The 56,247-nt window shown below is 68.5% G+C and carries 55 protein-coding genes and 5 riboswitches (2 of these 60 only partly in view); of the genes, 30 read left to right on the forward strand and 25 right to left on the reverse strand.

Annotated features, from left to right (window positions below; translation table 11 throughout):
* On the forward strand, positions 1–75 hold the 3' portion of the coding sequence (locus C6Y44_RS19835; RefSeq protein WP_159417660.1) for a hypothetical protein. It extends 354 nt beyond the left edge of the window; 75 of the gene's 429 nt are visible here — the last part of the coding sequence; its start codon lies beyond the left edge, outside the window; its stop codon occupies positions 73–75.
* Between the two features lie 7 nt (positions 76–82).
* On the opposite strand, the gene C6Y44_RS19840 is transcribed toward C6Y44_RS19835, so the two are convergent.
* Entirely contained in the window at positions 83–463 is a 381-nt protein-coding gene (locus C6Y44_RS19840; RefSeq protein WP_060650850.1) for a VOC family protein, read from the reverse strand.
* Between the two features lie 92 nt (positions 464–555).
* Between C6Y44_RS19840 and C6Y44_RS19845 the strand changes: the two genes are divergently transcribed.
* The 3 genes from C6Y44_RS19845 to C6Y44_RS19855 all read left to right on the forward strand — a co-directional run bounded on the left by C6Y44_RS19845 (position 556) and on the right by C6Y44_RS19855 (position 3,185).
* On the forward strand, positions 556–933 hold the full coding sequence (locus C6Y44_RS19845) for a nuclear transport factor 2 family protein (protein WP_059384530.1): 378 nt from the start codon (positions 556–558) through the stop codon (positions 931–933).
* 91 nt (positions 934–1,024) lie between these two features.
* Positions 1,025–2,122, forward strand: coding sequence for a CaiB/BaiF CoA transferase family protein (locus tag C6Y44_RS19850; RefSeq protein WP_088899374.1), 1,098 nt, complete (start codon positions 1,025–1,027; stop codon positions 2,120–2,122).
* Between the two features lie 115 nt (positions 2,123–2,237).
* Positions 2,238–3,185 (forward strand): alpha/beta fold hydrolase, encoded by a 948-nt coding sequence (locus C6Y44_RS19855; protein ID WP_159417659.1) that lies wholly within the window; start codon positions 2,238–2,240, stop codon positions 3,183–3,185.
* A 9-nt stretch (positions 3,186–3,194) separates the two neighbouring features.
* On the opposite strand, the gene yczR is transcribed toward C6Y44_RS19855, so the two are convergent.
* The 3 genes from yczR to C6Y44_RS19870 form a co-directional block, all read right to left on the reverse strand.
* Positions 3,195–4,676, reverse strand: a complete 1,482-nt coding sequence (yczR, locus tag C6Y44_RS19860; RefSeq protein ID WP_159417658.1) for a MocR-like transcription factor YczR — start codon at positions 4,674–4,676, stop codon at positions 3,195–3,197.
* A 33-nt stretch (positions 4,677–4,709) separates the two neighbouring features.
* Positions 4,710–6,248 carry an alkaline phosphatase D family protein gene (locus C6Y44_RS19865; protein ID WP_159417657.1) on the reverse strand — a complete coding sequence of 513 codons (1,539 nt, stop codon included), beginning with the start codon at positions 6,246–6,248 and terminating at the stop codon, positions 4,710–4,712.
* A gap of 129 nt (positions 6,249–6,377) precedes the next feature.
* Complete coding sequence (locus tag C6Y44_RS19870) at positions 6,378–7,667, reverse strand: adenylosuccinate synthase (RefSeq protein ID WP_006552940.1); 1,290 nt, start codon at positions 7,665–7,667, stop codon at positions 6,378–6,380.
* A 253-nt stretch (positions 7,668–7,920) separates the two neighbouring features.
* Here C6Y44_RS19870 and C6Y44_RS19875 point away from each other — a divergent pair, with 253 nt between their 5' ends.
* Entirely contained in the window at positions 7,921–8,574 is a 654-nt protein-coding gene (locus C6Y44_RS19875) for a hypothetical protein (RefSeq protein ID WP_174247114.1), read from the forward strand.
* Between the two features lie 9 nt (positions 8,575–8,583).
* On the opposite strand, the gene C6Y44_RS19880 is transcribed toward C6Y44_RS19875, so the two are convergent.
* Positions 8,584–9,162, reverse strand: a complete 579-nt coding sequence (locus tag C6Y44_RS19880; RefSeq protein ID WP_006552942.1) for a TerD family protein — start codon at positions 9,160–9,162, stop codon at positions 8,584–8,586.
* A 189-nt stretch (positions 9,163–9,351) separates the two neighbouring features.
* On the opposite strand from C6Y44_RS19880, the gene C6Y44_RS19885 reads away from it, so the two are divergent.
* From C6Y44_RS19885 to C6Y44_RS19925, 9 genes are all read left to right on the forward strand, one after another.
* Positions 9,352–10,422, forward strand: coding sequence for a glycosyltransferase family protein (locus C6Y44_RS19885; protein WP_159419142.1), 1,071 nt, complete (start codon positions 9,352–9,354; stop codon positions 10,420–10,422).
* Positions 10,419–11,498, forward strand: a complete 1,080-nt coding sequence (locus C6Y44_RS19890) for a glycosyltransferase (RefSeq protein ID WP_159417656.1) — start codon at positions 10,419–10,421, stop codon at positions 11,496–11,498. Before C6Y44_RS19885 ends, C6Y44_RS19890 begins: the two co-directional genes overlap by 4 nt.
* The gene (locus C6Y44_RS19895) at positions 11,495–12,487 is read left to right on the forward strand and encodes a glycosyltransferase (RefSeq protein ID WP_159417655.1); all 993 of its coding nucleotides are present in this window, start codon (positions 11,495–11,497) and stop codon (positions 12,485–12,487) included. The genes C6Y44_RS19890 and C6Y44_RS19895 overlap by 4 nt, the downstream gene beginning before the upstream one ends.
* Positions 12,484–13,302, forward strand: a complete 819-nt coding sequence (locus C6Y44_RS19900; protein ID WP_159417654.1) for a glycosyltransferase family 2 protein — start codon at positions 12,484–12,486, stop codon at positions 13,300–13,302. The genes C6Y44_RS19895 and C6Y44_RS19900 overlap by 4 nt, the downstream gene beginning before the upstream one ends.
* Positions 13,303–13,320: 18 nt before the next feature.
* A riboswitch (cobalamin riboswitch) is annotated at positions 13,321–13,441 on the forward strand.
* Positions 13,442–13,481: 40 nt separating this feature from the next.
* Positions 13,482–14,678, forward strand: coding sequence for an ABC transporter substrate-binding protein (locus C6Y44_RS19905; RefSeq protein ID WP_159417653.1), 1,197 nt, complete (start codon positions 13,482–13,484; stop codon positions 14,676–14,678).
* On the forward strand, positions 14,675–15,778 hold the full coding sequence (locus tag C6Y44_RS19910) for a FecCD family ABC transporter permease (RefSeq protein WP_159417652.1): 1,104 nt from the start codon (positions 14,675–14,677) through the stop codon (positions 15,776–15,778). The genes C6Y44_RS19905 and C6Y44_RS19910 overlap by 4 nt, the downstream gene beginning before the upstream one ends.
* 26 nt (positions 15,779–15,804) lie before the next feature.
* The gene (locus tag C6Y44_RS19915; protein WP_225623612.1) at positions 15,805–16,635 is read left to right on the forward strand and encodes an ABC transporter ATP-binding protein; all 831 of its coding nucleotides are present in this window, start codon (positions 15,805–15,807) and stop codon (positions 16,633–16,635) included.
* The gene (locus C6Y44_RS19920; protein ID WP_159417651.1) at positions 16,628–17,290 is read left to right on the forward strand and encodes a (2Fe-2S)-binding protein; all 663 of its coding nucleotides are present in this window, start codon (positions 16,628–16,630) and stop codon (positions 17,288–17,290) included. Before C6Y44_RS19915 ends, C6Y44_RS19920 begins: the two co-directional genes overlap by 8 nt.
* Positions 17,287–17,847, forward strand: coding sequence for a DUF7676 family protein (locus C6Y44_RS19925; RefSeq protein WP_159417650.1), 561 nt, complete (start codon positions 17,287–17,289; stop codon positions 17,845–17,847). Before C6Y44_RS19920 ends, C6Y44_RS19925 begins: the two co-directional genes overlap by 4 nt.
* A gap of 21 nt (positions 17,848–17,868) precedes the next feature.
* On the opposite strand, the gene C6Y44_RS19930 is transcribed toward C6Y44_RS19925, so the two are convergent.
* The 4 genes from C6Y44_RS19930 to C6Y44_RS19945 form a co-directional block, all read right to left on the reverse strand.
* On the reverse strand, positions 17,869–18,642 hold the full coding sequence (locus C6Y44_RS19930) for an ABC transporter ATP-binding protein (protein ID WP_159417649.1): 774 nt from the start codon (positions 18,640–18,642) through the stop codon (positions 17,869–17,871).
* Entirely contained in the window at positions 18,639–19,691 is a 1,053-nt protein-coding gene (locus tag C6Y44_RS19935) for a FecCD family ABC transporter permease (protein ID WP_145692369.1), read from the reverse strand. The genes C6Y44_RS19930 and C6Y44_RS19935 overlap by 4 nt, the downstream gene beginning before the upstream one ends.
* On the reverse strand, positions 19,691–20,698 hold the full coding sequence (locus C6Y44_RS19940) for an ABC transporter substrate-binding protein (protein WP_174247113.1): 1,008 nt from the start codon (positions 20,696–20,698) through the stop codon (positions 19,691–19,693). The genes C6Y44_RS19935 and C6Y44_RS19940 overlap by 1 nt, the downstream gene beginning before the upstream one ends.
* Before the next feature lie 78 nt (positions 20,699–20,776).
* Positions 20,777–20,973: riboswitch (cobalamin riboswitch) on the reverse strand.
* 213 nt (positions 20,974–21,186) lie between these two features.
* Positions 21,187–22,089, reverse strand: a complete 903-nt coding sequence (locus C6Y44_RS19945) for an SDR family oxidoreductase (protein WP_159417648.1) — start codon at positions 22,087–22,089, stop codon at positions 21,187–21,189.
* A 177-nt stretch (positions 22,090–22,266) separates the two neighbouring features.
* Between C6Y44_RS19945 and C6Y44_RS19950 the strand changes: the two genes are divergently transcribed.
* On the forward strand, positions 22,267–22,800 hold the full coding sequence (locus tag C6Y44_RS19950) for an Rv2732c family membrane protein (RefSeq protein WP_016691528.1): 534 nt from the start codon (positions 22,267–22,269) through the stop codon (positions 22,798–22,800).
* A gap of 1 nt (position 22,801) precedes the next feature.
* Here the strand turns inward: C6Y44_RS19950 and C6Y44_RS19955 are convergent, their stop codons facing one another.
* Positions 22,802–23,602, reverse strand: a complete 801-nt coding sequence (locus tag C6Y44_RS19955) for an SDR family NAD(P)-dependent oxidoreductase (protein ID WP_016691527.1) — start codon at positions 23,600–23,602, stop codon at positions 22,802–22,804.
* A gap of 125 nt (positions 23,603–23,727) precedes the next feature.
* Here C6Y44_RS19955 and C6Y44_RS19960 point away from each other — a divergent pair, with 125 nt between their 5' ends.
* Together C6Y44_RS19960 and C6Y44_RS19965 are read left to right on the forward strand one after the other, a co-directional pair.
* On the forward strand, positions 23,728–23,865 hold the full coding sequence (locus C6Y44_RS19960) for a hypothetical protein (RefSeq protein WP_016691526.1): 138 nt from the start codon (positions 23,728–23,730) through the stop codon (positions 23,863–23,865).
* Positions 23,866–23,924: 59 nt separating this feature from the next.
* Positions 23,925–24,716: a class I SAM-dependent methyltransferase gene (locus C6Y44_RS19965; protein ID WP_159417647.1), complete on the forward strand. Its 792-nt coding sequence runs from the start codon at positions 23,925–23,927 to the stop codon at positions 24,714–24,716.
* Here the strand turns inward: C6Y44_RS19965 and cobF are convergent.
* Together cobF and cobN are read right to left on the reverse strand one after the other, a co-directional pair.
* Complete coding sequence (gene cobF / locus C6Y44_RS19970) at positions 24,699–25,445, reverse strand: precorrin-6A synthase (deacetylating) (RefSeq protein WP_016691524.1); 747 nt, start codon at positions 25,443–25,445, stop codon at positions 24,699–24,701. The two genes, C6Y44_RS19965 and cobF, sit on opposite strands and share 18 nt — an antisense overlap.
* The gene (gene cobN, locus C6Y44_RS19975) at positions 25,442–29,041 is read right to left on the reverse strand and encodes a cobaltochelatase subunit CobN (protein WP_159417646.1); all 3,600 of its coding nucleotides are present in this window, start codon (positions 29,039–29,041) and stop codon (positions 25,442–25,444) included. The genes cobF and cobN overlap by 4 nt, the downstream gene beginning before the upstream one ends.
* A 53-nt stretch (positions 29,042–29,094) precedes the next feature.
* Positions 29,095–29,286, reverse strand: a riboswitch (cobalamin riboswitch).
* Between the two features lie 118 nt (positions 29,287–29,404).
* Here cobN and C6Y44_RS19980 point away from each other — a divergent pair.
* Genes C6Y44_RS19980 through C6Y44_RS19990 form a run of 3 tightly spaced genes read left to right on the forward strand, consistent with a single transcriptional unit; the run spans position 29,405 to position 32,609 of the window.
* Positions 29,405–30,394, forward strand: a complete 990-nt coding sequence (locus C6Y44_RS19980; RefSeq protein WP_174246994.1) for a cobalamin biosynthesis protein CobG — start codon at positions 29,405–29,407, stop codon at positions 30,392–30,394.
* Entirely contained in the window at positions 30,391–31,041 is a 651-nt protein-coding gene (locus C6Y44_RS19985) for a precorrin-8X methylmutase (RefSeq protein ID WP_016691521.1), read from the forward strand. The genes C6Y44_RS19980 and C6Y44_RS19985 overlap by 4 nt, the downstream gene beginning before the upstream one ends.
* Positions 31,038–32,609, forward strand: coding sequence for a precorrin-2 C(20)-methyltransferase (locus C6Y44_RS19990; RefSeq protein WP_159417645.1), 1,572 nt, complete (start codon positions 31,038–31,040; stop codon positions 32,607–32,609). The genes C6Y44_RS19985 and C6Y44_RS19990 overlap by 4 nt, the downstream gene beginning before the upstream one ends.
* Here the strand turns inward: C6Y44_RS19990 and C6Y44_RS19995 are convergent.
* From C6Y44_RS19995 to C6Y44_RS20010, 4 genes are all read right to left on the reverse strand, one after another.
* Positions 32,564–33,112, reverse strand: a complete 549-nt coding sequence (locus tag C6Y44_RS19995) for a TetR/AcrR family transcriptional regulator (protein ID WP_159417644.1) — start codon at positions 33,110–33,112, stop codon at positions 32,564–32,566. The genes C6Y44_RS19990 and C6Y44_RS19995 overlap by 46 nt on opposite strands.
* The gene (locus C6Y44_RS20000) at positions 33,113–34,543 is read right to left on the reverse strand and encodes an MFS transporter (RefSeq protein ID WP_159417643.1); all 1,431 of its coding nucleotides are present in this window, start codon (positions 34,541–34,543) and stop codon (positions 33,113–33,115) included.
* 157 nt (positions 34,544–34,700) lie between these two features.
* Positions 34,701–35,462 carry a cobalt-precorrin-4/precorrin-4 C(11)-methyltransferase gene (locus C6Y44_RS20005; protein WP_159417642.1) on the reverse strand — a complete coding sequence of 254 codons (762 nt, stop codon included), beginning with the start codon at positions 35,460–35,462 and terminating at the stop codon, positions 34,701–34,703.
* Positions 35,459–36,679 carry a bifunctional cobalt-precorrin-7 (C(5))-methyltransferase/cobalt-precorrin-6B (C(15))-methyltransferase gene (locus C6Y44_RS20010; RefSeq protein WP_026061003.1) on the reverse strand — a complete coding sequence of 407 codons (1,221 nt, stop codon included), beginning with the start codon at positions 36,677–36,679 and terminating at the stop codon, positions 35,459–35,461. The genes C6Y44_RS20005 and C6Y44_RS20010 overlap by 4 nt, the downstream gene beginning before the upstream one ends.
* 41 nt (positions 36,680–36,720) lie before the next feature.
* Positions 36,721–36,916: riboswitch (cobalamin riboswitch) on the forward strand.
* Between the two features lie 35 nt (positions 36,917–36,951).
* Between C6Y44_RS20010 and C6Y44_RS20015 the strand changes: the two genes are divergently transcribed.
* From C6Y44_RS20015 to C6Y44_RS20035, 5 genes are all read left to right on the forward strand, one after another.
* Positions 36,952–38,832, forward strand: coding sequence for a VWA domain-containing protein (locus tag C6Y44_RS20015; RefSeq protein ID WP_026061002.1), 1,881 nt, complete (start codon positions 36,952–36,954; stop codon positions 38,830–38,832).
* On the forward strand, positions 38,832–39,446 hold the full coding sequence (gene cobO / locus C6Y44_RS20020) for a cob(I)yrinic acid a,c-diamide adenosyltransferase (RefSeq protein ID WP_159417641.1): 615 nt from the start codon (positions 38,832–38,834) through the stop codon (positions 39,444–39,446). The genes C6Y44_RS20015 and cobO overlap by 1 nt, the downstream gene beginning before the upstream one ends.
* A complete protein-coding gene (locus tag C6Y44_RS20025) occupies positions 39,443–41,818 on the forward strand; it encodes a cobyrinate a,c-diamide synthase (RefSeq protein ID WP_120283626.1) in 2,376 nt (791 codons plus the stop codon). Before cobO ends, C6Y44_RS20025 begins: the two co-directional genes overlap by 4 nt.
* The gene (locus C6Y44_RS20030; RefSeq protein WP_159417640.1) at positions 41,815–42,735 is read left to right on the forward strand and encodes a cobalamin biosynthesis protein; all 921 of its coding nucleotides are present in this window, start codon (positions 41,815–41,817) and stop codon (positions 42,733–42,735) included. Before C6Y44_RS20025 ends, C6Y44_RS20030 begins: the two co-directional genes overlap by 4 nt.
* 291 nt (positions 42,736–43,026) lie before the next feature.
* The gene (locus tag C6Y44_RS20035) at positions 43,027–45,102 is read left to right on the forward strand and encodes a helix-turn-helix transcriptional regulator (protein WP_159417639.1); all 2,076 of its coding nucleotides are present in this window, start codon (positions 43,027–43,029) and stop codon (positions 45,100–45,102) included.
* Between the two features lie 106 nt (positions 45,103–45,208).
* On the opposite strand, the gene C6Y44_RS20040 is transcribed toward C6Y44_RS20035, so the two are convergent.
* Positions 45,209–45,910, reverse strand: coding sequence for a haloacid dehalogenase type II (locus C6Y44_RS20040; protein ID WP_159417638.1), 702 nt, complete (start codon positions 45,908–45,910; stop codon positions 45,209–45,211).
* Positions 45,911–46,012: 102 nt separating this feature from the next.
* Here C6Y44_RS20040 and C6Y44_RS20045 point away from each other — a divergent pair, with 102 nt between their 5' ends.
* Positions 46,013–46,534 (forward strand): Rv2732c family membrane protein, encoded by a 522-nt coding sequence (locus C6Y44_RS20045; RefSeq protein WP_120283628.1) that lies wholly within the window; start codon positions 46,013–46,015, stop codon positions 46,532–46,534.
* Between the two features lie 121 nt (positions 46,535–46,655).
* Complete coding sequence (locus tag C6Y44_RS20050; protein ID WP_159417637.1) at positions 46,656–47,204, forward strand: hypothetical protein; 549 nt, start codon at positions 46,656–46,658, stop codon at positions 47,202–47,204.
* On the opposite strand, the gene C6Y44_RS20055 is transcribed toward C6Y44_RS20050, so the two are convergent.
* Genes C6Y44_RS20055 through C6Y44_RS20070 form a run of 4 tightly spaced genes read right to left on the reverse strand, consistent with a single transcriptional unit; the run spans position 47,107 to position 50,396 of the window.
* A complete protein-coding gene (locus tag C6Y44_RS20055; protein ID WP_159417636.1) occupies positions 47,107–47,937 on the reverse strand; it encodes a cobalt-precorrin-6A reductase in 831 nt (276 codons plus the stop codon). The genes C6Y44_RS20050 and C6Y44_RS20055 overlap by 98 nt on opposite strands.
* Entirely contained in the window at positions 47,934–49,412 is a 1,479-nt protein-coding gene (locus C6Y44_RS20060) for a cobyric acid synthase (RefSeq protein WP_159417635.1), read from the reverse strand. The genes C6Y44_RS20055 and C6Y44_RS20060 overlap by 4 nt, the downstream gene beginning before the upstream one ends.
* Positions 49,413–49,416: 4 nt before the next feature.
* Positions 49,417–50,187, reverse strand: coding sequence for a CbtA family protein (locus C6Y44_RS20065; protein WP_174246992.1), 771 nt, complete (start codon positions 50,185–50,187; stop codon positions 49,417–49,419).
* 14 nt (positions 50,188–50,201) lie between these two features.
* A complete protein-coding gene (locus C6Y44_RS20070) occupies positions 50,202–50,396 on the reverse strand; it encodes a CbtB domain-containing protein (RefSeq protein ID WP_006552982.1) in 195 nt (64 codons plus the stop codon).
* Positions 50,397–50,428: 32 nt separating this feature from the next.
* A riboswitch (cobalamin riboswitch) is annotated at positions 50,429–50,547 on the reverse strand.
* Positions 50,548–50,600: 53 nt separating this feature from the next.
* Between C6Y44_RS20070 and C6Y44_RS20075 the strand changes: the two genes are divergently transcribed.
* Positions 50,601–51,161, forward strand: coding sequence for a histidine phosphatase family protein (locus C6Y44_RS20075; protein ID WP_192378516.1), 561 nt, complete (start codon positions 50,601–50,603; stop codon positions 51,159–51,161).
* On the opposite strand, the gene C6Y44_RS20080 is transcribed toward C6Y44_RS20075, so the two are convergent.
* The 3 genes from C6Y44_RS20080 to C6Y44_RS20090 form a co-directional block, all read right to left on the reverse strand.
* Complete coding sequence (locus tag C6Y44_RS20080; protein ID WP_016691502.1) at positions 51,151–52,080, reverse strand: cation diffusion facilitator family transporter; 930 nt, start codon at positions 52,078–52,080, stop codon at positions 51,151–51,153. The genes C6Y44_RS20075 and C6Y44_RS20080 overlap by 11 nt on opposite strands.
* 85 nt (positions 52,081–52,165) lie before the next feature.
* A complete protein-coding gene (locus C6Y44_RS20085; RefSeq protein ID WP_174246991.1) occupies positions 52,166–53,329 on the reverse strand; it encodes an FUSC family protein in 1,164 nt (387 codons plus the stop codon).
* A gap of 11 nt (positions 53,330–53,340) precedes the next feature.
* Entirely contained in the window at positions 53,341–53,757 is a 417-nt protein-coding gene (locus C6Y44_RS20090) for a DUF3151 domain-containing protein (RefSeq protein WP_064256541.1), read from the reverse strand.
* Positions 53,758–53,836: 79 nt separating this feature from the next.
* Between C6Y44_RS20090 and C6Y44_RS20095 the strand changes: the two genes are divergently transcribed.
* Positions 53,837–54,754, forward strand: a complete 918-nt coding sequence (locus C6Y44_RS20095; RefSeq protein WP_159417633.1) for an Rv0361 family membrane protein — start codon at positions 53,837–53,839, stop codon at positions 54,752–54,754.
* A 131-nt stretch (positions 54,755–54,885) separates the two neighbouring features.
* On the opposite strand, the gene fbaA is transcribed toward C6Y44_RS20095, so the two are convergent.
* Positions 54,886–55,923 (reverse strand): class II fructose-bisphosphate aldolase, encoded by a 1,038-nt coding sequence (fbaA, locus tag C6Y44_RS20100; protein ID WP_120280210.1) that lies wholly within the window; start codon positions 55,921–55,923, stop codon positions 54,886–54,888.
* 137 nt (positions 55,924–56,060) lie between these two features.
* On the opposite strand from fbaA, the gene C6Y44_RS20105 reads away from it, so the two are divergent.
* Positions 56,061–56,247, forward strand: the beginning of a protein-coding gene (locus tag C6Y44_RS20105; RefSeq protein ID WP_120280211.1) for a VTT domain-containing protein. 581 nt of this gene lie beyond the right edge of the window; only the first 187 of its 768 coding nucleotides appear in the window; it begins with the start codon at positions 56,061–56,063; the stop codon falls past the right edge of the window.

Below are 56,247 nucleotides of genomic sequence, written 5' to 3' on the forward strand. Positions count from 1 at the left end.
GCACTGATCGTCGGTGAGATGGGTGGCTTCGCGGTGTTGTTCGCAGGCTTCCTGTGGGGTGCCTTCGGGAGGTGAGGCCGCGTCAGGTGCGGTGTTCGAGCAACGACAGAACGTTGCCGTGCGGGTCGCGGAACCACGCGACCCGCATGCCGTCGGGCGCGGTCCACGCATCGTGGTCGTCCTGATCCATGCCGTTGTAGCGCACGAACTCCACCCCGTGCTCGCGCAGTCGTTCGACGATGCCGTCCAGATCGGATACCCGCCAGCCCAGCACGGTGTAGCCGGTCTCCTCGCGTGACTGCACGAGGGTCACCCGGATCGGCGCACCGTCGCCTCCGTCGAGGACGAGTGCGAAGGGGTCGCGGGAGAGCTTCCGAAAGCGCAGGGTGTCGACGTAGAACATCTCCGAGACGTCGAGGTCGGTGCTCGGGATGAAGCTCACGAGTTGGCCGGTGATCGTCATACGTCCACTGTGCGCCGGAGCGCCCGAGCGCGACAGCGGATTCGGCGGATTCACGCCCCCACCTCCGCGTTCCGGCGACTAGGCTCTCGATCATGAGCACCTCGGAGATCGCCACGGTCCTGGCCTGGCACGACGCCGTGAACAGCAACGACATCGACACCCTCGTGCAGTTGTCGAGCGACGACATCGTGCTGCCCACCCCCGACGACGATCCCGACCAAGGACTCGACGAGCTGCGCGAGTGGGCGACGACGGCGGGCGTCACGCTGCAGCCGGGCCGCATGTTCGTCCACCGGGGCGTCGTGGTGGTCGAGGAGACGGCGACCTGGGCGTCCGATCCGGGTCCTCGTGAGGAGGCGATCGCCTTCCGGGTGGTCGACGACCAGGTGGTCACCGTCGTCCGGCACACCGATCTCGCGGAGGCCTTCGAGGCGACCGGACTGAGCGAGGCGGACCTGTACGAGGAGTGATCCGCTCCGCGTGACCGGAACCATATTCTGAACGCTCGCTAAGGTACTCTCCGTTTCGACAGTCCCTACGTATCGGAGTGAGGTTCGTCGAGTGTCCGCTGAAGCTGTTGAGAAGAAGGGTCCGCTCGCGGGTGTCCGCGTCGTCGAGTTCAAGGGTCTCGGTCCCGGCCCGCACGCCGCGACGCTGCTCGCCGATCTCGGCGCCGATGTCGTCATCGTGCAGCGCCCCGGCGAGATCCCGCAGGAGGGACAGCGCGATCCGATTCAGCGCAACCGTCGCATCGTCGAGGCCAACCTCAAGGATCCCGCCGACATCGAGAAGGTCCTGACCCTGCTCGAGCGCGCCGACGTCCTCATCGAGGGCTTCCGTCCCGGCGTCACCGAACGGCTCGGCCTCGGGCCGGATGTGGTCCTCGAGCGCAACCCGCGCATCGTCTACGGCCGCATGACCGGCTGGGGCCAGGAGGGCCCGCTCGCCAACGCGGCCGGCCACGACATCAACTACATCTCGTTGACCGGCGTCCTGCACGCCATCGGCCGCCAGGGTGAGCGTCCGGTGCCGCCGCTGAACATGGTCGGCGACTTCGGTGGCGGGTCGATGTTCCTCGTGTTCGGCATCCTGTCCGCCCTCGTCGAGCGTCAGACCTCCGGAAAGGGCCAGGTCGTGGACGCGGCGATGGTCGACGGCGCCCTCGCTCTCTCGCACATGATGTGGGCGTTCCGCGGTCGCGGCGCGTGGTCGGACGAGCGCGGCGTCAACATGCTCGATACCGGCGCCCCGTTCTACGAGGTCTACGAGACCAAGGACGGCAAGTACATGGCCGTCGGGTCCATCGAGCCGCAGTTCTACGCGCTGCTGCTGCAGGGCCTCGAGCTCGATCCGGCCGACCTGCCGCACCAGCTCGATACCTCCCGCTGGGCGGAGATGAAGAAGATCTTCACCGACAAGTTCCTGTCGAAGACCCGCGACGAGTGGACCGAGATCTTCCTCGGTACCGATGCCTGCGTCTCCCCGGTCCTCACCTGGGCCGAGGCGGAGAAGAACGAGCATCTCGTCGCACGCGGGTCGCTGATCGAGATCGACGGCGTCGTGCAGCACGCACCGGCGCCGCGCTTCTCCCGCACCCCTGCCGGCGAGCCGGTCGGTCCGGCGGCCGAGGCCACCGACATCGACACCCTCTGGGTCTGATCCCCCCGTTCCGGGCCCGGGATCGTAACGGTGTTCCACCGATACGGTTCCGGGCCCGTCCCATCTGCGGGAAAGCCACCGATCGCGCCGGGATCGGTGTGCTATCAACACCGTCATGAGTGACGGGGTGGGAGCCGCGATCCATCGATCGGCGGCCACGGCACGAGCACGAGCGCGTACCGCGGTCCCGGGGCGTGTCCCGGAGGTGCTCGACGTCCGCAGCAAGGACGGCACCCGCATCCACACCGAGGCCTACGGGCCCGCCGACGCTCCGACGATCGTCCTGACGCACGGCATTCTGTGCGAACTCGGATTCTGGCGCAACCAGATTCGTGATCTGAGCGACGACTACCGGGTGGTCGCCTTCGATCACCGCGGTCACGGACGCAGCCAGGCCGCCCCTGCCCGGGCGTACACGATGGACCATCTCGCCGACGATCTCCACGCCGTGCTGGACGCGGCCGCACCCGACGGCCGGCCCGTCGTGGTCGCCGGGCACTCCATGGGCGGCATCGCCGTGATGGCCTGGGCCGAGCGGTATCCGCGCGACGTCGACGCACGGGTGTCGGCCGCGGGCCTGGTCAACACCACACCCGGCGAAATCTTCGACAACGTGCAGTTCCTGCGCGGACCGCAGAGCCTGACGAAGGTGCGGCGCCGCGTCGCGCAGACCGTCGTCCCGCTGGCACGGATGCCGCTCCCCCAGCGGATGCCGCTGCGCAGGCACCTGCTCTCCCGCGTCGCCGTCGGGACGGGTGCGGCCGCGACGATCACCGCGGACGTCGACCGCATGCTCGGCCACACCTCGGCACGCGGTCGCGGCGGCTACGGCCGGCTGCTGGTGAACATGATCGACACCGTCGACCCCTCCGCGATCACCGCGCCCACCCTGGTGATCGCGGGCAGCCACGACCGAATCTCACCGCCGGGCCGATCGGAGTGGATCGCCGAGCGCCTGCCGAACCTGCTCGAACTGCGCACCTTCGACAGCGGGCACTGCGGCCCCCTCGAGCGTCCCCGCGAGGTGTCGGCGGCGCTGCGCGAGCTCATCGAGATGTCCTGACGGACAGAATCAGACGACGAGCCGCGCCTCGTCGGGTGTGCGCCCGGAGGCCACCTGGTCGTAGGCGGCGGCCATGGCCTCGACGGCATCGTCGAGGACCTCGACGTCCTGCGTGTACGGCAGGCGCACGAAGTGCTCGAACGCGCCCTGCACACCGAAGCGCGGACCGGCGGAGAGCAGCACACCGTGGGACGGCGCGGCCGCAGCCAGCGAGGTCGACACCGGTTCGGGCATCCTCGCCCACAGCGACATCCCGCCCTGACCCGGCGTGTACTCCCAGTCGGGCAACCGCCGATCCAAGGCGTCGCACAGCGCACGACGCCGTTCCCTCAACGCGGCGCGGCGACGTTCGAGCAGTTCGTCGACGTCGGAGAGCAGATGCGCGGCCGCGAGCTGTTCCATGACGGGCGTGCCCAGGTCGACTGCGGTCCGCGCTCCGGCCAGCCGGACGATCGTGTCGCGGTCGGCGCGTATCCATCCCACCCGCAGGCCACCCCACAGCGATTTCGCCGTCGAGCCGACCGTCACCACCGACGCGCCGGCAGGCATGGCTGCGACGGGAGGCGGCGGCGGGGCGTCGAGCCAGAGATCGACCATCGACTCGTCGACGACGAGCGTGGTCCGCGTGTCGCGCATGATGCGGGCCAGTTCGGCGCGGCCGTCCTCGTCGAGGCACAGGCCCGTGGGATTGTGGAAGTCGGGGACGAGGAAGGCGGTGCGCGCCGCGGTCTGTCGGACGGCGCTGGCCACACCGTCGAGATCCCAGCCGCCGTGCGGGCCGTTCTCCGGGCGCACCGGAACCGGCACCGGGCGGGCGCCGTAGCGGCGGATCGCTTCGAGCGCATTGGGATAGGTGGGGTGGTCGACGACCACCCGGTCGCCGGGGTCGTCGAGCACACCGAGCAGCAGGCGCATCGCGTGCTGCGCCCCGGAGGTGACCATGATCTGGTCGGGCGAGGTGGGCAGTCCACGCTCGCGGTAGCGACGGGCGATGACCTCGCGCAGCACCGACACCCCGATCGGTTCCATGCCGTGCGAGTCGAGATAGGTCGACATCGACCGCAGCGCCGCCGCATACGCCGCCTCGATCTCCGCTGCCGGCGCGGGCAGCGAGGCATTGCTCAGATCGATCGCCGGACCGATCGGCATCCGGAACCCGGTGTTCTCGGAGCCCCGGCGAGCAGGCACGGCGACCGTGCTGCGGGCGCCCTGGCGGCTGCGCAGATAGCCCTCTTCCCGCAGCGCCGCGTAGGCGGAGGCGACAGTGGTGCGGCTCACCGACAGCGCGGCGGCGAGTTCCCGCTCGCTGGGCAGGGCGACCCCGAGTGGAACGCGACCGTCGTGCACGAGCAGGCGGATGCTGTCCGCGAGCGCCCGGTAGGCAGGGCGGGGATCGGGGCGAGCGGAGCGACGGGAATGCGACTGCCCGGAATCCTGCCAGTTGCCGAGGTCGCGGACGAGCGAACCGGCTCCGATCGCTCGAGTGATCACCGATCCAGTATGCCCCGCGCCGCGCGGGCGGGATCAGGACGGTGGATCGAGCACCTGACGGAACAGGACCGTCCCGCGCGAGTCGAGCAACTCGACCCGCATCTGCCTCGTCGCGCCGTCGATGAACACCTCCCCGAAGTGCTGATATCCGTCCATCGGCGAGGTGTTCGCCGCCGGGGGCGCGTGCACGAAGACGGCCTCGGGCCCGAACGTCCCGTCCAGTTCGTTGGGTCCGAAAGCACCGGCGTTGAGCGGTCCCGAGACGAACTCCCAGAACTCGTCGAAGTCGGTGAACGAAGCGCGGTCCGGCGAATAGTGATGTGCGGCCGTGTAGTGCACATCGGCGGTCAGCCACACGGTGCCGGTGATCCTGCGCGCCTTGACGGCCGACAGGACCTGCGCGATCTCCGATTCCCTACCCGACGGAGCGCCGTTGTCCCCATTCGCGATTCCTTCGAAGGCCGTGTCACCGTCGGGTACCACCAGACCGATCGGCAGGTCGGCGGCGATGATCTTCCAGGTGGCGGTCGAACGGGTGAGTTCGTCGACGAGCCACTGCGTCTGCGCGCTGCCGAGCACCTGCCCCGCCGCGCCGACGTTGGTACCGTTGGCGTCCTTGTAGGTCCGCATGTCGAGTACGAAGACGTCGAGCAGCGGTCCGTACCGCACGACCCGGTGGATGCGTCCGTCGACGGCCTCCGCCGGATCGAGCGGGAGCCACTCGTGGAAGGCACGGAAAGCCCGTTCCGCCAGGACGTCCACCCTCTTCTCGGTGTACTGCTCGAGATCCAGGATCTCACCCGCGTACCAGTTGTTGACGGTCTCATGGTCGTCCCACTGCACGATCTGCGCGACGGAGGAGTTGAACCGCCGGTAGTTCTCGTCCATGAGGTTGTAGGCGTACTGGCCGCGGTACTCGTCGAGGGTCTGCGCCATGGCGCTCTTGGCCTCGGTGACGACGTTGCGCCAGATCCGACCGTCCGGCAGCTCGACGGTCTCCTTCAGCGGATTGTCGGCGTACACGACGTCGCCGGAATGCACGAACAGGTGCGGGTCGCGACGGGCCATCGTGTCGAAGATCGTCATCCCACCGATGTCGGGGTTGATGCCGAAGCCCTGGCCGGCGGTGTCGCCGGACCACTGCAGCCTGATGTCGCCGGGAGCGGTCGGGGCGGTGCGGAACAGACCCGTCACCGGCTCGGACGTGGCGCCGTCCTCGCCTTCGAGGACGACACGGTAGTGCACCTGCTCGCCGGCCGGCAGTCCCGTCAGCCGCAGCCGGCCGGTTCCGTCGGTCTCGGGTGTGAGCAGTCCACCCACGTGCCGGACGGGATCGGTGAAGGATTCGGTGGCCGCCGTCTCCACGACGAGCCGCGCCGGCCGATCCGAGCGCGCCCACACGAGCGCCCCGTCGGCCCGCACGTCGCCGGTGGCCACACCGTGGGTGAGGATCGGCCGCTCACGAACCAGGCTCGGCGTTGCAACGGAACGTCCCGACGAGCACGCCGCCACCGGAGCCGCGAGGGCTCCGAGCGCGACAGTGCGTAGCAGGGTTCGACGGGACACGTACATGGTTCTCCCCGGGGGTCCGACGGACTGTGCGGGACGAGCGTGCACAGTCCGTGCGAACCGTCGGTGAACATGCAGTGAGGGATCGGTGCCCGTCCGACGACGAATCGGAGCGGACCGGAGGCTACCCCGTCAGCGGATGACGTCGCGGCGGACGATCGTCTCGTCGCGGCCCGGTCCGACACCGATGCAGGAGATGTAGGCGCCCGAGAGCTCCTCGAGACGCAGCACGTAGTTCTGCGCGTTCTTCGGCAGCTCCTCGAAGGTGCGGGCGTGGGTGATGTCCTCCCACCAGCCCGGCATCTCCTCGTAGATCGGCTTGGCGTGGTGCACGTCCGTCTGCGTCATCGGCATCTCGTCGATACGCACACCGTCGACCTCGTAGCCGACGCAGATCGGCACGGTGTCGAGACCCGACAGCACGTCGAGCTTGGTGAGGAAGTAGTCGGTGATGCCGTTGACGCGGGTCGCGTAGCGGGCGATGACGGCGTCGAACCAGCCCGTGCGGCGGGCGCGGCCGGTGGTGACACCGACCTCTCCACCCTGCTTGGCGAGGTAGGCACCGTGGTCGTCGAACAACTCGGTCGGGAACGGACCCGAGCCGACGCGGGTGGTGTAGGCCTTGAGGATGCCCAGCACCGTCGAGATCTTCGCCGGGCCGATACCCGAACCGACAGCGGCACCGCCGGCGGTGGGGTTGGACGACGTCACGTACGGATAGGTGCCGTGGTCGACGTCGAGCAGCGTGCCCTGCGACCCCTCGAGGAGGATCGTGTCGCCGCGCTCGAGCGCCTTGTTCAGTTCGAGGCGCGTGTCGGTGATGCGGTGCTTGAAACCCTCGGCCTGGGTGAGGACCTCGTCGACCACCTGCTGCGGGTCGAGCGCCTTGCGGTTGTAGATCTTGACGAGCACCTGGTTCTTGAATTCCAGTGCGGCCTCGACCTTCTGGGTGAGGATCTTCTCGTCGAGCACGTCGGCGACCCGCACGCCCACGCGGGCGATCTTGTCCTGGTAGCAGGGGCCGATACCGCGTCCGGTGGTGCCGATCTTCTTCTTGCCGAGGAAGCGCTCGGTGACCTTGTCGATGGCCACGTGGTACGGCATGATCAGGTGCGCATCGGCCGAGAGCAGCAGACGGGACGTGTCGACGTCGCGCTTCTCGAGGCCTTCGAGCTCGGTGAGCAGCACACCCGGATCCACCACGACACCGTTGCCGATAACGTTGTTGACGCCGGGCGTCAGGATGCCCGACGGGATCAGGTGCAGGGCGAACTTGTCGCCGTTGGGCAGCACGACCGTGTGACCGGCGTTGTTGCCGCCCTGGTAGCGCACGACCCACTGCAGACGTCCGCCGAGTAGATCGGTAGCTTTGCCCTTGCCCTCGTCGCCCCACTGGGCTCCGATCAGGACGATTGCCGGCATGTCGCGCTCTCCTCAGGCAGGTGTCTACGTGCGGGCGGTCTCGCCTGCAGGGTCCTGCCCAACCGGGCAGCAGCCGGGACCACAGTGTAGTCCACCCTCCGACGAGCGCGAATGACGGGACTGCCCAAGCGCCCGGAGCTGCGGCGCGCGGTGGCGGGTCGCCGCCGCCCTCCCCCACCGGCTTCCCATTACAGTGGACGCAGCCGAGAGCCCGACGAACCCGACCCCTCGAGGAGACCCGTTGACCCCGGTAGTGCTCAGATGCGGTGACGTGCCATTGCCGTTGGCGCTGACCCCCGTGACCGCACTGTCTGCGCCTGCCCTCCCCGAGAAGGACGACTTCGAGGACGTCTTCGCGCATCTCGAGTCGGTGGAGGACCCTCGTCTGGTCCTCGTAGGCAACGACGCGGCCTTCGCCGCGACCGTCACCCGGCTGATGCGCACCGAACGTCTCGACCTGGAGGTCGCGTACGTCCCGGAGACACGAACGCCGGCCACGGAGGCGTACGGGCTGCGGACGGGGTCGAAGGCCGCCACCGTCGCCCTCCAGGGGGTCGCGAAGCCGTTGCCGCTCATCCGCGACGACGCCGGTATCGCCCTCGTCGGCCGTGCGCTGCTGTGCGGTGAGAACGGCGATGCGCTCGTCGGGGAGGCCTACGTCGACGACACCCGCCTGTTCTCCGGCACGGTGCCCGGCATCCGTGTCGAACCCACGCCGGCGATGCCCGGTCTGCGGGCCGCGATCGACCGGCCGCGCTGGTTCGGCGGCTACAAGTGGCTGACGGGCCGGGCCATGCAGTTGGGTTCCCCCGCCGCGGTCGTCACCCGCGACGGGGTCGCGAACCCCCGGGCTCTCAAGCGGTCGACCTTCTACCGGCACGACAAGAAGTGGAAGCTCGTCCGCTGAGATCCATTTTCAGCCGACGTTGACCCCGTAGTCCCGCGCGATGCCCGCCAGGCCCGAGGCGTAGCCCTGGCCGATGGCGCGGAACTTCCACTCGCCACCGTGGCGGTACAGCTCACCGAAGACCATCGCGGTCTCGGTGGACGCATCCTCGGTGAGGTCGTACCGGGCGAGTTCCCGGCCGTCGGCGCGGTCGACGACGCGGATGAACGCGTTGCGTACCTGACCGAACGACTGGCCGCGCGCGTCGGCGTCGTGGATCGACACCGGGAAGACGATCGACTTGACCTCCGCGGGAACGGCGACGAGGTCGACGTTCACGCTCTCGTCGTCGCCCTCTCCCTCACCGGTGAGGTTGTCGCCGGTGTGCTCGACGGAGCCGTCCGGCGAACGCAGGTTGTTGTAGAAGACGAAATGCTGGTCGGACAGGACCTTGCCGTTCTCGCTCGTCAGCAGAGCGCTGGCGTCGAGATCGAAGTCCGCGCCGGTCGTCGCGCGCACGTCCCAGCCGAGACCCACCGTCACCGCCGTCAGGTTCGGAGCCTCCTTCGACAGCGAAACGTTGCCGCCCTTGGCCAAGCTCACACCCATACCGAATCCTCTCGCTCGATGATCGTTGCCTACCGCCACCCTAGTGAAGACCGGACGAGTCGGGCAGGGACGTGTGAAGGCCGTCCCGCAGGGGTAGTCGCAGTGCACCGGACGATGGCCGGGGACGGCGTTCCCGGCCTTTCGGTGTGTACGCCGGATGTCGCGTGAGTGAGAAGAGGGTCGGCTGTGGTGATTCGAGTCGCGTCGGTTCCTGCGTCGCACGTCTACGTGAGGCACCTCGCGTGCCCGGAGGGCGACGACGTGATCCGGTTGACGGATCCGGTTCCCGCCGACGGCCGCAAGGTGCCCGGCGGCTGGTGGCCACCGTTGATGCTCGAACCGGGCTGGGTGAGCGACCACCACGAGGAATTCGACGTCTTCCACATCCATTTCGGTTTCGACGCGATCGGCGCGGAGCAACTGCAGGACGTCGTCGCCGACCTCGCCGAGCACGACAAGCCTCTCGTGTACACGGTGCACGACCTGCGGAACCCGCACCATCCCACGCCCGGTGAACACCACAAGCAACTCGACGTGCTGATCCCGGCGGCGGACGAACTGATCACCCTCACGCCGGGCGCTGCCGAGCGGATCCGTCTGCGCTGGGGACGGGAGGCGACGGTCCTGCCGCATCCGCACGTCGTCGAACAGCACTGGCTCGAGCGACCGCGTCGCGACGAGAGTCCGTTCGTCGTGGGAGTCCACGCGAAGAGCCTGCGCGCGAACATGGATCTGTTCCCGGTGCTCGACACGCTGGCCGAGACCGTGCGCTCGCTTCCCGATGCGGTGTTGCAGATCAACGTGCACGACGAGATCTTCGATCCCGACAATGCGTACTGGTACAACCCGGAAGCCGGTTCCCGCATCCTGCAGTACGGCGAGCAACCCCGGGTGGACGTGCGGGTGCATCCGTACTTCTCCGACGACGAACTGTGGCAGTACCTCTCGGATCTGTCGGTGTCGGTGCTGCCCTACCGTTTCGGAACCCATTCGGGTTGGCTCGAGGCGTGTTTCGACCTCGGCACCGCGGTGGTCGCGCCGAGTTGCGGCTTCTACGGTGAGCAACGCCGGTGCGGTGTGTACACCTACGACGAGGACACCTTCGACGCCGACTCGCTCGACCGGTGTGTGCGAGAACTGTACGAGAGCAGGGATCTTCCGCGAGCCGACTGGTCGCAACGTATGGACGAGCGTCGCGCGCTGGCCCGCGCCCATCGTGACATCTACCTGCGTGCGATGAGCGGCCGGAGCGGATCATGACGCCGTTGCGCATCGCGCTCATCGCGTCGAACCGGTATCCGATCCGCCAGCCCTTCGCCGGCGGACTCGAAGCACACGTGTGGCATCTCGCCCACGCGCTCGGCAAGGACGGCCACGAGGTGACGCTCTTCGCCGCACCGGGATCCGATCCGGACCTTCCGGCCTCGTTCTTCGAGGTGCCGTCCTTCGAGGCCGGCGAACTCGCACGCAGCGATGTGTCGATGCCCCCGGCGAACGGCTTCCTCGGCGACCACCACGCCTACCTGTCGCTGATGCTCGATCTCGCCGGACCGTCCGCCGCTGCCTTCGACGTCGTGCACAACCACAGCCTGCACTACCTGCCGATCGCGATGGCCCGCATGTTGCGCACTCCGTTGCTCTGCACGCTGCACACGCCGCCGACACCGTGGCTCGAGTCGGCGATGGCGACGCCGGGTGAGTGCCCGGGCACATTCGTCGCGGTCAGCCGGCACACCGCGACGGCCTGGGAACATGCCACGCCCGGTCCGGTGGCGGTCGTGCCCAACGGTGTCGATCTCGGAGCGTGGCCGGTCGGTTCGGGTGGCGAGGACCTGATCTGGTTCGGCCGCCTCGTACCGGAGAAGGGCGCGCATCTCGCGATCGAGGCCGCGCGCCGAGCCGGTTACCGGCTGCGGATCGCGGGCCCGATCAGCAACCGCAGGTACTTCGCGGAACACGTCGAACCGTTCCTCGGTCCCGACGTGATCTATCTCGGTCACCTCTCCCAGCCGGATCTCGCTGCCGCGGTGGGACGTTCGGCAGCAGCACTCATCACCCCGCAATGGGACGAACCGTACGGGCTCGTCGTCGCCGAGTCCCTCGCGTGCGGGACACCCGTGGTGGCCTTCGCGCGCGGCGGCATCCCGGAGGTCGTCGACGAGAGCAGCGGATGCCTGGTCGCGCCGGACGACATCGACGGCCTGGCCGCGGCGATACCCCGCGCGGCCGGCCTGTCCCGTTCCTCCGCCCGGGGCCGCGCGGAGGAACGCTGTTCGGAACGCACGATGGTCGACGCGTACGTCTCGCTGTATCGGGAACTCGCGGGAGCGGCATGATCGGCTACTACATCCATCACCACGGGCACGGACACCGCACCCGTGCGAGCAGCATCTGCGCGCATCTGCGGACGCCGGTGACAGCATTGTCGTCGGTGCCGCTCGGCACCGCCGCCGACGCCTTCGACGACGTGGTGCTTCTCCCCCGCGACGACCTCGCCATCGACACCGCGCAGAACCCGACGGCCCACGACGTCCTCCATTGGGTACCCGCCCACGACGACGGTCTCCGCGAGCGCATGCACGCACTGGGATCGTGGATCGCCGCGACGCGCCCGAGCCTACTGGTGGTGGACGTGTCGGTGGAGGTGACGCTCCTCGCCCGGTTGTACGGCATCCCCGTGGTGGTGCTCGCGATGCCGGGTGACCGCACCGACACCGCGCACACGTTGGCCTACAGCGTCGCCGACCATCTCGTCGCACCGTGGTCGCAGGAGGTCTACGACCCGCGCTGGCTGCGCCGGTATCCAACCTCGTACGTCGGCGGCATCAGCCGTTTCGACGGTCGCCCGTCCCCCACCCCTGTGGCCGGCGAGAAGCCGAGGGTCCTCGTCATGAGCGGCAGCGGCGGATCGTCGATCACCGTCGACGACCTGCACCGGTTCTCGTCGCGCCTTCCCCAATACGAATGGGAGGGTCTCGGTGTCGCGGGCGGCCCGTGGATCGACGACCCGTGGCCCGTCCTCACCGGCGCCGACGTCGTGATCGGGCACGCGGGCCAGAACACCGTCGCCGACATCGCGGCCGCCGCGCGACCGGCAGTCGTCATCGCCGAGCCCCGACCGTTCGACGAACAGCACTCCACCGCAACGGCTCTGGACAAGGCCGGACTCGCGGTGGGTCTCGACGGGTGGCCCGACCCGGACCGCTGGCCCGAACTGATCGAGCGAGCACGCGGCCTCGACCCCGTCGAATGGAAACGCTGGCAGGTGGACGGTGCCGCGGGGCGCGCGGCGGCGATTGTGGACGAACTTGCGGAGAGGTCATGACGGTCTCGGTCGTCACCGTCGCCGCGGGTCGCGGCACGCATCTGCGACGGCAACTCGACGGCCTCGCCCGCAGCACCCGGACACCCGACGAGCACATCGTCGTCGCAATGGGCGATCCGGAGGTCGCGGAGGTGGTCGCCGCTGCGGGATCGTCTGCGTGGGTGGTGGAGATGGACGTCGACTCCGCGAAACTGCCGGTCGGGGAGGCGCGGAATCTGGGTGCGCGGAGGGCGTCGTCGGATCTGCTCGTCTTCCTCGACGTCGACTGCATCCCCGCTCCCGACCTCATCGAACGGTATGCCGAGGCGGCCGGCCGGCACCCGGCTGCGCTGCTCAACGGTCCGGTCACCTATCTGTCCGAACCGGACACCGGCGGCTACGATCTCGACCGGTTGGGCGACTCGATCGATCCGCATCCGGCACGTCCCTTCCCCTCCTCGGGTGAGATCGTGCTGGACGACAGGCACGAGTTGTTCTGGTCGCTGTCGTTCGCGGCCCGGTCGCTCGTGTGGGACCGCATCGGCGGGTTCTGCACCGCCTACAGCGGATACGGCGGCGAGGACACCGATTTCGGGCAGAAGGCCGCGCGCGCCGGAGTCCCGATGGCCTGGGTCGGCGGCGCCCACGCCTTCCACCAGTACCACCCGGTATCGAGCCCACCGGTCGAGCATCTCGACGACATCCTCACCAACGCCGCGCTGTTCCACCAACGTTGGGGCTGGTGGCCGATGCGGGGGTGGCTCGACGAGTTCGAGCGTCTCGGTCTCGCCGCTTTCGACACCCGGGAGCGGCGATGGGCACGCACTCGACCGTGAACTGGTATCACGGCGTGTGCTAATTTCGGCACCGTCATTACGACGACGCCAGAGGAAGCCGGTGCGATTCCGGCGCGGTCCCGCCACTGTGACCGGAGAGCGATCTCCGGGAGCCAGATACTCCCGTCGCCGTACCTCCTTGCCCGGGGCGGACTTCCCCGAGAGAGGGCGTGATCGCCATGCGTGTACGCGCAGCCTTCCCGAAGCTCCTGGTCGCGCTGACCTCGGCGAGTCTTCTGCTCGCCGGGTGTTCGACGACCGCATCCGATACCGAGAACGACGCCTCGGACGGGTGTATCACCGACTTCGACCCCTCGGTCGACTATTTCCCCGACAAGTCCGAGATCGTCGACGCCGAGAACTTCTCGATCACCTACGAGAAGAGCTACCAGGTTCTCACCGTGAACGAACCGTTCTCCGCGGCACCACCGGAGTCGTACGTGCTGGTCAAGTGCGGTGCACCTGCTCCGGAGCTGTCGGGCGAGCTGGCCGCGGCCCAGCAGATTCAGGTGCCGATCACGAGCTTGTATTCGGGTTCGACCACCCACCTGCCACTGGTGACCGAACTCGATGCGCTCGACGTTCTCAGCGGCGTCTCGAACGGCTCCTATGTCTCCGACCCCGCCGTGATCGAACGCATCGAATCGGGCGCCGTCGCCGAGTATGCCGCGGGCGGCAACATCGACACCGAAGCCGTGGTGCTCGCTGCACCCGACGTTCTCATGACCGGCGGCACCGACGATCCCGCCTACGCCCAGCTGCGGGAGGCCGGAATCGGCGTGGTCGCCAATGCCGAGTGGCTCGAGGCATCTCCGCTGGGACGCGCAGAGTGGATCAAGGTGATGGCCGCGCTGACCGGCAAGGAGAAAGAGGCGGCACAGGTCTACGACGATATCCGGAACCGTTATCTCGATGTGGCGGCGAAAGCCTCCGACGTGGAACCGGCTCCCGTTCTGCTGGGTGGGATGGCACAGGGCACGTGGTACATGTCCTCCGGCGGCAGCTTCATGGGCCGGTTGTTCAGCGACGCCGGTGCGCAGTGGCCGTGGCAGGACGTGACCACCGCCGGCTCGCTTCCCCTCGACTTCGAGGCTGTGGTCGCCGAAGCATCCGATGCGCCGACCTGGCTCGTGGTGAACAACTGGACGTCGATCGGTGACGCACTCGCCGACGACGAACGGTACCGCTCGCTGGCCGCTGTCGGCACCGGCCGGGTATGGAACGGGAACAAGGCTCTCGGCCCCCACGGGGGCAACGACTTCTACGAGCGGGGCGTCTTGCGACCCGATCTGATCCTCTCGGACCTCGTGGCAATTCTGCATCCCGACCTGTTGCCCGACCACGAGTTCACGTTCTACCAGCAGCTACCGGCATGACCGCCGTGTTCGGGGCGTCCCCTGCCGCGACCGAGTCCGCGCCCGATTCGCCGCCGGGGACCGGACGGGTCTCGCTCGTGTTCACGGCGCTGATCGTGGGACTGGCGGCGGCAACGATTCTGTCGGTGACACTGGGTTCGGTGACGGTGCCGCTCGGCGAGACCCTCCGGGTCCTGTTCGGCCAGGAAGCATCGGATCCGCGCTGGAGCATGGTGGTTCGTGACCTGCGGCTACCGCGAACGATCACCGCGATCGCGGTCGGGGCGGCGCTGGGGATCGCGGGTCTGCAGATGCAGACGCTGTTCCGGAACGCTCTGGCGGACCCGTTCATCCTCGGTGCCAGTTCCGGCGCGAGTCTCGGCGTGGCGATCGTCGTGGTGATCGGCGGCGGCGGAGCGAGTGGCTTCACCGCAGGCCTGGCGGGTCTCGGGCGTGCGGGTGTGGTGCTCGCCGCGGCGCTGGGGGCGGCTGCGGTTCTCCTGCTGATCGTATTGCTGTCGCGGTGGGTGCGGTCGGCCGTGACCCTGTTGCTCATCGGAGTGATGCTCGGATCGGCGACCACAGCCGTCGTCTCGGTACTGCTGGTGTATTCGGACCCGCAGCGCAGCCAGCAGTTCCTGGTGTGGGGACTCGGGAGCTTCACGGCCACGACGTGGTCGGATCTGAAGTTGCTCGTCCCTGTCGTGCTCGGCGGGATCGCCGTCGCACTGCTCACCGTGCGCGCGCTCAATGCGCTGCTGCTCGGTGAGGGCTACGCCCGGTCCATGGGCATCGATATTCGCGTCGTCCGCCTCACCACCGTGGTGTCGGCCGCTCTCCTGGCCGGGGCCACCACCGCGTTCTGCGGCCCGATCGGATTTCTCGGATTGATCGTCCCGCATCTGGCCCGCATGGCCTTCGGCACCTCGGACCATCGCATACTGCTTCCCGGTGTCGCGTTGCTCGGAGCCGTACTCGCCCTCGTCTGCGGGATCGTGAGCCAGATGCCCAGTACCGACACGGTGTTCCCCCTCAACGCCGTCACCGCCATCGTCGGCGCTCCCGTCGTGATCGCCGTTCTCATCCGCAGCCGACGCGGAGCACTGGGAGCAGCACTGTGACCCCGAATAGCACGGGGAGCAGCACTGTGATCCCGAGTAGCACCGTGACCCCGGGTGTGGAACTGCACGACCTCACGATCGGTTACACCCGGCGTCGGGCACTGCGACGCGGAACGGTCACCGAGGTGGCGTCCGGTCTCTCGGCAGTGGCCCGACGCGGCGAACTCACCGCCCTCGTCGGGCCGAACGGTGCAGGAAAGTCGACGTTGCTCCGGACGTTGTGCGGCCTGCAACCGGCGCTGCGCGGTCGGGTGCTCATCGACGGTGAGGACGTGGCGACGGTGAAGCCCGCCGACCTCGCCACCCGCATCTCGGTGGTGCTCACCGAGCGCATCGACCCCGGCCTGCTCACGGTGCGCGAACTGGTCGCGCTCGGCCGCACACCGCACCTGCCCGCCAGCGCACGGCTGTCGCCCGAAGATCTGGCCGCGGTGGACGAGGCGCTCGAGGCGGTCGGCGCGACCCGCCTCGCATCCCGGCAGTTCTCCGAACTGTCCGACGGTCAACGGCAACGTTCTCTCACCGCCCGTGCCCTGGCTCAGGATCCGTCGCTGCTCGTCCTGGACGAACCCACCTCCTTCCTCGACGTTCCGTCGCGGGTCGAACTGGTGGACGTCCTCGGGCGTCTCGCTCGGGAACAGAACTTGGCTGTGGTGATGTCCACGCACGAACTCGAACTCGCCTTGCGCGTAGCCGACAGGATGTGGCTGCTGGGCACCGACCGGACCTTGACGTGCGATACGCCGGCGGCGCTGGCCGAGTCCGGACGGATCGGGGCGGCATTCGATCGGGGGCGGATGCGGTTCGATTCGCGCACGATGGTGTTCGATCTGAAACCGGAGGACAGCAGTGTCTGACCCAGCAGTATCCGGCGCGCGCGGGGTGCTCGAGCGAATCACCGCGTGGAGCCCGTACTTCCGTGTCGGTACCGGACCGGTGGACGCGGGCTGGCGCCCGACCTCCGAACTACGAGATGCCGCGACTCGCGATGCGCTGGTCCGTGCGATGTCGGAACGCATGAACACCGCAGAGCCGCGGGTCGCGGCGTCCACCTTGTTCTTCGGTTTCGTCGCGCGACTGTGGTCGGTCGCGGTCGGTACCGTCATCACCTCCGGTCGCTGCGTTCGGCTCGATCCCGACGAGTTGCTGTGGCGCGACGATTCCGGTCTGCAGTTGCACATCGTCACCCCCGAATTCGGAAGCGACCCTGCAACGGAAGTGCTCGACACCCAGATCGAACCGCTGATCGACGCGTGGCGTGATCTCGTGGCGCCGGGCGCTCTGTGGGGCAACACCGCCTCCGCACTGATCGGTGCCCGACGAGTCATCGGCGACGAAGCCCGGCCGCTCGTCGACGCACTGCTGCAGGATCCGCGACTCGTTCACACCATCGACCGATCCACCGGTCGCCGGCGCAGTTGCTGCTTGTACTACCGGACACCGTCCGGCGGTGTGTGCAGCGACTGCGTCTTCCCCGCGCCACCCCGACACATACCGAAGGAGATTCCGTGACCGTCGTGTTCGACCCCGAGATCATCACCACCGAGGACGGTGGGCGTGAACAGCGCTGGCCGTTGCCCACCGACGAGGACAGCCTGCTGCGGCTGGTGACGTTGCTGTTCGAAAACTACTGGGACGACATGTGGTTCGGCCTGCTCATCGAGGGCTCGGCACTGGAGGTCGCGGCCCCGAACGCGCCGAGGAAGATCGGGATGTACGACGGGTACGTCACCGTCGATTTCGGCCGGTGGCATTTCCATCTGTGCATCGGCGAACACACCGCGAGCGGCCCCGAAATGGGCCGGATCCGCCGCTGTGGCCGAGCAGAGCTGTATCGCAGGATCGGCAAGGACGACACCGTCACCTCCTGGGGTCTGCGCATGTTCAACGGGCGGGACGAGCAGATGCTCACGATCATGCTGCCCACCCCGTTCCTCACCAACGCCCAGCAGCTGACCGATGAACCGGTCTGGGAACACCTCGAGGCGTGGGACCGCATCCGCGCGGAGTTTCTGGGGCTGGAACCCGATCCGCGGGACCGCACCGGCAAGGGCTTCCGTCACTCGTGACCATGTCGCACGGCAATCCTGCTACGTGTAGGACGAGGCGCGAATCCGGTGGTAACGGATGACGGGTGTCCCCCCTTCGTAGGAGACCGCGGCACGCACTCCGTATACCTGTCGGATCATCTGTTCCGTCAGCGCCTCGGCCGGAGCGCCGTGAGCAACGACCCGCCCCTTCTCGAGCACCACCACTCGATCACAGAACATCGCCGCGAGATTGAGATCGTGCAGCGCGACGTAGGTCGTCACCGGCAACGCTACGACCCGTTCGAGGATGTCGAGCTGGTGTTGGATGTCGAGGTGGTTGGTCGGTTCGTCGAGCAACAGTTCTTCGGGTTCCTGCGCCAGAGCTCGGGCGATCTGTGCGCGCTGACGTTCACCACCCGACATCGCTCGCCACAACCGGTCGGCGTGTTCGGTCATCCCGGTCACCTCGAGCGCATGTGCGATGGCGGCGTCTCCCCCGTCGTCGCGCCCGAGGACATCGGCGTGCGGAATTCTTCCCAGCCGCACGACATCCCGTACCCGGATGTCGACCTCGGTGTGTGCGTGCTGCGCGACCATTGCGACCCGGCGCGCCAGGACGCGACGTCCGAGGCTGTGGATATCGGTGCCATCGAGCGTCACCGCACCCGAGTCCGGACGATCGACTCCGGCCAGCAGGCGGAGCAACGACGACTTGCCCGAGCCGTTCGGTCCGAGAAGCCCGATCGTCTCTCCGGGTACAGGATCGATCGTCACGTCGTCGACGACGAGATGTCCGCCGCGGCTCCACCGCAGCGACTTTGCGGACAGTGTCACGGAGTACTCCTCGTACGGAAGAGGATCAGTGCGAAGGCCGGCACGCCGATCAGTGCGGTCACCACACCGACGGGAACCTCTTGCGGTGCGAAGACGGTGCGGGCGACCGCATCGACCCACACCATGAAGACCGCCCCGACGACGGCGGTGACCGGGACCAGACGGCTGTGGCGTGGACCGACCAGGAAACGGGCCGCATGGGGCAGCACCAGCCCGACGAACCCGATCGCCCCTGCTGCACTGACCAGGACGGCGGTGATCAACGCCGTCACCATGAGGAACAGCAGACGGGTACGTCCGACCGCGATCCCGAGGGTCGCGGCGGTCGACGACCCGAATGTGAAGGCGTCCAGCGACGACGCCTTCACCAGGCACACCACGATTCCGGCGGCGCAGACCGCTCCGCAGAGCACGACGTCGGTCCAGGTTGCTCCGCTCAGGGAACCGAGTAGCCAGAACAACACTCCCCGAGTGCGTTCCGCGTCGGCGGAGGAGATGACGATGAACGATGTCAGCGCCGAGAACAGTTGTGTTCCTGCCACTCCGGCCAGCACCACACGGGAGGTCCCGCCCCCTGCCCCGGTCGCCAGCAGCAGCACGAGTGCGAAGGAGACGAGTGCCCCGAGAAAGGCTCCGCCCGACAACGACACGGCACCTCCGCCGATGCCCAGCACTGCGATCATCACCGCGCCGGTCGAGGCGCCCGAGGAGATGCCGAGCACGAAGGGATCCGCCAACGGATTACGTAACAACGACTGCATGATCACGCCACACACCGCGAGTCCGGCACCGCACACCGCGGCGAGCAAGGTGCGCGGGAGACGCAGTTCCCACACGATCCCTTCCCGAATCGCGGTGACGGAACTGTCGGCCAGGCCGAGACGGTCGAAGATCACCGCGTACACGTCGACGACGGACAACTCCGCCGGGCCGATCGTGACGGTCACGGCGATCGACAGTGCGAGAACGATCAGCCCCGCGACCACCACGACACCGGCCACCGGAGCCCGGCGCCCCTTCGAGGGTCGCCGGGCAGTGGACGTCACCATCAGCTGTCGAGATTCCACTCGCGCAGGGCGTCGGCGACCTTCTCGATGCCGTCGACCGTGCGGATGGACGGATTCAGGTCGGCGCCGTTGACCACGATGTACCGCCGGTTCTGCACCGCGCTCAGGCGCTGGGTGACCGGATTCGATTCCAGGAACTCGATTTTGCTGTCCAGAGCGTCCCCGGTGACGCTCCGGCGACTCAGGTCGGCCAGCACGAGTGCGGTCGGGTTGCGGTCGAGAATCGATTCCCAGCTCACCTGGGGCCACTCGTTGGTGGTGTCGTCGAAGACGTTCTTCGCTCCGACCGAATCGGTGATGATTCCCGACGACCCGCAGCAACCCGCCACATAGGGTGTCTCGATGTCGGCGAACCAGTAGGCGAGCGACACGCCGGCCGCGTTCACCTGCCCCGACACGCTTCCGTATCGCTGTTCGAGTTCGGCGACGAACTCCTCACCGCGCTCACGTACGTCGAAGATCGCGGCGAGGTCGCGGATCTCCTTGTACACCGCGCCCATGGTCAGCGGTTCGGTGCGGTTGCCGTCGGCGTTGACGCTGTTGTCGTCCTTGCCGTCGCAATCGGTGGGCGAGAGGTAGGCAGGCACCCCGAGTTGTTCGAACTGTGAAGGTTCGGCAACCCCACCGGCGCCGAGTGTGCCGCCGAAGGACGCCGAGACGAAATCCGGTTCCGTGTCGAGCACGATCTCGAAGGACGGCTTGTTGTCGGCCAGACGCGGAACCTTCGCGTTCTCGTCGGCGAGGTTCTCCCGAACGGGATCGGTCCAGGTCGCGGTGCCGACCATGCGGTCGGCGAGACCGAGCGACAGCAGGATCTCGGTGGACCCCTGATTCAGGGACACCGCCCGCTGTGGTGGCGCGTCGACGGTGAGCGTCCTGCCGCAGTTCTCGATGGTGAGCGGGTACGCCGACGCGGCTGTGTCCGGCTCGGGCGGAGTCGATTGTTCGTCGTTCGACGAGCATCCCGACACGGTCAGCGCCGCCGCCATCAATGCGACGCCGACGCGCACCACCGAATACCGCCTCGTACGGGCGGTGAATATCGAATTGTTCATGTCCATCCTCGTGGGTCCTGCTTCGGCGACGCAGGTGTCCTGGCTCCCGGATCGACGCTCGCCCCCGGCCTTCCAACCCGTATGGGCCGTGACCATGCTGTTGGGGGATCACTCCTCGGTGACAGTTGCGGGACAGCCACGGATTCGCACCGTTGTTCCCTACGTCGCTACGAACAGTACAAGACCCGACGTCGGTCCCGGAACCGCGCAACCGGGCGTCCGCCACCCATCGACACCGGATGAGGCACCATATCCGAATGGCATCCGGCCGAAGAACCCTCGTCGTCGCATGCGCGCCGAAGACTACCGTTTCGTGACGGTGTCGGAACTGCTCGACATGCAGTCCTCGTGAACTCCGGAGCGCGAAATGGTCATCGGTACGCGTTGTTACGCGCTCCGATGACCATTTCGCGCTCTGATCCTCAGGTGAACGGGACCCCGCCGGTGACGGCGATGGTCTCCCCGGTGATGTAGCTCGACTCCTGGGAGGCGAGGAAGACGTAGGCCGGGGCGAGTTCGGCGGGTTGGCCGGGGCGACCGAGCGGGGTGTCCTTGCCGAACTGCTCGTACGCGTCCTTCGGCATGGTCGCGGGAATGAGGGGTGTCCAGATCGGGCCGGGTGCAACCGCATTGACGCGGATGCCCTTGCCCGCCACGTCGGAGGCGAGGCCCTTGGTGAAGTCGACGATGCCGGCCTTCGTGGTTGCGTAGTCGAGCAGACCCGGCGACGGGCTCACCGCCTGGATCGAGGTGGTGTTGACGATCGTCGAACCCGGCGCCATCGCGGCGACCGCGTACTTCGACAGCCAGAACAGGGCGTAGAGGTTCGTCTTCATCACGCGGTCGAACTGCTCGGTGGAGATGTCGCCGATGCCGCCGGGTTCGAGATGCTGATAGGCGGCGTTGTTGACGAGGATGTCGATGCCGCCGAGTTCGGACACCGTCGTGTCGATCAATCGCCGGCAGAACTCCTCCACTCGGATGTCGCCGGGCATGCGCACCGCGCGGCGTCCCGCCTGCTCGACGAGTTCGGCGGTCCGCTTGCCGTCCTCGTCCTCCTCGTCGAGATAGGCCAGGACGACGTCGGCACCCTCCCGCGCGAAGGCGACCGCGACCGCCCGTCCGATACCGGAATCACCGCCGGTGATCAGGGCGCGACGACCTTCGAGTCGTCCGCTCCCCCGGTACGTCGCCTCCCCGTGGTCCGGGGCGGAGAGCAGATCGGCGGTCGCGCCGGGGTAGGCGATCTCCGGTTGCTCCTCGAGCGGTGGAACCGGGTGCTGCTCCCCCGGGTGCTGCATGCGGTACTGGTCCTGGTCCGGCATTCTCGCCCTCCCTCGATCGGGTTCGTAAGGGGCGGTACCCGGTGCACCGCGGCGCCACACCGGCACCCGCCCCGACGGGGGTGCCGGAGCATCATTGCAGGTGGACGACATGAGCGAGGTCACATCGGCCTCCGGCGCATAATGGCCACCCATGTGTCGGAACGGAGAGGTCGAGGCATGAGCGCGGACGGTACGAGCGCAGACCTGTCGGCCTATCGGAACGACTTCGCCCGGATCGAGAAGAAGGTCGCCGGGGAGTTCGACGCCGGTCGCCGCGGACGGGTCCTGGCGATCTGCGTCGTCGTCCTGACGGTGTGCATGTTGCTTCCACAGACGTCGTCGGCATGGTCGTGGACGGTCTTCGGCAGTTGGTTCGGCGACACCGCGCCCGTAGCGGTGCCGCTGCGGATCTTCGCGGTCCTGGCCCTGGTGTTCGGGGTGGTGATCTCGACGCTGGCGTTGTGGCTGCGACGGTGGAAGCTGGCGTCGCTCGCGATGCTCGGCTCGGGGCTGTCGTCGTTCTTCGGGCTGTTGGCGTACTGGTCGCAGGCGGGGATGATCACGAACGCACCGCATCATCCGACCGTGGCGTTGATCGCCGAATGGCTGGTGATGATCGTGATGACGTCGCAGTGGTTGCCGATCGTGCTGAGCCGGTCGCCCACGGACGTCCCGCCCCGGCCGCATCCGCTGCGGACCGGTCGACGGTAGGTCAGCGCTCGACGAGCGAGCCCATCTTCTTCGCCAGGAACTCGATGCTGCGACGCGGCACGAGCCGGGCGAGCAGGTCGAGCATCATCGCGTCCTTGCCGATGCACACCCGGAAGGTGCCCTTCTCGATCGCGTCGGCGATCCTGTGTGCGGCCTCGGCGGACGAGGTGATCCTGACGGAGGCATCGGTGTTGCGTCCCGGGATCGCGGCACCGGAGTTCTCGGCGATGCCGGTGCGGACGGCGCCGGGGAACACCAGCGTCACCGCGACCTTCGTCGTGCGCAGTTCGGCGTACAGGCCCTCGGTGAGCAGCTTGACCGCCGCCTTGCTCGCGCCGTAGACCGACTGGCCCGGCACCGGCACGAAGGCACCCATGCTCGACACGTTGAGCAGGCTCGCCTCGGGACGGCTCAGCAGCTCGGGGAGGAACGCCTTGCACATATGGACGACGCCCCAGTAGTTGACGTCGAGCACCTTGTTCATCTCGTCGTACGGCAGGTCTGCGAACGGGACGAACTTCTGGATGATGCCGGCGACGTTGGCGACCCCGTCGACCCGCCCGTGTGCTGCGGTCACCTCGCCCACCAGGGCTTCGACGGCGGCGCGATCGGAAACGTCGACCGTGTGGGTGGTCAGACGGTCGTCGTACGCGACCGCCAGGGCACGGGTGCCGTCGAGAGCCTCGGCGCGGAGGTCGACCGCCGCGACCCGCGCCCCACGCACGAGGAGTTCGAGGACGACGTCGCGTCCGATTCCGTTGCCTCCACCGGTGACGACGAAAACCCTGTCACGGATCTGCATGCTGCCTCCTCGTGTCGTTGGGTCCAGTCAATCCGGTCCGGCGACCCGACGCCACCCGAAGTGTGCGCGTGCACGTCTGCGGGTATCCGCCCGGACACGAGTCGGCCCAGCGTACGGAGGTAGAAGTGACGACGTCGAAGAAGAAGGACGACGAGGTGCGCAAGGACCCGCCGGGTCCGGTCGATCACGGTCGCAACGGCGGTATGGCGACCCGGGAGAACGCCCCCGAGGTGGTCGAGCGTTCGGACGACGACGAGAAGTGACCCGATCCGGACGATGTGAACGGCCACGAGGCCACCGATCGGGCCGATAGGTTGAGTACATGCAGTTCGCCGGACCGGCCGAACAGTACAACCGCTTCATGGGCCGCTACGCAGCGACGCTCGCGCCCGCCCTGGCGGACGCGGGTGGGGTGAGGGGCGGGCATCGGGTCTGCGACGTGGGATGCGGACCGGGTGGGCTCACCCGTGAACTGGTCGCCCGGGTCGGTGCAGCGAACGTCGCAGCGATCGATCCCGCTACCCAGTTCGCGGCGGCGTGCCGGCAGATCGCACCGGAGATCGACGTCCGCGTCGGGGTGGCCGAGAACCTGCCGTGGCCGGACGGAACGTTCGACGTCACCCTGGCATCGTTGGTTCTCGGATTCATGAACGATCCCGAACTGGGTGTGCGGGAGATGGTGCGGGTGACCCGTCCGGGCGGCACCGTCGCCGCGTGCATGTGGGACACCACCGCCGGCGGGATGACGATGCTCCGCGTCTTCTGGACCGCAGTGGGAACGGTCGAGCCCGGCACTCCGGGTGAGAGGACACTGCCCGGTACCAGCGAAGGCGACATCGCCGAGCGGTTTCGGCGGGCGGGTCTGCACGAGGTGGTCGGCGGCGCCCTGTCCGCGCGCGCCGATTACGCCGATTTCTCCGACTTCTGGGAACCCTTCACGTTCGGTGTGGGACCGGCCGGTCGGCACCTGGTCTCGATGGCCGAAAGGCACCGCGTCGCAGTGCGTGATGCCTGCCGGGCTGCTCTTCCGTCCGGACCGTTCTCGCTCGACGCCCGCGCCTGGTATGCGCGGGGAACGGTTCCGGACGAACGGAACTCACCCTCGCCGCAGTAAATAGGTGTCCATCACCCAGCCGCGGGCCTGCTTGGCCCGGACACGGGCCTCACGGATCGCGGGAAGCACCTCGGCCAGCTTGCCCGCGACGAGTTCTTCGTCGTCGGTTCCCAGATTCGCGCCCCACCACATGCTCCATGTCCCGTCGAGGTCGGCGCAGGCAAGGCCGCTGTCGAGCATCACCACGATGTTCGACGCACCCGCTGCGACGTCCCGAAGCAACCGACGACCGGTCGTCACGGTGATCGGCCCACCGATGGTGTTGAGCACGAGACGATGTCGGGCCGCGAGCAGTTGCACGCTGCTGATACCGGGAACGACGTCGTAGTCGAACCACACCCTCCCGCGTTCGAGGATGCGTTCGACGACGCGGATCGTGCTGTCGTACAGGCTCGGATCCCCCCAGACCAGGAAGCCGACCGTCTCGTCCTCCCGAACCTGTTCGAGCAGAACGGTCTCGTATGCCTCGGCGCGGGCGGCGTGCCAGTCGCGCACCTCGTCTCCGTAGCGCTCCGGGTTCCGGTCGCGGGGCGGGTCGGGCACCACGACCATCCGATAGGAGCCGGAAGTGTGACGGCGCAGGATCTCTTCGCGGACCGCCACGAGATCGTCCACGCCCCGCTTCTTGTCGGGCACGAGGAAGACGTCGACGCTCTCGAGGGCGCGCACCGCCGCCACCGTGAGATCGTCCGGTCCCCCGGGGCCGATCCCGATGAGCCGAACCCTCACCCCCGGTCCTCGAGATCGCCCTCGACGTCGAGATAGGCCTGCTGCAGTCTGTTCATCGTCTCGGGATCCGGTTCGGACCACAGCCCGCGATCGGCCGCCTCGGTGAGCCGTTCGACGATCCCGCGCAGCGCCCACGGATTCGCTTCGCGGAGGAACTGCTGGTTCTCCGGGTCGAGCGCATAGTTCTGTGCGAGCGACTCGTACATCCAGTCCTCGACCACACCGGCGGTGGCGTCGTAGCCGAACAGGTAGTCGACGGTCGCGGCGAGTTCGAATGCGCCCTTGTAGCCGTGCCGGCGCATCGCACCGATCCACCGCGGGTTGACGACCCGAGCGCGGAAGACCCGTGCGGTCTCCTCCGCCAGTGAGCGGGTGCGCACCGCATCGGGGGTGGTGGAATCGCCGATGTATGCCTTCGGGTCGGTGCCCGTCAGCGCCCGCACCGTTGCGACCATGCCGCCGTGGTACTGGAAGTAGTCGTCGGAGTCGGCGATGTCGTGTTCGCGGGTGTCGGTGTTCTTCGCCGCCACCGCGATCCGTCGATAGTTCGCACGCATGTCGTCGGCGGCCGGAACACCGTGCAGCCCACGCCCGTAGGCGAATCCGCCCCAGGCCGTGTAGACCTCGGCAAGATCGGCGTCGGTACGCCAGTTGCCTGAGTCGATGAGTTGCAGGATGCCGGCACCGTACGAGCCGGGCTTCGATCCGAAGATGCGCCGTACCGCACGGTCGGCGTCGCCGTGTTCGGCTTCGTCCCGCCGAGCGTGGGCTCGCACGTAGTTCTGCTCGTCGGGTTCGTCGAGGGCGGCGACCATGCGGATCGCGTCGTCGAGCATCCCGATGACGTGTGGGAACGCGTCCCGGAAGAAGCCGGAGATCCGGACCGTGACGTCGATGCGGGGCCGGCCGAGTTCCTCGAGCGGGATCACGGTCAGTTCGCGCACCCGACGCGACTCGGCGTCCCATTCCGGCCGCACACCGATGAGTGCGAGCACTTCGGCGATGTCGTCGCCGGCGGTGCGCATCGCCGAGGTCCCCCACACCGACAGGCCGACCGACTGCGGGTACTCCCCCGTGTCGGCGAGATACCGCCCGATCAGATTGTCCGCCAACGCGACACCGGTGTCGTAGGCGAGCCGGCTCGGGACGGCTTTCGGGTCGACGGTGTAGAAGTTGCGCCCGGTCGGCAGCACGTTGACCAGGCCGCGCAAGGGCGAGCCGGACGGACCGGCCGGGACGTATCCACCATCGAGTGCGTGCAGCACCGCGTCGAGTTCGGCTCTCGTGCCCGCGAGGCGGGGAACCACTTCGTCGGCAGCGAAGGTGAGCACCCTCGCGACCTCGGAATCAGGATGGCCGAGCACGGTTTCGACGATGCGTGCAGATGACCCGGCGTTCCAGCCGTCGTCCTCCATGGCCTGCACGAGCGACCGCGCGACGCTCTCGACGGCGTCGACCTCCTTCGACGGAGCATCGGACTTCAGCCCGAGTGCGGTGCGCAGACCCGGGACGGCGTTGCTCCTGCCGCCCCACACCTGCGCGGCCCGCAGTATCGACAACACGAGATTCACTCGCGCCTCGCCGGTCGGCGCGTCGCCGAGGACGTGCAGGCCGTCGCGGATCTGCGCGTCCTTGACCTCGCACAACCATCCGTCGACGTGCAACAGGAAGTCGTCGAATTCGGCGTCGTGCGGGCGGTCGTCGAGTCCGAGATCGTGGTCCAGCTTCGCCGCCTGGATGAGCGTCCAGATCTGCGCCCGGATCGCGGGCAGTTTCGCCGGATCCATCGCGGCGATGTTCGAGTACTCGTCGAGCAGCTGTTCGAGACGAGCGATGTCGCCGTAGGATTCGGCGCGCGCCATGGGCGGGATGAGGTGGTCGACGATCGTCGCGTGCGCTCGGCGTTTGGCCTGCGCCCCTTCGCCCGGATCGTTGACGAGGAACGGGTAGATCAGCGGCAGGTTACCGATCGCGGCGTCGGTCGCGCAGGCGGCGGACAGACCCGCGTTCTTGCCCGGCAGCCACTCCATCGACCCGTGTTTGCCGAGATGCACCACGGCGTCGGCACCGAAGCCGTGCTCGACCCACTTGTAGGCGGCGAGGTAGTGGTGCGAGGGTGCCATGTCGGGATCGTGGTAGATCGCCACCGGATTCTCGCCGAATCCGCGGGGCGGCTGGATCATAAGCACCACGTTGCCGGCTTGCAGGGTCGCCAGCACGATGGCGTCACCGTCGACGAACAACCGTCCCGGTGCCGGTCCCCACGCTTCGATCATGGCGTCGGTGAGCTCGGCCGGTAGACCGTCGGTCCACCGAAGGTAGTCGGAGGTGCTCACCCGCACCGGATTTCCGGCGAGTTGCTCGGCGGTGAGCCATTCCTCGTCCTGCCCGCCGGCATCGATCAGGGCGTGGATGAGGGCGTTTCCGGCCTCGGTGTCGTCCTCGACGTCCATGCCGGGGAAGCCGTCTCCCAGGTCGTATCCGGCATCGCGCAGCGCGCGCAGCATCCGGATCGCCGACACCGGCGTGTCGAGGCCGACGGCATTGCCGACACGGGAATGCTTGGTCGGATAGGCGGACAACATGACTGCGATCCGGCGCTGTGCCGGAGGTACATGCCGTAATCGTGCGTGCGACACCGCGATACCGGCGACACGTCGACACCGTTCCGGGTCGGTGACGTAGCGGGGCAGGCCGTCGGCGTCGAGTTCCTTGAACGAGAACGGCACCGTGATGATGCGCCCGTCGAATTCGGGGACGGCGATCTGCGTGGCCGAATCGAGCGGTGACACACCGTCGTCCGATTCCGCCCAGTCGCCGCGACTCCACGTCAGGCACAGGGCCTGCAGGATCGGGATGTCGAGCGCGGCGAGCGCTCCGACGTCCCACGCCTCGTCCTCACCTCCCGCGCTCACGGTGGCGGGTCGGGTGCCACCGGCCGCCAGCACCGTCACGACCAGCGCGTCGAGGGTGCCGAGTTCGGCGAGCAGGTCGTCGAGCGCACCGCGCAGCGACGCGCAGTGGATCACGACGCCACGAGCCGTGCCGGTCGCGTCGATCGCGTCGGCGAGGTCGTGTGCGAACTGGACGTTTCCGCTGGTGTGGTGGGCTCGGTAGAACAACACGCCGACGCGCGGCAACCGCGCGCCGCCGGACGATTCGGGACGGTCGAGCACACCCCATTCGGGCAGCTCGGCGGGCGGTTCGAAACCGTCACCACCGAGCAACACGGTGTCGTTCAGAAAGGCGTGGAGCTGCCCGAGATTGGCCGGGCCGCCGTGTGCGAGATAGCGATGCGCTTCGGCAGCGATGCCGATCGGCACCGTCGAATGCTCCATGAGCTCGGCGTCCGGGGTCTGTTCGCCGCCGAGGACGATCACCGGGACACCCGCGGCGAGCACGGTGTCGAGCCCCGATCGCCAGCTGCGGGCGGAACCCAGGATCCGCACCACGACCAGGTCGGATCCGTCGAGCAGAGCGGGCAGTTCGGTGGACACGTCGAGGCGCGACGGGTTGCCGAGCACCCAGTCGGCACCGCTCGACCGCGCCGACAGCAGGTCGGTGTCGGACGTCGACAACAAAGTCAGGCGCGTCACGACGCAACCCGAAAACACAGGCGTACAGCCATGTTCAGTCTCCAAAACCCTCGTGGACCTCACGTGCCGTGGCCGGTCTCCTGGCTGACGGGTCGTCGCTGCTCCGCCGACCTTCCCGGATTCCTCCAGTGGCCTCCGAACCGGCGGACCGGTACGGACGAGGGCGAGCAACTATCCGCTCACAGTGGCGAGGGCCGCGCCGGTTTCCCACCGGCTTCCCGAGCACCACGGCAAACCGAGAGTAGCGCACCTGTCCGGAAAGGTGTGCAACCATGTGCGTCCGTGGATGCTCTGCCACCCTCTCGCCCTCCCGATCGGTGCCCCGGAATCCTTCGCCCGCATGTCGCGGCGGACGGCGCGCTGGTGCGGCTTCGCGTGCCCGGAGGGCAGGTACCCGACGGGGCGCTCCGAGCACTGTCGGACGCGGCCATCGCCTACGCCGATGGCGACGTGCACCTCACGTCGCGGGGAAACCTGCAGCTCAGAGGCATCGGACTCGACGAGTGCGGTGCCGTCCCCGCCGGACTGGCCGAAGTCGTCACGGCGGCCGGACTGCTGCCGTCGGCGAGCCACGAACGGGTGCGGAACATCGTCGCCTCGCCGCTGACGGGACTCGCCGGTGGACTCACCGACGTCCGGCCTCTCGTCCGCGAACTCGACGCCGGACTGTGCGCCGATCCGGTCCTCGCCGACCTGCCCGGCCGGTTCCTGTTCGGCCTCGACGACGGCCGTGGCGACATCGCGGCGCTGCGGTGCGATCTCACCGCCGTCGCGCTCGACGACGGGACCGCGCGGATCGTCGTGGGTGGACTCGCCGGCCCTACGGTACGGCTCACGCAGGTCCCGGAGACGCTCCTGCGCCGGGCCCGCCGCTTCGTCGAGATTCGCGAGTCGGTGTGGCACGTGCGTCAACTTCCGCGTGCGGGAGCGGAACTCGGCGGTACCGTTTCCGCTCCGCGGCCACCGGTCTTCACCATGCCGTACGGCACGATCGGCGACGCGGTGTCGGTGATGGTGCCGCTGGGGATTCTCACCCCCACCATGGTCGCTGCATTGCCCGATAGCGGTGTGGTCGTCACGCCCTGGCGCGGCCTGATACTTCCGTCCGGATCGAATCTCGTCGCGCTGCGCGAGACCGGTTTCGAGACGATCCCCGATTCACCGTGGCAGCGGGTGACCGCGTGCACGGGAGCGCCCGGGTGTAGCCTCGCCGGAGGTGACACCCGAGCGCTGGCTCGCCGGATCGTCGCCGGAGATACCACCGATTCCCGAATTCACGTCGCCGGATGCGAACGCGCCTGCGGCGCACCGCACTCGCCTCACCGCCTCGTTTTCGCCAGGAGCACCCCGTGACCCTTCGACCTCCCCCGCGTCGGTACGACTACGTCACCGACGGCGCCGAGATCTACGTCCGGTCGTTCGCGACGATCCGCGCCGAGTCGGAGCTGTCCGCGATTCCTGCGAGTGCGGAGAAGGTCGCGGTCCGGATGATCCATGCAAGCGGGCAGACCGATCTGGCACGAGATCTCGTGATCCACTCCGATCTTGTTCCGTCCGCCCGCACTGCTCTGAACGCAGGTGCTCCGATCCTCACCGACGCGAACATGGTGGCCTCCGGGGTCACCCGTACGCGCCTGCCCGCGGGCAACGACGTGGTGTGCCTGCTCGCCGACCCACGTGTCCCCGAACTCGCCGAGCGGTGGGGCACGACCCGTTCCGCAGCGGCGGTGTCGTTGTGGGCCGACCGCCTCGAAGGCTCCGTCGTCGCGATAGGCAATGCCCCGACGGCCCTGTTCCATCTGCTCGAGATGCTCGACGACGGCGCCCCGCGACCGGCCGCGATCGTCGGTGTTCCCGTCGGGTTCATCGGCGCCGCGGAGTCGAAGGAGGCGCTGCTCGACCATCCGCTGCAGATCCCCCATCTGGTGGTGCGGGGGCGCCGCGGCGGGTCGGCGATGGCGTCGTCCGCGATCAATGCACTTGCCCAGGAGAAGGAATGAGCGACACGATGCCAGGCAGGTTCTACGGCGTGGGCCTCGGTCCCGGTGATCCCGAACTCATCACACGCAAGGCCGCGCGGCTGATCGCCGAGGCCGACGTGCTCGCCTACTATTCCGGCACGCACGGCCGCTCCATCGCCCGGTCGATCGCCGCCGACCTGATCCCGGACGGGGTGATCGAGGAACTGCTCGTGTACCCGGTGACGACGGGCACCACCGATCACCCGGGCGGCTACGACGGTGCGATCGCCGATTTCTACGACGAGTCCGCCGCCCGGCTCGCCGTCCACCTCGACGCGGGACGCACCGTCGTCGTGCTCTGCGAAGGCGACCCCCTGTTCTACGGCTCGTACATGTACCTGCACGACCGCCTCGCTCCGCGATACCCGACGGAAGTGGTGCCGGGGGTGACGTCGGTGTCCGCCGCATCTGCTGCGGCCGCCGAACCGATGGTGCGCCGCACCGATGTCCTCACCATCCTGCCCGGCACGTTGCCCGCCCCGGAACTCGCACGGCGGCTCGCCGACACCGACGGCGCGGCGATCATGAAGCTGGGCAGGACGTTTCCCGCCGTCCGGGAAGCTCTCGCCCAGTCCGGTCGCCTCGACGACGCCGTCTATGTCGAACGCGCGTCGATGGATCGGCAACGCATCCTGCCGGTCACCGAGGTCGACGCCGACGCGGTGCCGTACTTCTCGGTGATCCTCACGGCCGGTGACCGCTCGCCGAGGAATCGCGCCGTCGCCGACCGATCACGGCCCTCCGTAGCGGCCGAGGTGACACATCCGGAGGCGAACGAACTGTTCGTCGTCGGGTTGGGTCCCGCGGACGAGAAGTGGCTGACCGCCGAGGCCGCCGACGCACTCGCGAAGGTCGATCACGTCGTCGGATACGGACCGTATGTCGATCGCGTCCCGGTACGTCCCGGCCTGCACCGTCATTCGAGTGGCAACACCGTCGAGGTCGACCGCGCGCGATTCGCTCTCGACCTCGCGCTGTCGGGCGAGAAGGTCGCGGTGGTCTCCGGTGGCGACGCCGGGGTGTTCGGGATGGCGTCCGCGGTGTTCGAGGCCGCCCAGGACGACACCTACGCGTCGGTGCCGATCCGCGTCCTGCCGGGCGTCTCCGCGGTGCAGGCCGTCGCGGCGCGTGCCGGCGCCCCGATCGGCGGCGACTTCGCGGTGATGAGCCTGTCCGATCGCCTCAAGCCGTGGGACGTGATCGAGAAGCGGTTGGCCGCGGTGTCCGAGGCCGATCTCGTCCTGGGCATCTACAACCCGGCGTCGCGGTCTCGGACGACGCAGGTCGCGGATGCGAAAACTGTTCTGCTGAGGCATCGTCCGGCCGACACCGTCGTCGTGATCGGGCGCGATGTGGGACGGTCCGGTGAGTCGCTCGAGGTCACGACGCTCGAGAAGCTGGATCCGGCGGGTATCGACATGAAGTGCCTGCTCATCGTCGGTGCTGCGGGTACCTCCGTGACACCGACCGGTGCGGTGTGGACGAAACGATCGGTGGACGGTCAGAGTTCGGGATCGTCGACGACCGACTGGACGAGCCGGCCGTAGGTCTCGATCAGGGTCTCGCCGGGCATCTCGTCGGGCGACAGCAACTCGAACGTCCTCAGGCTGCCCGCCAGTCCCAGCAGGAGGGTGACGACCATCTGCGAGCGCACCAGCCCCGCGGATTCGTCCCCGATCAGTGCCGCGATCCGGGCGACGACCCGCTCGTTCGTCCGCGCGCGGACCACAGCAGGATCCGCTGCCTCACGGATCAGGAAGGGTGCCATCGCCCAGAAGTCGTAATCGTCCGAATCCCGTCGTTCGACGACCGCACGCACCATCCGGTACCCGACCGGCTCGTCGTGACGGGTGGCCTCGGCGAGTCCGGGCGAGTCCGGGGCGGCCGCCTGGAAGAGTTCGGCCTTGCTGCCGGTCAGTTTCATCACGAGAGCCGGTGAGACACCGGCCGCTTCGGCGACGTCCCTGATCGTGGTGCCGTTGAAGCCGCGCTCGGCGAACAGCGGCCGTGCGGCGTCGAGGATGACGTCGCGGGTGGTTCGCTCGGTCACCTAGGCCTTCGCCTCCACGGATGCGCCCGCGACGCGCGTCGTCGACGGTCGGTGCCTCGGAAGGAACATGGCTGCCAGGCTAGCGGAGAACGTCGCGGCGCCGGCGATCCCGAACATCGCCACGAAGGCACTGTGGGCCGGGAAGACCGTCCCGGCCGCCTCCATGGTGAGCCCGGCGACCAGTGCCGCGACCACCGCGCTCATGCCCGACGATCCGATCGTACGGAGCAGGCTGTTGACGCCGTTGGCCGCTGCGGTCTCCGTGAGCGGGACGACCGCCATGATCAGCGCCGGCATGGTCGCGAAGGCCATCGCGTTGCCGATGCTGACGAGGACGCTACCGATGACGATGAGTGCGACGGTGTCGTCGAAGATCATGCGGAATCCGTAGGCCACGGTCATGAGCAGTCCCGCGGCCAGGAGAGTGGTGCGGCCGCCGAATCGTGCGGTCATGCGGGCCGACAGCGGGGAGACGACGAGCATCGTGAGTCCACCCGGAACCATGCACAGACCCGCGGTCGCCGCACTGAGACCGAATCCGAAGCCGGTGATCTCCGGAAGTTGCAGTTGCTGCGTCGTGGAGAGGGTGTTCGCGTACGCCGCGAAGCCGACGAAGAGTCCGGCGATGTTGGTGAGCAGAACAGGCCGACGCGACGAGACGCGCAGATCCACCATGGGGACGGGAACGCGCAGTTCGTACGGGACCCAGATCGCGAGGACGACGGCGGCCGCCCCGAGGCTCACGAGGGTCTGCGGACTCGACCATCCCCAGACCGGTCCCTTCGAGATCCCGAGCAGCAGCGCCACGAGTGCGAGCGACAACAGCACCGCGCCGACGAGGTCGAAGCGGCCCCGGGTGCCCGAGGCGCCCGCCGGAACCGTGACGAGGATGCCGACCAGCAGGAGCACACCGGCAGCCGCCGAGACGTAGAAGACCGAGGCCCACCCCAGGGTGTCGTAGAGAATGCCCGCTGCCGGTAGACCCAGGGCGCCTCCGATGCCCATCGTGGCGCTGGTCAGTGCCACTGCGCCCGCGACCTTCTCCCGTGGCAGCAGGTCGCGCAGCACGGCCATGGCCACCGGGATGAGCGCCGAGGAGAAGCCCTGCAGCGCACGGCCGACGAGGACGGCGATGTAGCTCCCGCCGAGCGCGGCGATCAGCGACCCCACGACCATCATCGCCAGCGACAGCACCATCATTCGGCGCTTGCCGAACATGTCGGCCGACCGCGAGACGATAGGGGTCGCCACCGCTCCGGTCAGCAGCGTGATGGTCACCAGCCACGTCGCGGCGCCGGCGGAGACGTCGAGGATCTCGGGGAAGTCCGGAAGCAGCGGAATGACCAGCGTGGTCTGCAGAGCCGCGACGAGACCCGCCAGGCTCAGCAGCGTCGTGATCGTCGTGCCCGACGCCGGTGTCGTTCGTCCCATGTCCCCATCTCCGTTGCCACCCTGCGGGGTGAACACCGTTCACCCCGCATCGAGTGAACGGCGTTCACCCCCGGGTTGTCAACAGGTTCGCGCGCCGTACCGGGGTTCGCCCCTGCTGCAACCGGGGCGAATCCCGGTACGGCGGGCGAAGATGGAGTTATCCGAGACCGGGGCGCTCGCGGGCGGGGTCGTAGAGATGCGAGCAGGCCACATCCGGCCGCTCACGCACGCCGAGAGCGTGTCCGACGACGATGACCGCGGTGTGCTTCAGCTCCGCGGCTTCCACACCGTCGGCGATGTCGGCGAGGGTGCCGCGCAGCACGACCTGGTTCGGCCGCGATGCGAACGCGACCACCGCGACGGGACAATCGGCGCCGTATTCGGCAGTGAGTTCTTCGGCCAGGACACGGATGCGGGTGATCGCCAGGTGCAGGACGAGACTCGCCCGGATCCCCGCGACCCGCGTCAGAGCCTCGGTGTCGGGCATCGCCGTCGACCGGGCCTGCGTGCGGGTCAGCACGACCGTCTGCACGAGTTCGGGAACGGTCAGTTCGGTGCCGAGTGCCGCGGCCGCCGCGGCGTAGGCGGGCACACCGGGCGTGACGTCCCAGGGCACGCCTGCGGCGTCGAGTCGTCGCGTCTGTTCGGTGAGCGCCGAGTACAGCGACGGGTCGCCGGAGCACAGTCGCACGGCGTCGAGGCCGCGCCGGTGCGCGTCGACGAGATGGGCGGTGATCTCGTCGAGGTCCAGGTGTTGTGTGTCGACCAGTTCGGCGTCGTCACGGCAGTGCGAGAGGGTCTCGGCATCGAGATAGGTACCGGCGTACAGCACGACCGGGACCTCGCGCAGCAGGTTCACCGCTCGCAGCGTGAGCAGGTCGGCCGCTCCGGGTCCGGATCCGACGAAATGGACGGTCATCGTTCGCCTTTCACTGCGCTCCACTGCACGACCGGTCGCTGCGCACGCCAGCCGGTGAATGTTCCTATGGGATCTGCGTGTTCGACGGACAGACGGGTGAGTTCACCGCCGTGCGTCTTCCACCACAGCACGAGGCCGGCCTCGGTCTCCAGCGTCACTGCATGCGCGACGAGCCGACCGCCGGGAGGCAATGCGTCCCAGCACGTGTCGAGCACACCCTCACGACTTCCTCCCCCGCCGACGAAGATCGCGTCGGGCACCGGGAGTCCGTCGAGCGCGGCGGGGGCGGCACCACGGACGACCCGCACCGCCGACGGCACACCCAACGCGGCAGCATTGCGCTCGATTGCGCCGGCGCGCCTCTCGTCCTTCTCGATCGCGAGAGTACGACAGCGCGGATCGGTTCGCGCCCATTCGATTCCGACGGACCCGGCTCCCGCACCGACGTCCCACAGCAACTCCCCCGGTCGTGGCGCGAGTGCGCACACCGCCGCGACACGCACGGTCCGCTTGCTGAGCTGTCCGTCGTGTTCGAACAGGGAGTCGTCGAGACCGGGCAGCACCGACAACCCGGCGGGTCCGTCGACCTCGACGCACATCAGACTCAGAGACCGGACGCCCGTATCGGTCAGATGGGCCGCCTTCGCATCGATCCGGGACTCGTCCGCAGCACCGAGATGCGACAACACCGCGACCCGTGAGTTCCCGAAACCGGCGGCCACCAGGAGCGTCGCAACATCCGCGACACGTGCACCGTCGACGAGGACGACGAGTTTGCGTCCGCGCGTCAGAACTCTGCGCAGAGCATCGATCTCGCGACCCACGACGGTGACCGTCTCGCACTCCTCCGCGGACCAGCCCATGCGCGCACGGGCGAGTGCCGCCGACGAGACCGCCGGGATCACCTCCACGGCGTCGCCTCCGAGACGCCGGATCAGGGTGGTACCGATCCCGGAGACCAGCGGATCACCGGATGCCAGCGCGACGACGTCCTTGCCGGCGTGCCGGTCGAGGAGGTCGTCGAGCCCGGACAGGAGCGGCGACGGCCACTCTTCGCGCACCGCTGCGCAGGCGGGCACCAGATCGAGGTGGCGCCGGCCGCCCAGCAGGACCTCGGCTGCGAATATCCGTTCCCGGACGGCCGACGGCACGCCCGCCCATCCGTCCGCCCCGATTCCGACAACGGTGATGCCTGTCGTCTGTCGCATCGGTCCCATGGCGGTGAACCATAGCCCACGCGCCATGGCCTAGACTCGGCCGCGGCAAGGCAATCGAAGGTGCCCCTCACGGGGATAATCGGGAAGCCGGTGAGAATCCGGCACAGGCCCGCTGCGGTGACCCGGGAGTCGTCGATCATGCGCACCCGCGCAGCCACTGGACCGTCCGGTCCGGGAAGGCGATCGCACGGCGTCCGACCGGGAAGTCCGAATACCGGCCTTCGAACAGCTTGCCGCGAAGAACATCCCAGCGGGAGCCTGTGGAGGTCGAAGTGCATGTGTATCCGTTCGGTGCGGTGGTCGGTTCGGACGACCTCGCGCTGGCCCTGACCCTGTGTGCGGTGTCGCCGTCGATCGGCGGTGTGCTCGTGCGCGGCGAGAAGGGCACCGCGAAATCGACGACCGTGCGTGCCCACGCCGCGCTGTTGCCGCAGATCACCGTCGTGGACGAGTGCCGGTTCTCGTGTGATCCGGCCGCACCCGACACGTCCTGTCCGGACGGCCCTCACCCTGCCGATGCGGGCGCGCATGTCCGTCCGGTGCGGCTGGTGGAACTGCCTGTCGGCGCGGCCGAGGATCGCGTCACCGGCTCGCTGCATCTCGGCAAGGCACTGGCCGACCGCACGGCGGAATACGAACCCGGCCTCCTGGCATTGGCCCACCGCGGCGTGCTGTACGTCGACGAGGTCAACCTCCTGCACGACCACCTGGTCGACCTACTGCTCGACGCCGCGGCGATGGGTCGCTCGACCGTCGAACGCGACGGGGTCTCCGTCGAGCACGCCTCCCGATTCGTGCTGGTCGGGACGATGAATCCCGAGGAGGGCGAGCTTCGCCCGCAGCTGCTCGACCGCTTCGGTCTCGCGGTGGACGTGGCCGCGCCCCGCGACCCGCACGTGCGCGCCGAGATCGTGCGGCGGCGGATGGCCTTCGACGCCGATCCGGCCGGTTTCACCGCGCGGTGGGCGGATCGGGATGCCGAGTGGTCGCGCCGCGTCGTCTCCGCACGCGAACTCGTCCCGCAGGTCGTGCTGAGCGACGATGCGCTGGTCTCGATCGCCGAGGTGTGCGCGGCGTTCGACGTGGACGGCATGCGCGCCGACCTGGTCACCGCCCGCACAGCGATCGCACACGCCGCCTGGCACGGCCGCCTCGAGGTGACACGCGAGGACATCGCGGCAGCAGCCCGGCTCGCGCTTCCGCACCGTCGGCGCCGCAACCCGTTCGACGCCCCCACCAGCAGCGACGACCTGCTCGACGACCTGCTCGGCGGAGACGACCCCGATCCCGGCCCCGACGACGATCCCGGTGGCGGCGAAAGCGCACCCGACGACTCGGCAGCGGAGACGTCCTCCGGCTCGGGCGACAGGTTGTCCACCACCCTGGCGTCGGCATCGGATCCGTTTCGCGCCAGGGTGTTCTCCGTCGATCGGGTCGGGCGCGGGGCGGCCGGCCGTCGGTCGCGGGCGGTCACCACGATCGGCCGCACAGTGGGCAGTCGCCGCGGCGACACCGGTCCGGTTCACCTTCCCGCCACGATCCGCGCGACCATCCTCACCGATCAGGGTCTGCAGCTGCGCCGCAAGATCATCGAAGGCCGCGAGACCAATCTCGTCCTGCTCTGTGTCGACGCCTCCGGGTCGATGGCCGCACGCAACCGGATGGTGCAGGTCAAGACCGCCGTCCTGTCGCTGCTGCTCGACGCCTACCGCCGTCGCGACATCGTCGGCCTCGTGACCTTCCGCGGCACGGGCGCGACCCTCGCACTCCCGCCGACGAATTCGGTGGACGTGGCCGCCGCACGACTACGAGAACTCCCCGCCGGTGGGCGGACCCCGCTGGCCGAAGGTCTGATCGAAGCGGCCGAAACCGTTCGACGCCATTCGCTCCGGGATCCACGTCGGCGTGCCCTGCTCGTCGTGGTCACCGACGGTCGTGCCACCGCCGGGCGGGACGCTGTGCAGCGTTCGCTCGACGCCGCAGACGTCATTGCTGCACAGGGAATCTCCTCGGTGGTGGTGGATTCCGAGACGGGACGGTTCCGGATGGGTCTCGCGGCCCGTCTCGCCGAACGCCTCGGCGCCGAATACGTGCCCGTCGGTGAGGTCGATGCCGACGCCCTCGCGGGAATCGTTCGGGAGAGGGCCGCCTGATGCCGAAGGGACAGCCCACCGTCGTACCCGACGACGGTCTCACGACCCGCCAGCGCCGCAACCGGCCGCTGCTGATGGTCAACACCGGTGACGGAAAAGGGAAGTCCACGGCCGCATTCGGTCTCGCGCTGCGGGGCTGGAACCAGGGCTGGTCGGTCGCCGTCTTCCAGTTCGTCAAGTCCGCCAAGTGGCGCCTCGGCGAGCAGACCGCCTTCGAGACCCTCGCCGACCTGCACGACGAGCGCGGCACCGGCGGGCCGATCGAGTGGCACAAGATGGGATCCGGCTGGTCGTGGTCGCGCAAGGAGGGCACCGAGGAGGACCACGCCGCCGACGCCCGCGCCGGATGGCGCGAGATCCAGCGACGCCTCGCCGCGGAGCAGCACGGCCTGTACGTGCTGGACGAGTTCACCTATCCGATCGCCTGGGGGTGGGTCGACATCGACGAGGTCGTCGATACGCTGACCTCTCGGCCGGGACGCCAGCACGTCATGATCACGGGGCGGCGGGCGCACCCGAAGCTCGTCGAGGTCGCCGACCTGGTGACGGAGATGACGAAGGTCAAGCATCCGATGGATGCGGGTCAGAAGGGCCAGCGAGGGATCGAGTGGTGAGAGTTCCACGTGTAGTCGTCGCCGCACCGGCATCCGGGCACGGGAAGACCACCGTCGCCACGGGTCTCATGGCGGCGCTGCGCCGCGCCGGCCATGTCGTGTCGGGCCACAAGATCGGTCCCGACTACATCGATCCCGGCTACCACTCCCTCGCCACCGGCCGACCCGGCCGCAACCTCGACCCGCATCTCGTCGGCGAGGACCTCGTCGCTCCCCTCTTCCTGCACGGCGCCGCCGGCGCGGACATCGCCGTGATCGAAGGTGTCATGGGGTTGTACGACGGGATGATCGGCACCGACGGATACGCGTCCACCGCCCACACCGCGGCCCTGCTGTCCGCACCGGTGATCCTCGTCGTCGACGTCTCGCACGCCTCCCGGTCGATCGCGGCGATCGTGCACGGCATGGCGTCCTACGACCGCGGCACGCGGATCGCCGGCGTGATCCTGAACAAGGCCGGATCGCAGCGACATTCGGACGAGGTGATCCGCGCACTCGAACCGACCGGCATCCCGGTGATCGGCGTGCTCGGTCGCGACGACGGCATCACCGTTCCGTCGCGCCATCTCGGCCTGGTGCCCGCCGAGGAACGCGACGAGGCGACCGCACAGGTGGATCGGCTCGCCGCGCGGATCGCCGAGCGCATCGACCTCACCGAGATCCTCGGTATCGCCTCGGCAGCACCCGACCTGTCGGCAACGCCGTGGTCACCGGGCACATCCACCGCGGACGGACCGGTGATCGCTGTCGCCGGAGGTCGTGCCTTCACCTTCCGCTACACCGAGACCGAGGAACTCCTGCGCGCACACGGATGCCGACCGGTGTCGTTCGATCCCCTGCGCGACGAACGGCTGCCTGCCGGCACCGCGGGGATCTATCTCGGCGGCGGGTTCCCCGAGGTGCACGCCACCGACCTCGCCGCGAACCTCCCCCTGCGCACGCACCTGCGCGCCGCGATCGCGGCGGGGGTTCCGACCGTCGCCGAGTGCGCCGGTCTGCTCTATCTGGGGCGGGAGGTCGACGGGCACGAGATGGTCGGCGCCCTCGACACCTCGGCACGGATGACGCCGCGCCTGACCCTCGGCTACCGCACCGCGATCGCACCGCAGGACACCCTGCTCGCCCCCGCCGGCACCCGCGTCACCGGCCACGAATTCCACCGCACCGCGATCGATCCCGGCTCGTCTCCCGCGTGGCTGCTCGACGGCCGGCCGGACGGCGTCGCGACCGCCACGGTGCACGCGTCGTACCTGCACACGCACTGGGCCGGACATCCCGATCTCGCACGACGTTTCACGGACGCCGCACGGGCGGCGGAGCCCGCACCCGAACCCACCTCGGCACCGGCACGTCGTCGAACACACGAACCCGACCTGCACCATCACGGCGACCGCGACGCGACCGAGGGGCTGGTCGACCTCGCCGTCAACGTCTCGCGCCGACCGCGACCGGTATGGCTCGACGACGCCCTGCGTGCCTCGCTGGACGCTCTCGCCCGGTATCCCGACCCGAGCGATGCACGCGCCGCCCTCGCCGATCGTCACGGCCGCAGCAACGACGAGGTCCTTCCGACGGCGGGGGGTGCCGAGGCGTTCACGTTGATCGCCCGGGCGCGGGCATGGCGGAAGCCGGTGGTGGTGCACCCGCAGTTCACCGAACCGGAGGCGGCACTGCTGGCCGCCGGGCATCGCGTCACGCGAGTCGTGTTGCGCCGCGACGACGGGTTCGTCCTCGATCCGGGTGCGGTCCCGGAGGATGCCGACCTGGTGATCGTCGGCAATCCGACCAATCCCACCTCGGTCCTGCACTCGGCGGACACGCTTCTGGCACTGACCCGACCGGGGCGGGTGGTCGTGGTCGACGAGGCGTTCATGGACGCCGTTCCCGGCGAAACCGAATCGTTGACGGGAGAGTTCGTTCCGGGACTCGTGGTGCTGCGGTCGCTCACCAAGACGTGGGCGATCCCGGGCCTGCGCGCGGGATACGTGGTCGGCGACGCCGCGGTGCTCGTGGATCTCGCCGCGCAGCAGCCGCCCTGGTCGGTGTCCACTCCCGCAGCGGCCGCGATGATCGCGTGCGCATCCGACGATGCAGTACGCGAGACCGACGTGATCGCGCGGGAGATCGCCGCTGACAGGGAGGTTCTCGTCGACGCCCTCACCGACCTCGGGATCCGCCTGGTCTCCCCCTCGACGGCCCCGTTCGTGCTGGCGTCCGTTCCCGAAGGAACTCGGGATCGATTGCGGGAGAAGGGTTTCGCACTGCGTCGCGGCGACACCTTTCCCGGTCTCGGTGACGACTGGGTGCGGATCGCGGTGCGCGACGCGGCGACCACGGCGGCGCTCGTCGAGACGTGGAGAACGATCCTGTGAAGCAGAGGGCACTCGGACTGGTGCTCGGCTACGCCGCCGACCAATTCTTCGGCGACCCACAGCGGTGGCATCCCGTGAGCGGCTTCGGGAAGTTGGCGCGCGCCGCCGAGGGCCGGCTGTACGCCGACCACCGCGTCGCCGGGGTGGTGTTCACCTCACTACTGGTCGGCTCCGCCGGCGCGTTGGGATACGTCGCCGACCGCGCGACCCGCGATCGTCCGGTGCTGTCGGTGACCGTCACGGCGCTGGCCACCTGGACCGTGCTCGGTGGTCGTTCCCTCGGATTCGAGGCCCGGACGATCGACGCCCAGCTCCGCGACGGCGATCTCGCCGCGGCGCGGCAACAGGTGACCCACCTGGTGGGCCGCGACCCGTCGCAGCTCGACGAGAACGGGATCGCGCGCGCCACCATCGAATCGGTCGCCGAGAACACCTCCGACGCCGTCGTCGCCCCGCTGTGGTGGGGTGCGGTCCTCGGTCCGGCCGGTCTGCTCGGCTACCGGGCCGCGAACACCCTCGACGCGCGCGTAGGTCACCGCACGCCGCGACTCGAACGGTTCGGCTGGGCCTCGGCCCGGTTCGACGACCTGCTCAATCTCGTCCCCGCTCGCCTCACCGCCCTGTTGGCTGTCGCACTCGGTGACGACGGCCGGGGCGCGGTCCGGGCGTGGCACCGGGACGCGCGTAAGCATCCGAGCCCGAATGCCGGTCCGGTCGAGGCGGCGTTCGCCGGTGCTCTCGGGATCCGGCTCGGCGGCACGAACGTCTATCACGGGGTGGTCGAGGATCGCGGCACGCTCGGCGACGGACCCACGCCGGTCCCGGAAGATATCGGCCGGACCGCGCGACTCGCCTCGAAGGTCGGACTCGGAGCCGTGGCGACGGCTGTCGCCGTCGCGGTCGCACGTCGTCGATAATCTGCTCGGCATTTCGCCACCTCGACGGACAATTCCGTTCCGAAGGTGAAATTTCGGGGTGAATCCGTGTTCATTCTGTCCGAATACGTAACTCCGGTTACTGTTCGTGCGATTCGTACATCGGAAAAAGAAGTACGGAACCGTTGAGCAGGGGGAAGCCGACGTGGAGGTGTCGAGATTTTTCCTTACTGTCGCGGTCGCCTGTTCTCGGAATTGTCCGATGCCCCACGTCTGGTGATCCTCCGCGGCCACCGATTCTCGGGGAAGACGACACTTCTGCGGACATGGCTCATGACCGATCCCGAACCTCGTCGCGTCATTGCGTACGTCGGTCCGTCCACGGCGGATTCTGCCGCCGACCGTTATTGGGCGCGGATATTCGATTCCGTACGCCGTTGCATCGACACCGAAGCCTCGCGCACGAGCCGGGGATTCGACGCCCTCCGCACCGCCCTGTCGACCGCGGACACACCCGTCACCCTCGTCCTCGACGGCACGCGACTCGACGAGGACGTCGCCGAGGGCATCGGCACCCTGCTCGCCGACGAACCGACCCTGCGCATCGTCGTCGCGACGCGCACCACGAGTTCCGCCGGTGCGGACATGCCCTCCGACACGAGGATCCTCACCTCCGCCGACCTCGCCTTCACCGTCGATGAAACAGCCGCGTACCTGCGTGATGCCGGTGTTCCGCAGGAGCGGTGGGTCGTGGAGCGGATCGTTCACCGCACCGGAGGGCTACCGGCCGTGATCGGCCGTCTCCCCGCAGCCCTGTGCTCCGCACCGCTCCCCGGAGCGACCGAGCTCGAGCGCCTCGTGGACGCGGTGACCGACTCGGTGACAGCGCGGACGATCAAGAACGAACCACTCCTCGCACACCTGCTCCGACCGGTTCTGATGTCGGCGATGACCGACTCGCTGACCTGCGCGTCCCTCGCAGAGTCGGGCGTGGACGCCCCGACCTTTCTCACCACCCTCGAATCCCTCGGCCTGGTCGAACCCGTGCCCGGGAACTCGGCCCGGGTGTACCCGGACGCCGTCCGTCGGTCGTTGTTGCGACGGGCCGTGAACGACCTGCCGGCAGAACCGACGAGGACCTACCTCGTGGTACCAGGGAGCCCCGATCGCGGATCGGACGGCGCTGCGAAGCTCGGGCAGGTCGTCGCCCTACGGAGGGAGGGACGGTTCGCCGAGGCGGCGTCGATCTGCGACGAGCTCGCGTCGAGAGCGGCGTCCTCGTCGACGGCACCCGAAACGACGGTCGTCTCCGACGCCACCTTCTGTTTCCAGGCCGGGCTGACCTATTTCTTCGCGGTGCGTCCGCACGAAGCGATGGGCATGCTGCGCCGCGCCCGTTCCGCCGGGGCCGGGACACCCGTCGGCGAAGACGCCGCCGCCGTACTCGGGCTCATGCACGCCCTACGCGGAGAAGGGCCGGAGGCACGCGCGGCGCTCTCCACCGATCGGACGCCTCGCCGGCACCACCGCGACAGCGCACGACTCGCGCACACAGCCGAGCAGATCGCGGCGGCACTGCTCGCGATCGACCGACTCGAAACCGACGTGGCGCTCGACATCCTCGTCGACATCGAGGCGTCCACGGCCCCGAACGAGTTCTGGGCCCTCGCCCTCTACGCACAGGGCTCCCTCGCGCTGCTCACCCACACTCCGATGGACGGGCTGCGGCGCATCAAGGCAGAGATCCGGAAGCACCCGGAGCTCCACGCGGGGTACAACGCGGTGCTCGTCAACGCGATACGCGCCGATCTCGAACTCGCGCTGGGCGATTTCGACCGGGCGCGGAATCTCGTCGCCGATTCCACCCACCTGTTCACCGCGCCCGTCCATGCCCGCATGCGTCTGCTGACGGGCGATCCGGCCGGCAGCGAAGCGCTCGTGCACCACTACGGGACCGATCCGATCTGCACGCCCCGCCAGGCGATGGAACTGGCCGTGCTCGGTGCCGCTGCCGCGTGCGCGCTCGGACGTGACAGCGAGGCCCGTCCTCACCTCGACCGGGCGATCGCGCTGTCGCAGCAGACCGGACTGTTGCGACCGTTCACCATGGTCTCGCCGTTGATGGCGCGTCATCTCGGCTCGCTGGGAGTCGCCCTGCCGACCGCCTCGGAGCCGACGGCGCTCGACACGGCCACCTATCCGAAGTCGAAACCGGTGGTGCGACTGACGCCGCGCGAACGTGCGGTCCTCGACGGGTTGATCGCGGGTCGCTCGGCACGCACCATCGCGAAGGCCGAATTCGTCAGCGTGAACACGGTGAAGACGCAATTGCGGTCGCTGTACCGGAAGCTCGGTGTGAACTCCGGGAAGGACGCGGTGATCGCCGCCCGGCACCTCATGCTCGACTGACGCTCGGGTCCGGCCGTCTCAGAGTGTGTGTTCGACCGTGGTCATGTGGTGGTAGCCGATACGTACCAGCTCCGACAGCACGTCGGTGTCCACGGTCGACAACCTGTCACGGAATGTCCCGCAGGTCCTCGATGCGATGGTCGAACTCCCCCTCGGTGTCGTCGACCGCGTCCTCGACCCGGCCGTTCTCGAGCGGCCGGTACACGAAGACCGTGTTCAGTCCGACCTCGCGGGCGGCCCGCAGATCGTAGGGATGCGACGCGACCATCGCGGCCCGGGAGGGATCGACCCCCAGATACCGGCAGGTGCGCTCGTACAGGAAACGTTCGGGTTTGAAGGCGCCGAACAGTTCGGCCGTGAGGATGGCGTCGGCCTCGAGCTGCTGGTCGCGGAAGAGCGTGATCATCGTGGCCATGTCCGTGTTGGACAGTGTCGCCACCACTGCCTGCGAACGGAGTTCCTTCAGCCCGGGCCGCACGTCCGGCCACGCCTCGAGGCGCTGCCAGGCCCGCGCCGTCTCGACGCGCACGTCCTCGGGAAGGTCGATCCCGAACTGCCCGCACACGTCGCCGAGTCCGTCGACGTAGGAGTCCTGCACGCGATACCACTTCTCCACCGACTGGTCGAGACGGAGGATGCGTTCGTAGTAGTCGCTCCTCCAGGCCCGCACCAGGTCACCCACGGTCGCCGGATCGGCATCGGAGCCGAGCGCATCAGCCACCGCCCGGGTGACCGGGGTGTAGAAGTCCATCAGCGTGCCCTGCACGTCGAAGATGTACGCGTCGTATCGGCTCACGCCCAGGAGCATGCCCGATCGTGCCGTCCCGAAACGGAGTTGCAGAACCCGCCCACCGATGTGGCCCGCGTCGCATACTGGGACCGAAGCGTCGCCGCGCTCCGGGGGTGCACCATGGACGACCTGGCGGAATTCCGTCACGATCTCGATCGCATCGAACACCGCGTCGCCGGTGAGGTGGTCGTCGGCCGCTCGCGGGTCCGGATCCTGGCGGGGTGCGTCGCGCTGCTGGTCGTGGGCCTGCTGCTTCCCCAGGCCACCTCCGTGACGTCCCTGACGGCCCTTGTGCGCTGGGATTCCGAGGCCGCCACGCTCCCCCTCCGCGTCTTCGATGTCTTCGTGGTGGTGTTCGGCATACTCGTACCGCTCGTCGCATTGCTCCGACGGAGGTGGGGTGCCGCGACGATCGCAATGCTCGGTTCGGGCGCGGCGTCGATGGTGGGATTGTTCGCGGTCTGGTCGCAGGCCGGAATGGTCGCCCACACCTCTCACGCACCGCACGTCGGCCTGTATCTGTGCTGGGGCGCGGTGATGGCATCCACCGCGGTGTGGCTGCCGGTCGTGCTCTCCACCGCTCCCCTGCGCAGCGCTCCGCCGGTCACCTCCGGAGTTCTGACTCCCCGGGACGGTCGCTGACCGCACCGTTCACCGATCGACAGTGGCGCGCGTCACGCGTGCAGTGCAACACTGTAATCAGTGCAACACGCACAGGTTGATCGGTGCGACACGCACCAGGTCGCGTCCCGAGGAGGACATCATGCGACATTCACACATCCACGGATTCGGACGACCGGGCGGCTGGCAACAGGCCGACGTCCCCGACGCGAGCGATGCCGCCGAGTGGTTCGCCGGCAGGCTCCCCGACGATTGGTTCACCGGACCGCCCGACATCGAGATCGACAGAGAGGAAATCTTCGTCGTCGGACCCCTCGGGGTGCCCGACGGCACGAGCGACACCGAGATCGACGGACGCATCGCTCGATTCCGCGAGACCACGCGCGCCGACCGGATGCGCATCGCCGACGAGGCCGAGGCCCGCTACGGCCGCAAGGTGGCCTGGGGCGTGAAGGTCGGCGACCGGACCGACCTGTTCACCCACCTCGCCGTCCCGGTCATGACGCGACTGCGTCAACCCGAACGGAAGGTGCTCGACACCCTCGTCGACGCGGGTGTCGCGCGGTCCCGTTCGGATGCGCTGAAATGGACCGTCAGGCTCGTGGGGCAGCACTCGGAGCAGTGGCTCCGGGAACTGCGCGAGGCGATGAAGAAGGTCGACGATCTGCGTTCCGAAGGTCCGCAGGTCTGACCTCCGCGCTCCGGAGGATCCATTCCCGCGCTGCCGCCACGGTCTCCACCGTGGCGACACCGCGGGGTGCGGGCGGGCGGCGCACGACGATCACGCGCACGCCCAGTTCGTCGGCGGCGTCGAGTTTGCCGCGGGTGAGCGAGCCACCCGAATCCTTCGTCACGAGGGTGTCGATCCCGTTGTCGAGCAGCAGTTTCCGTTCGTCAGTCGCTGTGTAGGGGCCGCGTCCGAGCAGCACCGACCAGCCCGGTGGCAACTCGGTCGTCAGCGGGTCGACGACGCGGACGAGCACGTCGTGCGCGGCGAGCGGCCCGACGAAGCGGTCGAGGGTCTGCCGTCCGGTGCTGAGGAAGATCCTCCGGCTGGTCGCGGCGACGTGCGCGGCACCGTCGTGGTCGTCGACCCACGTCCACAGGCCGTGCTCGTCGTGCCAACCGGGTCGTTGCAGGCGCACCAGCGGAACGTGCGCGGCGGTGCATGCCGTCGCGGCGTTCGCGCTGATGCCCGCGGCGAACGGATGGGTGGCGTCGACGACGGCTCGGATACCGCGCTCGGTCAGGTACCGGGCGAGACCGTCCGCGCCACCGAACCCTCCGATGCGCACCGGACCGACGGGCAGGCGGGGATTGCGGACCCGGCCTGCCAGGGAGGATTCGAACGCGATGTCCGTGCCGTCCAATGTCACGGCGAGGGAACGGGCTTCCCCTGTCCCACCGAGGATGAGGACCGTCACCGAAGGGTTCCCCTCAGCACGGGCAGGGTTCGCTCGTCGGAGAGCATGGCGAGCAGAGCGTCCATGTCGAGATGTTCGTCGACGAGGTCCGCGAGCGCCTCGATGCGGGCCTCGCGTGCTGCCGGGAAACTCACTTCCCCGGTGCGGATCTCGCGGCCCACTGCCGCAGCGACCTCGCGCAACCATGCCCGGCGCACCGCGTCCCCTTCGAGGGCGCCGTGCCACATGGTGCCGAACATCGAGCCCACACGGGTGCCACCGAGGAAGTCGGTGCCACCGTCGACGGTGACGCGTCCGTGGTGGATCTCGTAGCCGGAGGCGGCCGCCTCCAACGCCGTGCCCCTCGGTAATCGGAGAACCTTCTCGTGTGCGAATTCGGTTCGGACGGGGAGTAATCCGAGACCCGTCGCGCTCGCACCGGGCACACCTTCGACACCGTGCGGGTCGTCGATGTGCGTGCCGAGCATCTGGAATCCGCCGCAGATACCGAGGACCGGTCCATCCCGGCGGGCGTGGTCGACGATCGCGGTGTCGAGTCCTCGCGAGCGCAGCCACGCGAGATCCGCGAGTGTGGCGCGTGTTCCGGGCACGATCACGACGTCGGCACCGGCGAGCGCTCGCGGGTCGTCGACGAAGCGGACCCGCACGTCCGGTTCGAGGCACAACGCGTCGACATCGGTGAAGTTGCTGACCCGCGGCAGCATCACGACGGCGATGCTCAGTGCGCCGTCACCGTCGTGCGCGGGGCGGGAGGTGAGGGCGAGCGAATCCTCGGAGTCGAGCCACAGCTCGCGTTGCCACGGCAGCACGCCGAGCACCGGGCGGCCGGTGACCCGTTCGAACGAGTCGAGTCCGGGTTTCAGGAGCGAGACGTCGCCGCGGAACTTGTTGATCACGAAGCCGCGGATCAACTGCTGATCCGCGGCGTCGAGCAGGGCCAGCGTCCCGTACATCGAGGCGAACACGCCACCGCGGTCGATGTCGCCGACGACGACGGTCGGCATCGAACCGTGTTGCGCCAGGCCCATGTTCACGTAGTCGTGGTCGCGCAGATTGATCTCGGCCGCGCTTCCGGCACCTTCGCACACCACCACGTCGAACCGGCGACGGAGGTCGTCGAAGGCGCCGAACGCCGCGTCGGCGAGATGCTGTCGCCCACCGGCGAACTCACCCGCCTCCAGCGATCCGGCGGGGCGCCCGAGAACCACGACGTGGCTGCGCCGGTCGCTGCCGGGTTTGAGCAGCACCGGGTTCATCGCGGCCTCGGGGATCGCACGGGCGGCCACCGCCTGGATCCACTGGGCGCGCCCGATCTCCGCGCCCTCGCTCGTCACCATCGAGTTGTTCGACATGTTCTGCGCCTTGAACGGCGCGACCTTCAGGCCGCGCCGCGCCAAGGATCGGCAGATCCCGGTGACGACCACGGATTTCCCTGCATCCGAGGTCGTTCCGGCGACGAGCAGACCCGAACCCATGTCGTCAGGCCGGGATCGTCACGCGACGGGAGGCGCGTTCGGTGAGGTAGGCGAAGACCACACCGAGCGCCGCCCACAGGGTGAGCTGCACGGTGAACGACGCGACCCGGAACTCCCACAGCAGCGTCGCGGGGAAGCCCTCCCCCACCTCGTCGATTCTCGGCAAGGCGAGATATCCGAGACCCACCACGACGAGGAAGGCGACCGCTGGGCCTGCGATGCGGACGGTGTGCAGGTCCTGGGCGGCCAGCGCCTTCGCCACCGCGACGGCCACGGCGATCGCGACGAGTCCGAGAGCGACCGAGGCGAGCCACAGCAAAGTGCGTTGATCGATCGTCTCGGGATCACCGACGGCCGGCGGATTCGCCGGATACTTCACGAACGGGACGGCCTCGACGGCGAGCCACGCTCCGGCCGCCCCGAACAATCCGAGCTTCCAGCCCGGCATGTCGGTGAGGCGACGCGCGAAGTGCAACACCGACGCGTAGAGGGCGCCGAGCGCGAGACCCGCGAGGGTCGTCGCGAGGAACAGTCCGGCCTTCTGACCGGTACGGTCGACGAGCGCATCCTCGCCGTGACTGTGACCGTGGGATTCCCCGGTGGTCGCAGCGTGGTCGTGATCGTGCGAATGCGCTTCGCCGGCAGCTTCTTCGAGCGCGATCGCGGATTCGATGTGGGGTTCGCCGACGACGAAGGCGACACCGCCGGCGAGCAGACCCGCGACGAGTCCGGCGAGCAGGCCCCTCAGCAGCAGGTGGAGGTAGGTTCCGGGCATCGTGGTCCCCGTTCTCAATGGCACGGAAGACCGAGGAGGTGCCGGCCGTCGTGCATCAGTTCGTGCATGAACATGCCGGTGCGCGAGATCGCGCCCTGATCGAATCCGACCAGGTAGAGAACGAGAAATGCCGCGACGATCACTGCAGCGAGAGCGACTGCGAGTGCGGCGGAGCCGAGCGACTCGTCGGGGGTATGGACAACAGCCATGACAATCCTCCTGGGATTTCGCGTCCCATTCGATTCCGTCATGTGCCGCGGGAGTTTTCTGGCTTCCGGAGATTTCGAGATCTCCGGTTACAGTGGCGCGACCGCTCCGGTTTCCCACCGGATTGCCTACACCTCGGCACATCTTTACCGACGCACCTTCGCACCGTGCGGTCTGCGATGTCAAGCGGAGAGGACGTACCTGCCGTGACCCGATTGTTCTTCGTCGCACACGCTTCCACGCGTGCGACGGAACAGGCCCGATTTCCGTGCGACGAGTCGATCTCCGAACGAGGCCGCCGCGAACTCGGACGCGTCGCGGTGCCGGTCGTCGACCGGTGGGTGTGTGCGCCCGAGCGACGCGCGGTCGACACGGTCCACGCCTTCGGCGTCCCCGCCGAGATCGACTCCGCTCTGCGCGAGCTCGACTACGGCAGGTGGTGCGGGGCGGGGTTGGACGAGCTGCCCGAGAGCGACCTGGCGATGTGGCTGACCGAGCCGGCTTCGGCACCGCACGGCGGCGAGTCCGTCGAAGACCTCATCCGTCGGATCGGCACCTGGCTGGCCGCCCAGGACGACAGCTACGAACGTGTCGGGGTGGTGACGCACCCGGCGGTCGTGCGGGCCGCGACGGTGTGCGCTCTCGACGCTCCGGCGTCGTCGTTCCGGAGGGTCGACGTGGGACCGCTGGACGTCGTCCGGCTCTACGGCGGGCCGGGTCGGTGGACGTTGCGGCCGAACCGGTTCGCGCGGCGAGCTACCAGGTGACGTCCTTCTCGCACTGCTTGCCGTCGACCGTCGACTCCACCTGGACGGTGGCGTGCTCGAGCCCGTGCGACGACAGCGCGGTGCGCGCCGAGTCGAGGATCCACTGCGGGTCGTGGTCGCTGACGAGATGCACGGTCGCCACATCCATGCCGGTGGTCAGCGTCCACACGTGCAGGTCGTGCACGCCGCACACGCCGGGCAGCGCGAGCAGGTCGGTGCGCAGGAGGTCGACGTCGAGATGTGCGGGCGAGGTCTGCGTGAGGATGCGCAGCGACTCCGCGGCCAGTCGCAGGGCGCGCGGTACGACCCACAGGGAGATGAGCACACCGACGACGACGTCGGCCAGGCTCCAGCCGAAGATCATGACGAGTGCGCCCGCGATGAGGACGCCGACGGATCCGACGGCGTCGGCGAGCACCTCCATGTAGGCGCCGCGCACCGCGATGCTGTCCTTCGCGTCGGCCCGCAGCATGAGCATCACGACGATGTTGGCGGCCAGTCCCGCGAGGGCGGTGACGATCATGGGCAGGCCGGGAAGTTCGGGGGCGTCGCCGATGCGGTCGATTGCCTCGTAGAACACCCAGCCGGCGACGCCGAGCAGCAGCACCGCGTTGACCATCGCGGTGAGGACCTCGGCGCGGTGCCAGCCGAAGGTGCGCGACGCCGCGCTGCTCCCTCGCCGGGCGAGGATGAGGGCGACCATGCCCATGGACACCCCGACGACGTCGGTGAGCATGTGGCCCGCGTCGGCGAGCAGGGCGAGGGAGCCGATCAGGAGACCGACGAGAGCCTCGAGGACGAAGAACGCTCCGAGGATGCCCAGCGCGAAGGCCATGCGCCGGATGACGGCGCGCGTGGGACCGGCGCCCTGACCGTGACCGTGGCCGACGCCGTGTGAGTGCCCGTGACCCGAACCCATCGAACTCCCTCTCCGAACCTCGGGCCATCGTATGCACGAATGTGCATATGTTCAACGGCTACGTGCCCGGCGAGATCGGAGGGACTTATTCGTCCGGGTCGTAGGCCGGATGTTCGACGGTGGGAGGAAGAGTCGCGATCGCGGTGATCCGCTTGAGTCCGGCGGTCCGCAGCAGGTCGACGATCAGCGACCTCATCTGCGCGAACACCACCGTCGCCGACACTCCTGCCCCGGCGATGAGTTCGGGATCCATCTTCTTGGCGATGCTGCGCAGGACACGCGCGGCCTCGGCCTGGTCGGGCTGCTCCCCCGGCTCGGCCAGAACCATCTCGCGAAGGACGTCCACCGCGTCGGCTACCTCGACGAAACGGTGCACCAGTCGCGAGTCGAGGATCTCGTCGTCGCGGACGAGAGTCAGGGAACGTCGCGCGAGCACGCGGATGTTGCGCATCGCGTGATCGATCGGGTCGGCGGCAGCCGTCAGGACCGCGAGACGCTTGCGGCTGTTCCAGTACAGCGGCGAGACTCGGCTGATCTCTCTGCCGCCCTTGAGGTTGGACCGCATCGCGTCGATCGCGGGCTGGGTGGCGCGGGCCTGTCGCAGCGCTTCCTCGATCGGTTTCGCATTGTTCTCCACGAGACCGGACTCCACCTTGCGCAATACCTCGCTCGCGGTGGCGAGGATCTCGGCGGCGTTGCGGCGCGCCCGCCGCACGGGATGCGTGGGAATGAGCGCAACCACTGCAATCCCCGTGAGCCCGCCGATGAGAGCGTCGACCATACGGTCGACACCCCCCGTGCCGCCGGGCGGCAGAAGGGTGGCGACGAGCACCGCGGAATTACCCGCCTGCATCGAGAAGATCGGGCCGCTGTCGAGCGCCACAGCGGTACCCATCGCCATGATCACGACCAGTGCGATCTGCCACGGTCCGCTGCCGATCAGCGAGACGAGCAGGTCGCCCACGCCGATCCCCACCGTCACACCGCAGACGAGTTCGACGGAACGCCGCAACCGGGCGCCGAGACCGAGCCCGAGGGAGACGACTGCCGCGATGGGCGCGAAGAAGGGCTGCTGGTGCCCGACCAGGTCCTTCGCGACCCACCACGCCAGACCCGCCGCCAGCGCGCACTGCACGATCGGCAGCGCCGATGAGCGCAGCCGTTCGAACGAGTCGGTCAGGCGATTACGAGCTCCCTGACGGGTGGGTCGGCGCCGGGTCGCCGCGGACAGTCTGTTCGACACAGACATGTACGGGGCGTCTATTCGACGCCGAGTTCTTCCGCTGCCCGCGGGTCGCAGTCCTCGAGCAGGTCCAGGCAGCGGGCGTGCTCGTCCGACTCACCGATGGTCCGGGCTGCCCGGGCGAGCACGGCGACGCAGCGCAGGAAACCGCGGTTGGGTTCGTGGCTGTAGGGCACGGGACCGAAGCCCTTCCAGCCGTTGCGGCGCAGCTGGTCGAGGCCGCGGTGGTATCCGGTGCGTGCGTAGGCGTAGGCCTGGATCGTCTCGCCACGGTCGAGTGCGGCCTCGGCGAGATACGCCCATGCGATCGAGGCGGTGGGATGGTCGGCTGCGACCTTCGCCGGGTCCTCGTTGTTCAGCAGGGCCGACTCCGCGTCGTCGTCGCCGGGGAGAAGGGTGGGCTGCGGTCCGAGAAGATCACCGAAAGACGTCATGGGGTCATTGTGCCCTTCCGTGACGAAGGCTCGATAGAGTCCCCGGGTAACCGCAGGCCGTCGAGCGAGGTGCAGCACGTTGTCGGACCCGAAGAACGAAGAGTCACCCGAGCAGACTTCGACGACCCCTTCTGTCGGAACACCGGACGAGAGTACGGAGAACGAACCCGCCCTCGAGCCGGCTGAGCAGGTCTCCGAGGAAGCGGAGCAGGTCTCCGAGGAACCGGAGGAGCCGACCACCGATGCGGCGTCCTCGGGTGAGGACGCGAGCAGCGACGAGCCGGAACAGGCTGCAGACGAGAACGTCGCGACGGACGAGACCGTGGCGCTTCCAGTCGCCGAACCCGAGACCGCCGAGTCCCGCCCGGACCCCGAATCCGAGCCCGCGTCCGATGCCACCTCCGCCGCCGATGCGCCCACGGTGCAGATCCCGGTCCGCAGCCACGTGCCGAAGGCGCCGCCGCAGCGCATCGCTCCGCGCGGTGAGGAACCGACGGTTCAGCCCGAGCCCGTCCGCGTCGCCGTCCAGCCCACGCCCACGCGCATCCCGCCGGCCCGCGACAAGAGTCGCGGACGCTGGCTGATCGTTGCGGGAGCAGCGGCCGTGCTGGTGGTCGTGGCGATCGTCGCGGCCGGGGTGATCGTGTTCCTGAAGGACCGTGCCGACAACTCCCCCGAGAGCCGGATCCGTTCGAGCATCGACACCTTCGTCGGAGCACTCGAATCGGGCGACCTCACGACCCTGCGGGAGTCGACCTGCGGAGCGCTCTCCGACTTCTACGAGACGGTCGATCCGGAGAACTTCCGCGACATCCACCGGCTCGCCGTCGAACAGGGCGAGATCCCGGTGGTGACGAGCGTCGACCGCATCCAGATCACCGAGGGCACCGCCATCGCGCAGGTCACCGCGCACACGGTGAACGATCCCGGCGATGTCACCGACCGCACCTTCGACCTCACGCTCGACGGCGAGCAGTGGAAGGTCTGCAGCGAATAACGGAACAATGCCGGCGACGAGTGCGCAGAAGTCGTCGTTCGCCCTCCGCGTGTCGCGACGATTTCTGCACACCGTAGGGACGACGAAGGGCGCCGACAGCAACGTCGGCGCCCTTCGTCTATCGGTGGGGCCTACTTGGCCGAGACCGAGCGTCCCGCCGACTTGAGGTCGTTGCAGGCCTCGATGACACGCTGCGTCATGGACGCCTCGGCCTTCTTGAGGTAGCTGCGCGGGTCGTAGGTCTTCTTGTTGCCGACCTCACCGTCGATCTTGAGCACACCGTCGTAATTGGTGAACATGTGTGCCGCGATGGGGCGGGTGAACGCGTACTGCGTGTCGGTGTCGACGTTCATCTTCACGACGCCGTAGCTCAGCGCCTCGTCGATCTCCGACTTCAGCGAGCCCGAGCCGCCGTGGAAGACGAGGTCGAACGGCTTCGAACCCTCCGGAAGGCCCAGCTTCTTCGACGCGACGGCCTGACCTTCGGCGAGGACGGACGGCTTGAGCTTGACGTTGCCCGGCTTGTAGACGCCGTGGACGTTGCCGAAGGTCGCAGCGAGCAGGTACTGGCCCTTGTCGCCGGCGCCGAGCGCGTCGACGGTCTTCTCGAAGTCCTCGACCGTGGTGTAGAGCTTGTCGTTGATGGCGTTCTCGACGCCGTCCTCTTCACCGCCGACGACGCCGATCTCGATCTCGAGGATGATCTTCGCGGCCTTGGCGGCAGCGAGGAGCTCCTGCGCGATCTCGAGGTTCTCGTCGATCGGGATGGCCGAGCCGTCCCACATGTGCGACTGGAACAGCGGGTTCTGTCCGTTGTTCACACGCTCCTGCGAGATCGCGATGAGCGGGCGGACGAAGCCGTCGAGCTTGTCCTTCGGGCAATGGTCGGTGTGCAGAGCGATCGTCACGTCGTACTTCTCGGCGACGACGTGGGCGAACTCGGCGAGCGCGACGGCACCGGTGACCATGTCCTTCACACCCAGGCCCGAGCCGAACTCGGCGCCACCGGTCGAGAACTGGATGATGCCGTCGCTGCCGGCGTCCGCGAAGCCCTTGATGGCGGCGTTGATCGTTTCGGACGAGGTGCAGTTGATGGCCGGGAACGCGAAGGAATGCTCCTTGGCGCGGGCGATCATCTCGGCGTAGACCTCGGGAGTCGCGATAGGCACAGCGGCTGTCCTCCAGATGAGAGTCGATCGGCATCCCACCGGGGTGTGGTGGGTGCCCGGTTGTCCTTGCAGTATGTCAAGTGACACGCCTCCTCGATACTCGGGCCGTCCGGGTCGGTGTCGGGATTCGGGGAGAGGTGGACGCCGCCGGTACCCTGGATCGCGTGACTGTGCTCGAAGCCTCGGAGTCCGTGACCAATCTGGCCCTGCTACCGGGGTTTCTGGATCCTGTCAATCTACTCAATTCGTTCGGTACCTGGATGCTCATCGGGCTGCTGCTCGTGGTGTTCATCGAATCCGGTCTGCTGTTCCCGCTGCTGCCCG

It is taken from the genome of Rhodococcus rhodochrous, assembly GCF_014854695.1.
GTDB lineage: Bacteria > Actinomycetota > Actinomycetes > Mycobacteriales > Mycobacteriaceae > Rhodococcus.

What these genes read in the sequence shown, in the direction of transcription:
- C6Y44_RS19840 (WP_060650850.1), bottom strand. Translation starts at nt 463, where the DNA reads ATGACGATCACCGGCCAACTCGTGAGCTTCATCCCGAGCACCGACCTC.
- C6Y44_RS19845 (WP_059384530.1), top strand. Translation starts at nt 556, where the DNA reads ATGAGCACCTCGGAGATCGCCACGGTCCTGGCCTGGCACGACGCCGTG.
- C6Y44_RS19855 (WP_159417659.1), top strand. Translation starts at nt 2,238, where the DNA reads ATGAGTGACGGGGTGGGAGCCGCGATCCATCGATCGGCGGCCACGGCA.
- C6Y44_RS19865 (WP_159417657.1), bottom strand. Translation starts at nt 6,248, where the DNA reads ATGTACGTGTCCCGTCGAACCCTGCTACGCACTGTCGCGCTCGGAGCC.
- C6Y44_RS19870 (WP_006552940.1), bottom strand. Translation starts at nt 7,667, where the DNA reads ATGCCGGCAATCGTCCTGATCGGAGCCCAGTGGGGCGACGAGGGCAAG.
- C6Y44_RS19880 (WP_006552942.1), bottom strand. Translation starts at nt 9,162, where the DNA reads ATGGGTGTGAGCTTGGCCAAGGGCGGCAACGTTTCGCTGTCGAAGGAG.
- C6Y44_RS19890 (WP_159417656.1), top strand. Translation starts at nt 10,419, where the DNA reads ATGACGCCGTTGCGCATCGCGCTCATCGCGTCGAACCGGTATCCGATC.
- C6Y44_RS19895 (WP_159417655.1), top strand. Translation starts at nt 11,495, where the DNA reads ATGATCGGCTACTACATCCATCACCACGGGCACGGACACCGCACCCGT.
- C6Y44_RS19900 (WP_159417654.1), top strand. Translation starts at nt 12,484, where the DNA reads ATGACGGTCTCGGTCGTCACCGTCGCCGCGGGTCGCGGCACGCATCTG.
- C6Y44_RS19905 (WP_159417653.1), top strand. Translation starts at nt 13,482, where the DNA reads ATGCGTGTACGCGCAGCCTTCCCGAAGCTCCTGGTCGCGCTGACCTCG.
- C6Y44_RS19910 (WP_159417652.1), top strand. Translation starts at nt 14,675, where the DNA reads ATGACCGCCGTGTTCGGGGCGTCCCCTGCCGCGACCGAGTCCGCGCCC.
- C6Y44_RS19935 (WP_145692369.1), bottom strand. Translation starts at nt 19,691, where the DNA reads ATGGTGACGTCCACTGCCCGGCGACCCTCGAAGGGGCGCCGGGCTCCG.
- C6Y44_RS19940 (WP_174247113.1), bottom strand. Translation starts at nt 20,698, where the DNA reads ATGGCGGCGGCGCTGACCGTGTCGGGATGCTCGTCGAACGACGAACAA.
- C6Y44_RS19945 (WP_159417648.1), bottom strand. Translation starts at nt 22,089, where the DNA reads ATGCCGGACCAGGACCAGTACCGCATGCAGCACCCGGGGGAGCAGCAC.
- C6Y44_RS19950 (WP_016691528.1), top strand. Translation starts at nt 22,267, where the DNA reads ATGAGCGCGGACGGTACGAGCGCAGACCTGTCGGCCTATCGGAACGAC.
- C6Y44_RS19955 (WP_016691527.1), bottom strand. Translation starts at nt 23,602, where the DNA reads ATGCAGATCCGTGACAGGGTTTTCGTCGTCACCGGTGGAGGCAACGGA.
- C6Y44_RS19965 (WP_159417647.1), top strand. Translation starts at nt 23,925, where the DNA reads ATGCAGTTCGCCGGACCGGCCGAACAGTACAACCGCTTCATGGGCCGC.
- C6Y44_RS19990 (WP_159417645.1), top strand. Translation starts at nt 31,038, where the DNA reads ATGAGCGACACGATGCCAGGCAGGTTCTACGGCGTGGGCCTCGGTCCC.
- C6Y44_RS20000 (WP_159417643.1), bottom strand. Translation starts at nt 34,543, where the DNA reads ATGGGACGAACGACACCGGCGTCGGGCACGACGATCACGACGCTGCTG.
- C6Y44_RS20005 (WP_159417642.1), bottom strand. Translation starts at nt 35,462, where the DNA reads ATGACCGTCCATTTCGTCGGATCCGGACCCGGAGCGGCCGACCTGCTC.
- C6Y44_RS20010 (WP_026061003.1), bottom strand. Translation starts at nt 36,679, where the DNA reads ATGGGACCGATGCGACAGACGACAGGCATCACCGTTGTCGGAATCGGG.
- cobO (WP_159417641.1), top strand. Translation starts at nt 38,832, where the DNA reads ATGCCGAAGGGACAGCCCACCGTCGTACCCGACGACGGTCTCACGACC.
- C6Y44_RS20035 (WP_159417639.1), top strand. Translation starts at nt 43,027, where the DNA reads ATGACCGATCCCGAACCTCGTCGCGTCATTGCGTACGTCGGTCCGTCC.
- C6Y44_RS20040 (WP_159417638.1), bottom strand. Translation starts at nt 45,910, where the DNA reads ATGCTCCTGGGCGTGAGCCGATACGACGCGTACATCTTCGACGTGCAG.
- C6Y44_RS20045 (WP_120283628.1), top strand. Translation starts at nt 46,013, where the DNA reads ATGGACGACCTGGCGGAATTCCGTCACGATCTCGATCGCATCGAACAC.
- C6Y44_RS20050 (WP_159417637.1), top strand. Translation starts at nt 46,656, where the DNA reads ATGCGACATTCACACATCCACGGATTCGGACGACCGGGCGGCTGGCAA.
- C6Y44_RS20060 (WP_159417635.1), bottom strand. Translation starts at nt 49,412, where the DNA reads ATGGGTTCGGGTCTGCTCGTCGCCGGAACGACCTCGGATGCAGGGAAA.
- C6Y44_RS20065 (WP_174246992.1), bottom strand. Translation starts at nt 50,187, where the DNA reads ATGCCCGGAACCTACCTCCACCTGCTGCTGAGGGGCCTGCTCGCCGGA.
- C6Y44_RS20070 (WP_006552982.1), bottom strand. Translation starts at nt 50,396, where the DNA reads ATGGCTGTTGTCCATACCCCCGACGAGTCGCTCGGCTCCGCCGCACTC.
- C6Y44_RS20080 (WP_016691502.1), bottom strand. Translation starts at nt 52,080, where the DNA reads ATGGGTTCGGGTCACGGGCACTCACACGGCGTCGGCCACGGTCACGGT.
- C6Y44_RS20085 (WP_174246991.1), bottom strand. Translation starts at nt 53,329, where the DNA reads ATGTCTGTGTCGAACAGACTGTCCGCGGCGACCCGGCGCCGACCCACC.
- C6Y44_RS20090 (WP_064256541.1), bottom strand. Translation starts at nt 53,757, where the DNA reads ATGACGTCTTTCGGTGATCTTCTCGGACCGCAGCCCACCCTTCTCCCC.